The organism is Clostridium chromiireducens, assembly GCF_002029255.1.
GTDB classification, from domain to species: domain Bacteria; phylum Bacillota; class Clostridia; order Clostridiales; family Clostridiaceae; genus Clostridium; species Clostridium chromiireducens.
This window is the reverse complement of the sequence record NZ_MZGT01000001.1, coordinates 1-57671: the sequence shown is the minus strand read 5'-3', so window position 1 is coordinate 57671 and position 57671 is coordinate 1. Positions and strand designations below refer to the sequence as shown.

Here is a 57671-nt window from a genome sequence, read left to right as displayed (position 1 = left end):
CATTCAGTTACTTCTAGTGATTTTGATCTAACATAATAAATAGATTTAACCCCACTCTTGCAAGCCTGTATATATAAGTTCATTATCTGCCTCATAGTATAATTATTTGTTATGTAAAGATTAAATGATTGACCTTGATCTATATGTCTTTGGCGTATACCATTCATTTTTACTGACCATGTTTGCTCTATATTGTAAGCAGAATTATAATACCAGTAATTTTCTTCTGAAAGATTTGGTGCTGTCTTCGGAATTATACTACCTTTTTTCTCTTCTAAATAAAATCTAGCCATAATAGGATCAATTCCTTCCGACGTTCCTGCAATAGTTGCTGTTGATCCATTTGGTGCTATAGCGATTAAGTATCCATTCCTCATTCCAAATTCATTAACCTGAACTCTTAACTCATTCCATCTTATATCATTATATTTTCTCAATTCAAAATAATTACCATTATCCCAATCAGATCCTGTAAATAATTCATAAGCTCCCTTTTCTTTTGATATTTCCATACTTGCTTTTATGGCAAAATAGTTTATTTTTTCATAGACTGCATCTGTAAAACTTTTATGTTCCTCTTCTGTCCAATGAATCTTATTGTTAGCAAGCATATGATGATATCCACTTGTACCAAGCCCTACCGCTCTATATTTTTTATTTGTAATCTCAGCAAATGGGACAGAGTAATAATTTAGATCTATAACATTATCCATAGCTCTAACTTGAGTCTCTATTACATACTCCATTTCTTCATCATTTAGAACATCTACATTACCAAGGACTACTGATGATAGATTACATACAACGAAATCTCCTGGTACTATCTTTTCTACTACTGTATAACAATCGTCTTCCTTTAATATCTGGCTCTTTTGCATTGTCATTGGACTCATATTCTGCATTATTTCCGTACATAAATTTGAGGAATATATCATCCCTTTATGCTTATTTGGATTCATTTTATTTGCAGTATCTCTATAAAATGCAAATGGTGCTCCTGTTTCAGCTGCACTCTTAATAATTAATCTAACCAAGTCCTTTACAGACATTATTCGTTTTTCTATTCTCTCATCATTAACACATTCATAATATTTTTCTTCCCATTCTTCACCATAAAAATCTTCTAAAGCGTATCCTTTAATAGATTTAATTTCATATGGACACATCATATACCAATCAGCATCTATGTCATTTTCAGCAAGCCTCCAAAATAAATCCGGATAACAAAGACCTGGGAATACATCATGAGCCTTCTTTCTATCATCTCCATTATTAGTTCTTATTTGAAGAAATTCAGGAATATCCTTATGCCATGCATCAAGCCATATAGCAACAGATCCATTTCTAACACCTAATTGATCCACAGCTATAGCTGTATCATTAAATAATTTGACCCAAGGAATTATTCCTCCTGACGCTCCTTTAAATCCTCTAATAGGAGAACCTAATGCTCTGATTTTTCCCATATAGATTCCCATACCTCCACCAAATTTCGATACCTTAGCAAAATTATCAAGTGATTTATAAATTCCTTCTAAGCTATCTTCTACAGAATCTACAAAACATGAACTTAACTGATAAAATGGTTTTCTTGCATTAGACATTGTTGGTGTCGCCATGGTTGCCTTTAAAGAACTTAACACATCATAAAATCTCTTTGCCCAATATACCCTATTCTCTTTCTTTTCAGGAATAGCAAGATGCATAGCTATTCCCATAAACATTTGTTGAGGAAGTTCAATAGCATCCCTATTATAATCCTGAACTAAATATCTCTTTGATAAAAGATTTATTCCACTATAATTAAATAAAAAGTCCCGTTCCCCTTTTATCTCCTTCTCTAACTCTAAAATATCCTCTTTTGAATAATTCTCAAGAATATATTCTCCATACAGACCTCTACTAGTTAAATCTTTTATAAATTCATAATAATTTTTGTATAAATCTGCTTCTTTATCTAAGTTTCTAATAGACCTTATCTTATTATACAATTCATATGTATATACCTTAGCCGCTACATATTGCCAATTCGGCTCCATATCTGTAGTTAATTCTAATGAAACTTGAATTAATGATTTCCTTATATCACTACTGTTCATTCCATCTCTAATAATATGATCTAATGCAGCTAATAATTTTTCCTCAGTATAAACTCCTTCTTTATCTTTAATTTCAGAAATTGCATCCTTGCATAGTTGATTTATAGTTGACATCTTCTAATCTTCCTCCACCACATATTGTGTTTTTTATATATAATTCATATCTTATATACAACATATTGTATATTATAATTGTTGATATAATATTTGTAAAACGCTAAAATTTATAGATATGTATGAAAAAAGTAGTTAATCTTTAATTTTACATAGATTAACTACTTAATTGATATATTTTGTTTATTAATATCTACTATCCCTTACTTAAAGGAAGTATTAGATAAATTTTAAACATATCTCCTTCTTTTTTTATCTTAACTTCTCCACCATGAAGTTCAACTATACTCTTAGTTATGGCAAGACCTAATCCTGAACCTTCAATTTTTGAGTTTCTGGATTTATCACCTCTTGCAAAACGTTCAAACATTTCATCTTCATTAAAGTCCATTTCATAATTTGATATATTTTTTACGCCAATTATAATATAATCATTTTCTGATTTAATGTCTATATATACTCTAGTATTATTTAGAGAATATTTCAAAGCATTGATTATTATATTTTCTATCGCTCTAGACATCATCTTACCATCAAGTTCCATGTATACTGCATCTTCTTCACTTGTCACTTTAAAAGATATGTTTTTTTCTTCATATAAAGTGCTATATTCCCCTACTCCCTGATATATTAAAGATAAAATATCTATTAGTTCTCTGTTTAATTTAATCTTCCCACTATTAATCTTTGACATTTCAAATAGATCCTCAATTAAAGCCTTTAATTTTAAAGATTTTTTTTCTAAGATTAATAAATATTCTGCTCTTTCTTCTTCTGTTATATCGCTACTCTTTAGTATGTTTACATAATTAATTATCGAAGTTAATGGGGTTTTTAAATCATGGGATACATTAGATATTAATTCAGTCTTTAACTTCTCATTATGAACACCATTTTCTAAAATTTCCTTATACCCAGCTTTTAACAAATTGATATTTTCTGCTAACTCTTTTATAGCAGGCGAACCATCTAGTTTAATATCCTCTTGTAAATTCCCTTCACAAACTTTCCTCAGCGCATCATTTACCACAATAATATCTAAAGTCTTTTTTAGTGCATACATCATTGTAAGAAATAGTATAATAATAACAAATATACTACCTTTAAAGGGATACGTCTGAAAGAATCTAACAAATATATTGTTTTCGTATCCACCAGTGGCTAAAAAATATAAATATACGATTAGTAGTATCATTGCTAAAGATACGGATATTAATAAGGTATTCCTTGTTTCCTTATATTGCAATCCTTTTTTCATTACAAAGATCATATTGTTTATGAAATTAGATTGAATTTTGGGCGATTTAGGATTCTTTTTAACTATAAGAAAAGCCTTTGCGATGAACCCCATATATATACAGAACAATGCGCTTAACCCCAATGCATTACTTCTAATTTTGTCTGCAGCTAAATCGTGTTGTGCCTTATTTATCTGTATATAATCTCCTAAAATTGAAAATAGAATTAATGTTATTAGCGCTATAATCAATATATCTATTAAGTAAATACTGCTAAAATATACTTTAATCTTCCTTCTCAATCTTATATCCAATTCCCCACACCACCTTAATATATTCAGGCTCTTTTGTGTTAATCTCAATCTTCTCTCTTATTCTTCTAATGTGGACCGTAACTGTATTTTCGCTTTTATAAAATATTTCTTCCCATACATTTTCATATATTTCTTTTATAGAAAATACTTTTCCTAAGTTTGATGCCAATAGGTGAAGTATCTTGTATTCTGTAGCTGTTACTTTAACCTCTTCTCCCCTTAATGTAATTTTTTTAGCAATAGTGTCTATAACTAAATCCTTAACCTTAATTATATCCTTTCCCTCTTCAACGCTTAATGGCTTTTCATATCGTCTAAGTTGTGATTTAACTCTTGCCACAAGCTCTAGATGATTAAACGGCTTAGTTATATAATCATCTGCACCTACATTTAATCCTAATATCTTATCTGAATCCTCACCCTTTGCAGATAGCATTATTATAGGTAAATTTAGTTTTTCCCTTATTTTCAAGCAGGTACGTATTCCATCAAGCCTAGGCATCATTATATCTAATATTATTAAATGTATCTTCTCATCTTCAAGAATATCCAAAGCTTCTAGACCATCTTCAGCTTTAAACACTTTTAAGTTTTCGCCTCTTAAATATATTTCAATTGCATCTCGTATTTCCTTTTCATCGTCAACTACTAATACGTTAAACATGTTAATTCCTCCTAAAGCCACTTTTATAAAGTATATTACTAATCCCTGTTGAACCTATAAATTTGATCAATTATATACTGCATTTTGAAATTCCTTTGAATTTTTGACCGGATTAAAATCCTCTTCATTCTTTGCTACTTCCTTAACACCCGAATCCAACTTTATTGCTTTATTTAAGTATATCATTGTATTCTTAACATCCCCTCTTCTTCCATAGATAGATGCTATCCCATAATAACTCCATACATACTCTTCAATTTCTAATGCTTTATTATACCACTCTAATGCTTTATCCATATTTCCATATACCTCATATACGAGTGCTTTATTAAATCGTGCATAGCCATAGTTACTATTTATATTAAGAGACTTATCTATATCATTCATGCCACCATCATAATCACCATTATAAGCTTTTGAAATTCCTCTTATATTATATCCCATGGCATTGCCAGGAAACTCACTTACAAGATCATTCGCTTTACTAATTGCTTTAGAATATTCATGAGAAAAAAATAACTTATAAGCTTCATTATATAATTCATTTTCTTTGGATGAATATTCCTTCTCCTTATTCAATTGGTTCTTACTACTAGAACTATCAATTATTTCAGCATCTTTTTCAATAGTTTTGTTTAATTTTTCCTCACTTCCACTATTGCTTGATTCTTCTTTACTTTGAGGGCTGATTGCCTCTTCTTGCCTTTCATCATTACCTTGGATGCTTCTATTTCTTCTATTTTCTAATAACTGATAAGATATTACCCCTAGGGCAATTAGCACTAAAATAATTAATAGCATTCTCTTACTTTTCTCTTTTCCTAGCAACTTGATTCTATCCATATGTTTCTCCTTTTTCTTAATATGGCTTTACACTAACTTCCCTTACTTAGCTGAATTTAAATACTCTTGCTGCCCAATATCATAAAGATTGTTTCCATTAGCATCTATAATGACAACTAGTGGCATATCTTTAATTTCCATTTTCCTTATAGCTTCAGCACCTAAATCTTCATATGCTATCACTTCTGATTTGATAATGCTTTTTCCTATTAGTGCAGCTGCACCCCCAATAGCACCAAAATAAATAGCTTTATTTCTTTTTATTGCATCAATTACTTCATCATTTCGCGCACCTTTACCAATCATACCTCTTAATCCAAGATCCATTAATGTAGGTGCATATGCATCCATTCTATAGCTAGTAGTAGGTCCTGCAGATCCTATTACTTTTCCAGGCTTTGCTGGTGATGGTCCAACATAGTATATTGTTTCATCTTTTATGCTTAAAGGTAGCTCTTTTCCTTCATTAAGCAAATCTATTAATCTTTTATGAGCTGCATCTCTCGCGGAATAAATTACTCCACTTAGTAACACACTGTCTCCTGCCTTTAAATTTTGTATTTTATCTTCTGTAAGAGGTGTTTTCAACTTTATTTCCATTATTCTTTCCTCCAGCGCCGTAATAATTTTAAAATTTACACTTATCTTTAAATATGTAACCCAATATACAAGTATTAATTGCTTGAAATAATAACATATAAATCAATTATAAATTGACTTCTCTATTTCACATAAAATACTAGCATTAATAATTATATCCTAATATTTTATATTATAACTTCTTTATGTCTTGTAGCGTGACAGTTTATATTTACTGCAACCGGCAATCCTGCAATATGAGTTGGATATGTTTCAATATTCAACCCCAAAGCTGTAGTTCTTCCTCCGAAACCTTGTGGACCGATTCCTAGTTCATTTATTTTTTCCAATAACTCTATTTCCAATTCCTTATAGAAATCATCATTATTTCTAATATTTATAGGCCTAAGCAATGCCTTTTTAGCAAGATATGCTGCTTTATCAAAAGTCCCTCCTATTCCGACACCTACAACCATTGGTGGGCATGGATTAGGACCTGCAGATTTAACTGTATCTATTATAAATTTCTTAACACCTTCTAATCCATCTGAAGGTTTAAGCATACCTATTTTACTCATATTTTCCGATCCAAATCCTTTTGGTGCTAGGGTTATTTTGATTTTATCTCCATCAACTATATCATAATATATCACAGCTGGTGTATTATCCTTAGTATTTATTCTTTTAATAGGGTCTCCTACAACTGACTTTCTTAAAAAGCCTTCCTCATAACCTCTACGTACCCCTTCATTAATAGCATCCTCTATTCTCCCTCCAACCAAATGGACATCTTGTCCTATTTCTACAAAAACACAAGCCATACCCGTATCTTGACACATAGGCATTTGTTCATTACTTGCAATTTCAGAGTTAATTATTATCTTATCTAAGACTTCTGATGCTAATTTCCATGGCTCTTCTTCTCTAGACTTTTGCAATGCATCTTTAATGTCTGATCCTAAAAAATAATTTGACTCGATAGATAAATTTCTCACAGCACTTGCTACTAATTCAACATTAATTTCTCTCATTAATACAGCTCCTCTACTCTTTGCTTTCAATAAGAATAGAATTGCTATTTAATATTAATCCTATTCTTATTTTTAAACTTATTACTACATATAAGTTTAAAAGCATTTCTCTCTATTTACAACCCTAAATAAACTTATATTTGTACTTACAATTCAGTGATAATATCTCACAGTAAATTTTTGAATTAATATATAATAATAGATAACACATATATTAATAATATGGTCAATATTTTTATTCTATACTTTCATATTTATGTTCTGACGCTACTATACTTAAATATAGTCAATTTATCCTGCAGGAGGGTTCATCAATGGGTAACAGTTATAATAATACTTTAAATAAAATTCTAACAGTAATAATTTACTTTTTAGTTATAGTTTTAATTTGTTTAATTCTATATAACTTAATTTTATTAATTAATAGAACTTACTCTTCAAATAGAACACCAACTAACAGTATTAAAGTTGGACCTATTTCTCTGAATATAAATCATTAGTCTTTCTACTCTCAAAATACTTATTAACGCCAGCAAGTATTCCTTCTACTATTTTACTTTGGTGCTCATCACTCTTTAGTTTTTGTTCTTCTTCATAGTTTGATAGAAAACCACATTCAACAAGTACACATGCACCTTCATAACCATCTCGTAGTATCTTATATTGATCTCTAGCCGCTTTTGGAACTCTTTTATTTTTATCGTCTATTGTTTCTTTTAGCGAAACTTGAATATTTTCAGCTAAAATTTTACTATTATCATTAGACGAATACCAAACCTGGGCACCGAAGCAATTTGCTTGTGGAAACATATTTTGGTGTATAGAAATAAATATATCACATTTAGTGTCTTTCTTCATTTGACATCTTGCACCTAAGTCCTTCGCCTTTTTAGAAGATAACTCAGAATCTTCTTCTCGCGTCATATAAACTTTGTACCCTCGATCCTCTAACTGCTTCTTTAATTTCGTAGATATTGCTAAATTTATATCCTTTTCTATTGTCCCATTTTTTGATTTAGCTCCTCCATCAATTCCTCCGTGACCTGGATCTATTAATATAATATTCTGAATTTTATTTTCGTCTGCATTTACTCTTACTGGTACTCCGAATATTAAACAGATTATACAAAATAGCATCACAATTCTTTTGATTTTCATTTTAATTATTCCTCCAATTATTTTTATTCTAAAGATATTGTTTGCTATCTAACTATAATTATTCAAATTCATTTATAATAATTTCTTTGCTTGCATTATACAGCTGTTACCATGAAAATAATTATTTATAATAAAAAAGATTCCACAAACATAAAGTTTGTGGAATCTGCACTCCAAATACTATCTCTTTGAGAATTGTGGAGCTCTTCTTGCTGCTTTAAGACCGTATTTCTTTCTTTCCTTCATTCTTGGATCTCTAGTTAAGAATCCAGCCTTCTTTAATTCTGACTTTAAAGCTTCATCTGATTTAACTAGTGCTCTAGCTATACCATGTCTGATAGCTCCTGCTTGACCTGTAAATCCACCACCGTGAACATTTACTAAAACGTCAAATCTATCTTTAGTTCCAGTTAAAACTAATGGTTGGTTTACGATAACTCTTAATGTTTCTAAACCAAAAAAGCTTTCTATTTCTCTTTTATTCACAACAACCTTACCACTTCCTGGTACAAGTCTTACTCTTGCAACTGATTTCTTTCTTCTTCCAGTTCCCATGTATTGAACTTTTGCCATTTCTTTTTCCTCCTCCCGAGATCGTATTAGTATCTTAATTCTAGTACTTCTGGTTTTTGAGCTGCATGATTATGTTCAGCACCTCTATATACGTTTAATTTCTTTAACATTTGTCTTCCTAATACACCATTTGGAAGCATTCTTCTTACAGCTTCTTCAAAAGCGAATTCAGGTTTTTTGTCTAATACTACTCTATAAGGAGTTTCCTTTAATCCGCCTGGATATAAACTATGTTTTCTCATTAATTTTTGGTCTAACTTCTTACCAGTTAATACAACCTTTTCTGCGTTAATTACAATAACAAAATCTCCGCAGTCAACATTAGGTGTAAAAGTTGGTTTATTTTTACCTCTTAAAATTGAAGCAACTTGGCTAGCAACTCTACCTAGTGGCTTACCAGCAGCATCAACAACATACCATTTTCTTTCAATTTCACTTGCTTTTGCAATGTATGATTTCATCTGTTTCCCTCCCTGAACTTACATTAATTATTTACTTTTCTAAGTAAAATTTTTTATGTCAAGACCCGGGGCTAGTGGATCTTATATACATAAATGATTTAACAAACAAACTTATTATAATACACGCACACGGGCGTGTCAACATTTTTTTGCCATTTAATAAAAAACTTTTTCTAATACCAACCCATTTGGAGGCACGCACATTCCAGCTCGTTTTCTATTGCCCTCGATTATTATCTTCTCGATTTCTTCTGCTTTTAATTTTCCATTACCTATTTTTAGTAATGTTCCTACTATAATTCTTACCATATTGTATAAAAAACCGTCAGCAGTTATAAATATTTTTATTCTATCCCCTTTTTGTTCAATATAAAGCTCCTTAATATTTCTTACAGTTGTTTTTATTGAGCTCCCTGGAGACATAAATGCCCTAAAATCGTGACTACCCATGAAATATTGACAAGCTTTCTTCATTTCATCAATATTCAAGTTATATCTATAATGATATAAATACTGATGTCCTAAAGATAATCTTTCATATCTATTTACAATAGTATAAGAGTATGTCTTTCCTTTTGACGAATATCGAGCATGAAAATTCTCTTCCACTTCTTCTGATTTAATAATAGATACATCTTCAGGTAACCTCGTATTCAAAGCCTCTCTAAATTTATCTCCGGGTATTGTACTATTAGTGATAAAGTTAGCAACCATTTCCCTTGCATGAACACCTGCATCAGTTCTAGAACTTCCATTGATCATAATTTCTTCACCAGTGGCTTTAAATATTGCAGTCTCTATTACCTTCTGAACAGTTCTCCCCTTGGGCTGTCTTTGCCATCCACAAAAGTCACTTCCATCAAATTCAATTATTAATTTTATATTTCTCATTCTATCCTCTTAATTACATATTAATACAATCTAACTGCTAAGCACCATATAAGTAGTATTCCAAAGATGATAAATGCAATCGTATCTCTATATGAAAATTGAAGCATTTTCATTCTAGTTCGTCCAGCTCCACCTCTATATCCTCTTGCTTCCATCGCCATGGCTAATTCATCAGCTCTTCTAAATGAGCTTATAAATAGAGGAACTAACAATGGTACTAGACTCTTAGCCTTCTTAATAATTCCACCAGATTCGAAATCTGCTCCCCTTGCCTTTTGAGCTTTCATTATTTTATCTGTTTCATCTATCAGTGTAGGAATAAATCTTAATGCTATTGTCATCATCATAGCAAGTTCATGAGCTATCTCCTTACCTATTGGTTTAAGTAACTTTTCTATGCCATCTGTTAATTCAATAGGAGACGTAGTTAATGTCAGTAAAGATGTTCCTATAATTAATAAAATTAATCTAATTGCCATAAAAGCAGCAATACTTAAACCTTCTGGATATGCTTTTAAAAAGCCTATACTAAATACTTCAGTACCTTCTGTACCCCTAACCATAAATATATTCATAATAGCTGTTAATGCAACTAGCAAAAATATTGGTTTCAACCCATTGAAAATAAATCTAAATGGAACTTTTGCTATTAAAATCACGCCTAATAAAAATCCTACTATTACTGTATATCCTACAAACTTATTTATTATAAATAAACATGCGATAAAAAGTATAGATAAAACGATTTTTGTTCTAGGGTCTAATTTATGAATAAAGGACTCCCCCGGCAAGTATTGTCCTATTGTAATATTTTTCAACATAACTTTGCCTATTCTCCTTTCACCTTATTTGTATTTAGAATAGACAAGAGTTCTTTCTTGGCTTCTTCTATTGTAAATACATTATCTGAAATATTAAAACCTTTTTTCCTTAACTCTCTAACTAAATATGTTACTTGAGGCACACCAAGCCCTATTTTCTCTAACGTATCTACTTCTTTAAATACCTCTGCTGGAGTCCCTTGTAATTCAACTTTTCCATCATTCATTACAATAATTCTTCCTGCAAATTTTGCAACATCTTCCATACTATGACTAACAATAACAATTGTCATCTTATAGTCCTTATGTAATTTAATTATTTGTTCCAATATATCATCTCTACCTTTAGGATCTAATCCCGCAGTAGGTTCATCTAATATAAGTGTTGTAGGCTGCATTGCCACAACCCCTGCAATTGCAACTCTTCTCTTTTGTCCTCCACTTAAGTCGAATGGTGATTTATCTTTATAGGTTTCATAGTCTAATCCAACCATTTCCATAGACTTAACTACTCTCTCGTGAATCTCCTCATCAGAAAGTCCAAGATTTCTTGGTCCAAATTCAATATCTTTGGCTATAGTCTCTTCAAATAGTTGATATTCAGGATACTGGAATACTAATCCTACCTTTTTTCTAATATTAGTAAGTTTGGCCTTCTTATCTGTAATATCCACTCCGTCAACAATTATTTTTCCACTAGTAGCCTCTAATAATCCATTGAAATGCTGAATTAAAGTTGATTTACCTGATCCAGTATGTCCTATTAAAGCTATAAATTCTCCATCTTCTATATTCAATGACACATTATCTAAAGCAATCTTCTCAAATGGGGTTTTAGGCATATATATATGTGTTAAATTTTCTATTTTAATTGACATAACGCATTCACCATCTCATCTACATTTAATATTTTTTCATTAATATATATTCCTGATTTCTTTAATTCATATGCTAATTCTGTAACTTGTGGAACATCCAACCCTATCTTTTTCATACGTTCTACTTGTGGAAAAATATCCCGTGGAGTACCTTCCATTTTTATTTTTCCGCCATCCATTACTATAATCCTGTCCGCCTGAGCTGCCTCATCCATGTAATGTGTTATTAATACTATAGTAATACCATGTTTTTTATTAAGGTCTTTTATTGTCTTAAGAACTTCTCTTCTTCCTGATGGATCTAACATAGCAGTTGGTTCATCAAAAATTATACATTTAGGTTGTATTGCAAGTATTCCAGCTATAGCAATTCTTTGTTTCTGACCCCCAGATAAAAGATGTGGTGCATGTCTCTTATATTTACTCATCCCCACTTTTTCTAAACTTTCATCGACTCTTTTACGTATTTCTAACGGTTCAATTCCTAGGTTCTCTGGTCCGAAAGCTACATCCTCTTCGACTATTGTTGCAACTAACTGATTATCAGGATTCTGAAATACCATCCCAGCCTTTGACCTAATACTCCATACATTTTGTGGATCACTCGTGTCAAGATTATCTACTACAACAGTACCTTCTGTAGGTACTAAAAGAGCGTTCATATGTTTGGCCATTGTTGACTTACCAGAACCATTATGCCCTAATACAACTAAGAATTCTCCTTTTTTCACTTCTAAATTAACACCATTAACTGCGTATTTCTCTTCTTTTATTCCTTCTGAGTCCTTTATATATTTAAAAGATACATTTGTGCACTTTATCATTTCATCACTCATGACATAACCTCCATGATGTTTTATTATTAATATATTATACAAATGTTTTGCTCCACATAGAGCTATATATGTTCAATTATAAGTTCTATTATATCTTAAAATTCAATACAATCAATAAAAAGCATTGATTTTTACTAAAAATGCAAAAAACCGCTCTATAATATATTAATTTTCTCACATTATAATTTTCTATGTTAAAATGGGGATTAAGTCTAAACTTAATCCCCAATTAGTATTATACTAATTCAAGTATTACTATCTCAGCTCCGTCCCCTCTTCTAGGACCTTTTTTTATGATTCTTGTATATCCGCCATTTCTTTCAGTATACTTTGGAGCTACATTATCAAATAAATTCTTAACAACTAGTTCTTCTTGAACATAAGATAATACTTGTCTTCTAGCATGAAGATCTCCTCTTTTTCCAAGAGTAATCATTTTTTCAGCTATTGATCTAGTTTCTTTAGCTCTTGTTTCAGTTGTCTCGATTTTACCATGTTTTAATAGACTAGTAACAAGATTTCTTAGCATAGCTCTTCTTTGGTCTGTAGGAAGACCTAATTTACGATGACCTGCCATGGATTTACCTCCTTACTCCTCGGTTAGTTTTAAAGCTAAACCTAATTCTTTAAGCTTTCTTTCAACTTCTTCTAACGATTTCTTTCCTAGATTCCTTACTTTCATCATATCATCCATTGATTTCGTTGCAAGTTCTTGTACTGTATTAATTCCGGCTCTCTTTAAGCAGTTATATGATCTAACTGATAAATCAAGTTCTTCTACAGTCATCTCTAGGACTTTTTCTTTTTTATCGTCTTCTTTTTCTATCATTATTTCAACGTCATTAGTATTATCTGTCAATGACATAAATAATTTGAAATGTTCAATAAGTATCTTTGCTGATAAACTAATAGCTTCATCTATTTTTATAGTACCATTAGTCCAAATTTCTAAAGTTAATTTATCATAATCAGTAATTTGACCAACTCTTGTGTTATCAACAGTAAAATTAACTCTTTTTACTGGTGTATAAATAGAATCAACTGCTATAGCTGAGATTGGTAATTCATCACTCTTATTTTTATTCTGAGTAACATAACCTCTTCCCTTATTAACTGTTAATTCCATATAAAGTCTTCCATCGTTATCTAAAGTTGCAATATGTAAATTCTTATTAACAACTTCAACATCACCATCAGTCTTTATATCAGCTCCAGTAATTTCTCCTGGTCCTTTAGCATCAATATAAATAACCTTTGGACCTTCACCATTCATTCTTAGAGCTAATGATTTAATATTAAGAATTAATTCAGTAACATCTTCTTTAACTCCTTGAACAGTAGAAAACTCATGAAGTACTCCATCAATTTTGACAGAGGTTGTTGCAACTCCTGGAAGTGATGATAATAATATTCTTCTTAGGGCATTTCCTAATGTGATACCATATCCTCTTTCAAGTGGCTCAACAACATACTTACCATAAGTACCATCTTCATTAGCTTCTATACATTCTATTATTGGCTTTTCGATTTCTAACATTGACAAACCCTCCTTATTTTAAAAATGGCAACCTTATTATGAGGGCAACTGATTCTATATTTGCATATATTGTGATAAATTTCTCTAACAAATATAAATATATTATTTACTGTATAACTCAACAATAAGCGTTTCGTTAACAGGCACATCTATATCTTCTCTTGATGGCTCTGCAACTACTTTTCCTTCATAGTTATCAACATTAGCTTCTAACCATTTTGGTAAAGTTTTTGGATTTTCAACAAAAGTTTTGAATTTTTCACTTGATCTGCTTTTTTCGCATACAGTAATTGTATCATTAACTGAAACATTATATGAACAAATGTCAACTTTTTTACCATTTATTAAGAAATGACCATGAGTTACTAATTGTCTAGCTTCATTTCTTGATGAACCATAACCTAATCTATAAACTACGTTATCAAGTCTCATTTCTAGTAATTTAAGTAAGTTTTCACCTGTTATACCTTTAATATGCTCAGCTCTTTCATAATATGCTCTAAATTGGCCTTCTAAAACGCCATAAATTCTTCTTGCTTTTTGCTTTTCTCTTAATTGAACACCATAGTTTGATTGCTTCTTCTTGCTTGCTCCATGTTGTCCTGGTGCGTAGCTTCTTCTAACAAAAGCACACTTATCTGTAAAACATCTATCACCTTTAAGGAAAAGTTTCATACCTTCTCTTCTACATAATCTACATGTAGCGCCAGTATATCTTGCCATTAAATTACACCTCCTATTACTACGGTTATATTAGACTCTTCTTCTCTTTGGTGGTCTACAACCATTATGTGGTATTGGAGTAACATCTTTAATTAAAGTTACTTCTAGTCCTGCTGCTTGTAAGGATCTTATAGCTGCTTCTCTTCCTGAACCAGGTCCTTTAACATAAACCTCTATACTTTTTAAGCCGTGTTCCATTGCTACTTTAGCTGCAGTTTCTGCTGCTGCTTGAGCTGCATATGGTGTGCTCTTTCTTGATCCTCTAAAGCCTAGTGCACCTGCACTTGACCATGATAAAGCATTTCCTACTGCGTCTGTTAAAGTAACTATTGAATTATTAAAAGTTGACTTAATGTGTGCAGCGCCATGCTCAACATTTTTTCTTTCTTTTTTTCTTCTAGTTTTCTTAACTGTTTTAGCTGCCATTATCTTCCCTCCTTACTATTTCTTCTTATTAGCTATTGTCTTTTTAGGACCTTTTCTAGTTCTTGCATTAGTCTTAGTTTTTTGTCCTCTAACTGGAAGACCTCTTCTATGTCTAATTCCTCTGTATGATCCTATTTCTACTAATCTCTTGATATTTAAAGCGACATCTCTTCTTAAGTCACCTTCAACCATTAAATTCTTGTTGATATAAGTTCTGATTTCATTAACTTCTTCTTCTGATAAATCCTTAACTCTTGTATCTGGATTAATTCCTGTTACAGCTAAGATTTTTTGTGAAGTTGATAATCCTATCCCATATATATAAGTTAAACCTATTTCAACTCTCTTTTCTCTTGGTAGATCAATACCTGATATTCTTGCCATTAAAATTTACACCTCCTGATAATTGAAATGTATAAAAGTTGATTTTATATTTATAATAAAATTTTAGGTCAATAGATAATTACCATTGCCAGCCGCCCTAAAATTTATTTTTGATTAATTAAACGACTATATAATCATATTTGACTTTTGCTGAAATGTCAATATTATTTACATTTATTTTAATGTAAATAATATTGTAAACTTGATCATTAGCCTTGTTTTTGCTTGTGCTTAGGATTTTCACAGATTACCATTACTTTTCCTTTTCTTCTGATTACTTTGCACTTTTCACAAATAGGCTTAACTGATGGTCTTACTTTCATAGCTAACCCTCCTCATATTACTTTTGTGGTAGAACTTAAATGTAATTTATATCTACCTTATTTTGCTCTCCATGTAATTCTACCTCTTGTTAAATCGTAAGGAGAAAGTTCTACTGTAACTTTATCTCCTGGTAAAATTCTTATGAAGTTCATTCTTAATTTACCCGATATGTGTGCTAAAATCTTATGGCCACTTTCAAGTTCAACTTGAAACATAGCATTTGGTAAAGATTCTAATACCGTACCTTGCATTTCTATAACGTCATCTTTTGACATAAGGTAATCAACCCTCCTTAACAATGCCTCTAAGCTTTAGGAATCTCTTAATCTTTAAATCAGTACTCTTATCGCATGATTGTATTGATGATAAAATCTCATCATCTATATCCTCTAAAATACTTAAGTGTTTAATCTTTTTCTTCTTAGGCATATTAACTAATTTTGTATCCCCATTAGCTAGTAATACATAATTATCATTTATCTGCCTAACAATAACATATAAGTGATCTTTATCTCTTCCTGCTTTCGAAAGTACTACTTTTCCAATCAAGTCATTGTTTTGCAAATTTTTCACCTCAATGATTACCTTAGTATAAATTAACACTACCACAACGGTATTATGCAAATTTATAACTAAGCAACACTCTTTTTTCTACTTAATCAGTGTTAAAATTTCAGGTCCATCTGATAAAATTGCAACTGTATTTTCATAATGTGCTGATAAAGAAGAATCTGCTGTCACAACTGTCCATCCATCTTTCAATGTCTTCACCTTATTAGTACCTGCATTAACCATAGGTTCTATGGCTAATACCATACCCTCAAGCAATTTTGGACCTTTACCAGGTTTGCCGAAATTAGGTACATTTGGATCTTCATGAACCTTACGTCCAATCCCATGCCCTACAAAATCTCTTACAACTGAGAAACCTGCCGCTTCTACGTAGCTTTGTATCTCATGCGATATATCAGTTAATTTATTTCCATCTTCGGCATACTTTATACCTTGAAAGAAACTCTCTCTTGTTATATCTATTAATTTTAGAGCTTCTACTGAAACATTTCCAACGGGATAGGTTCTTGCAGCATCTCCGTGAAATCCATTAAAAAATGCACCACAATCTACGCTAACTATATCACCTTCCCTAAGAACATAATTCCCTGGAAATCCATGTATTACTTGCTCGTTTACTGAAATACATAGTGACGAAGGAAAACCATATAAGCCTTTAAATGAAGGTTTTGCTCCATGCTTAGTTATAAATTCTTCTGCTATTCTATCCAAGTTTGCAGTTGTTACCCCGGGTTTTACCTCTTTTTCAAGCAATAGCAATGTTTCTCCTACTATTCTACCTGCTTTTCTCATTATGGCTATTTCATCATGATTCTTTATGATAATCATTATTTGTTGTTCCCCAACATTTCGCATATTCCTCTGAAAACTTCATTAATAGCTTTCGTTCCATCTACTTCTGATAGCAAGTGTTTATCGCTGTAGAATTCAATTAGTGGTTGTGTTTCTCTTTGATATACATCAAGTCTTTCCTTTACAGTTTCAACTGTATCGTCTTTTCTTTGTATAACTTCGCTTCCACACAAAGCACATTTTCCTTCATGAGTTGGAGGATTAAATTTAACATGATAACTTGCTCCGCAAGATGGACATACTCTTCTACCAGTCATTCTTTCTAAGATAAACTCATTAGGTACCTTTATTAATAATGCAGTATCTAATTGTTCGCCTCTCTCTATAAGAAAGCTGTTAAGAGCATCAGCCTGAGCCACAGTTCTAGGAAAACCATCTAATAAATATCCAGCATTACAATCATCCTGCTGTAGCCTATCTTTAACCATGTTAATAGTTACTTCATCAGGAACTAGCTGACCGTTATCTATATAACCTTTTGCCTCTATTCCTAAAGGAGTGTTTTCAGAAATATTTTTTCTAAAAATATCTCCCGTAGAAATGTGTGGTATTGAATATTTATTACTGATCGATTTAGCCTGTGTTCCCTTTCCAGCTCCAGGAGGACCTAGTAATACTATCTTCACTGGCTTCATCTCCATTTATTCTAATCTATTTAAGAAATCCCTTATAGTGTCTAACCACCATTTGTGACTCCACTTTTCTTGTAAAATCTAATGCAACATTTATAACAATTAATAATCCAGTTCCTGAAAAAGCTATATTTTGAAATTGCGTATAATTTTGAACTAAAACTGGAGTTACAGCTAAAACTGCTGCTAATATCCCTCCAATAAAAGATACTCTATTAAGCACCCTTTCAAAAAATACTGTAGTCTCTTCTCCTGGTCTTACACCTGGCACAAATCCTGCAGATTTATGCAAATTCTCAGACATTTCATCTGGTTTAAATGTGATTTGAGTATAAAACCAATTAAAGAATAAGGTAAGTACTGCATATAACACTACATACATCCAACTTCTCTGGTTGAATATAGATGTAGGATTTGTCAGTATCCATTTTGCCCACTCTTTTTGACCTTCTCCAATTCCACCAAATAATGTTGCAATTGTTTTTGGAAATTCCATTACTGACATAGAAAATATAATCGCAAGAACAGCAGATCCAATTATACTTAATGGGATGTGTGTTGTTGATTGTGCTTTTACCATATTACTATTCCCTGAAGCGAATTTACCTGCATATTGCACAGGTACTCTTCTTTCGGACAAAGAAAAATATAATATAGTGGCAAGCAACAGTACAGCAAATACTCCAAATAATACAATTTCTATAATACTTGCACTTCCTGCTTCCTTAAGTGTAAGCATTGATCCGATTGTTGTTGGAACTCTTGAAATTATATTAACAAATATTAATATAGACGTCCCATTTCCAATACCTTTAACTGTGATTCGATCTCCTAACCACATACAGAATGTTGTTCCAACTACTAAAGCAAAAACAATAATAACTTTTTGAATTGAATTTAATCCAGCTGTTGCTCCACTACTTGAAATTGTTGCATAAATTCCATACGCTAATATGAATGCAATTCCAAGAGATACATAACGTGTTGCATTTTGTATTTTCTTTCTACCAGTATCGCCTTCTTTTGAAAGCTGCTCTAGTTGCGGTATAGCAACAGTTAATAGTTGAATTATAATTGATGCGTTAATATATGGCATAACTCCTAATGCTAAAATACTGGATCTACTAAATGCGCCCCCTGAAAGCATATCATAAAATCCTAATAGTCCTCCAGATTGAGACAGATTTTTCAAATAGTCAGAGTTAATTCCAGGAAGAGGAACATGACTTCCCATCCTGAAAATTGCAACTAGTAATATCGTCCATAAAATCTTTTTTCTAAGTTCAGGAACCTTGAATGCATTACGTAGAGTTTGAAGCACTTTACATCACCTCAACTTTTCCCCCAGCTGCCTCAATCTTTTCTATAGCAGACTTAGAGAACTTACATCCTTTAACCGTTAAGCTTTTTTCTAATGTTCCGTTTCCAAGAATCTTTACTCCGTCTAGAACCTTACTTACAACTCTTCTTTCAAGTAATAATTCTGGAGTAACTTCTGTACCATTTTCAAAGATATTTAATCTGTCAAGATTTATGCTAACAATCTTCTTTGCAAAAATGTTTGTAAAACCTCTCTTAGGAAGTCTTCTATATAAAGGCATTTGACCGCCTTCAAAACCAGGTCTTACGCCACCACCTGATCTTGCATTTTGACCTTTTTCACCTTTACCAGCATTTCTTCCTAAGCCAGAACCAGTACCTCTACCAATTCTTTTAGGTGCTTTCTTGCTACCTGCTGCTGGTTTTAATTCGTGAAGTTTCATATTCAGTGCACCTCCTTATTTTTATACTTCTTCTACTTTTAATAGATATTCTATCTTTTTTATCATACCTTGTACTTGAGGTGTTGCCTCAGGTTCTACTGTTTTTCCTATTTTCTTAAGTCCAAGAGCGTTTGCAGTAGCGATATGGTCTTTCTTTCTACCTATTAAGCTCTTTACTAATGTAACTCTTAATTTAGCCATTGCAATACCTCCTAACCTAATATTTCTTCTACAGATTTGCCTCTTAATTTAGCGATATCTTCAGCTGTTCTTAAACTAGCTAATCCGTTTATTGTAGCATTTACCATGTTGTTTGGATTGTTTGAACCTAATGATTTAGCTCTAACATCCTTTAATCCTGCTAATTCAAGTACTGATCTTGCTGGACCTCCAGCAATAACTCCTGTACCTTCTTTAGCTGGCATAATTAGAACGTTTGAAGTTCCAAATTTACCATTAACTTGGTGAGGAATTGTTGTTCCTACCATTGCAACGCTTACTAAGTTTTTCTTAGCATCTTCTATACCTTTTTTTATTGCTTCTGGGATTTCAATAGATTTACCAGTTCCAACACCAACGTGTCCGTTCTCGTCTCCGACAACAACTAGAGCACTGAATCTGAAGTTTCTACCACCCTTAACAACCTTAGTAACTCTGTTTATGAAAACAACCTTTTCTTTAAGGTCTAGTGTACTAGGATCGATTCTCATTTATTTCCCTCCTTGTTTATTAGAATTTCAAGCCTGCTTCTCTAGCTGCTTGTGCTAATTCTTGAATTCTTCCGTGATATATGTATCCGCCTCTATCAAATACCACTGCATCAATTCCTTTTTCTATAGCTCTTTTAGCTATTGCTTCTCCAACTAGTTTAGCACCTTCTTTATTCCCGCCTTTAGCAGCAAAATCTTTATCTAAACTTGAAGCAGCTACTATTGTTACACCATTTATATCATCAATAACTTGTGCATAAATATTCTTTTCACTCTTAAAAACTGAAAGTCTTGGTCTTTCCGCAGTACCAAAAACTTTTTTACGAACTCTAAGGTGACGTTTTTCTCTGCTCGCCTTTTTGTCTACCTTCTTGAACATAAAACTCACTCCTTTCTATTATTTCTTACCAGTCTTACCTTCTTTACGTCTGATCACTTCATTTTCGTATTTAATACCTTTACCCTTGTATGGTTCTGGTACTCTCCATTTTCTTATATCTGCTGCTGCAAATCCAACTTTTTCTTTGTCGATTCCGCTTACTATTACTCTAGTTGCAGCTGGAGTCTCAAATGTGATTCCGTCAATAGGTTCAATTTCAACTGGATGTGAATATCCAAGGTTCATCACAAGTTTCTTTCCTTGTAATTGAGCTCTATAACCAACACCAACTAAATCTAATGTCTTTTGGTAACCTTGTTTAACTCCAATTACCATATTATTAATTAATGCTCTTGTTAAACCATGAAGAGCTCTGTGATCTTTTTGTTCACTATGTCTAGTAACAATTACTTCATTGTTTTCAACAGCTATGCTAATATCTTTGTGCATAGTTTTAACTAGTTCGCCTTTTGGTCCCTTAACTGTAACAACGTTGTCTGGTGTTACAGTAACAGTTACATCAGAAGGGATAGCTATTGGTAATCTACCTACTCTTGACATAATTGCACCTCCTATATTATTTCAAAATTGCATTTTCTGCAATTTTATTTAGTTTAATTTATCTGAAATCTTACCAAACGTAGCAGATTACTTCTCCACCTAAACTGTTCTTTCTAGCTTCTCTATCTACCATTATTCCATTTGAAGTTGAAACAACAGCAATACCTAATCCATTAAGAACCTTTGGTACTTCATCTTTCTTACAATAAACTCTTAATCCTGGCTTAGAAATTCTCTTAATACCAGTTATAACTCTTTCTTTATTAGCTCCATATTTAAGAGATAATCTTAACATAGGAACAACTCCATCGTTATATTCATTAATTTCTTTTATATAACCCTCTTGTAATAATATATTTGCAATTTCCTTCTTTACATTTGAAGAAGGTACCTCTACCACTTCATGTCTTACAGCATTAGCATTTCTTACACGAGTTAATAAATCTGCTATAGGATCTGTCATAACCATTTAATGTGCCTCCTTTCGTTACATTGTATATACTACCAACTTGCTTTTCTACAACCTGGAATTTCGCCCTTATAAGCAAGCTCTCTAAAACAAATACGGCATACTCCATATTTCTTTAATACCGCATGTGGTCTTCCACATATTCTACATCTTGTATAAGCTTGAGTTTTAAATTTAGGAGTTTTGCTCCACTTTTCAATAATAGCCTTACGTGCCAATGTGTTTCCCTCCTTATTATTGAGCGAATGGCATTCCAAGGAATCTTAATAATTCCCTAGCTTCTTCGTCTGTGTTAGCTGAAGTAACGAAGATTATATCCATTCCTCTAACTTTATCTATCTTATCATATTCTATTTCTGGGAATATTAATTGTTCTTTTATTCCTAATGAATAATTACCTCTACCATCGAAAGCCTTGCTTGAAACTCCTCTGAAGTCTCTAACTCTTGGTAATGCAATGCTCATTAGCTTATCTGCAAATTCAAACATTTGAGCTTTTCTTAGTGTAACTTTGCATCCTAATGCCATGTTCTCTCTAATTTTGAAGTTTGCTACAGATTTCTTAGCTCTTGTTAATACAGGTTTTTGACCTGCAATTAAAGTTAAGTCATTAACTGCTGATTCAAGAACTTTTTGGTTCTCTTTAGCTTCTCCAACTCCCATGTTTATTACGATTTTTTCCAACTTCGGAACTTCCATTATGTTTTTGTATCCGAACTTCTCAATCATCGCTGGAATTACTTCTTTTTGATATTTTTCTTGAAGTCTTGTCATATTAGTTACCTCCTTTCAAATTCTAGAATGTTTCTCCACACTTCTTACATTTTCTAACTTTAGTGCCGTCAGCTAAAATCTCATTTTGGATTCTAGTTGCATTCTTACATTTGTTACAATATAACATAACTTTTGAGCTGTTGATTGCCGCTTCTTTTTCAATTATAGCGCTTTCAACTTGACCCTTATTAGCTTTTTGATGTTTCTTTACTATATTAACTCCTTGAACAAGAATCTTTCCTGTCTTTGGATATGCTTTTAACACTTCACCAGTTTTGCCTTTATCTTTACCAGATATAACAATAACTGTATCATTCTTTCTTACATGTATCTTCAAGTTGGCCACCTCCTCTTATAGAACTTCTGGTGCTAATGATAGAATTTTGGTAAATTCCTTATCTCTTAGCTCCCTAGCAACAGGTCCAAAGATACGAGTTCCTCTTGGTTGTTTATCGTCTTTAATTATAACCGCTGCGTTTTCGTCAAATTTAATGTATGAACCATCGGCTCTTCTTACGCCTCTTACTGATCTAACTACAACTGCCTTTATAACATCACCTTTTTTAACAACTCCACCTGGTGTTGCACTTTTAACGCTAGCAACTATAACATCACCGATATTACCAAACTTTCTTTTAGATCCGCCTAAGACTCTGATACACATAATTTCTTTTGCACCTGAATTATCTGCAACCTTTAATAAGGTTTGTTGTTGTATCATTAAATTACCCTCCTTTCAGTTTTAAAGCCTATTTAGCTTTTTCAACTATTTCAACAAGTCTCCATCTCTTATCTTTAGATAAAGGTCTAGTTTCCATGATTGATACTCTATCATTAATTTTAGCTTCATTATTTTCATCATGTACTTTAAACTTTGTAGTCTTATTAACTGTTTTTCCATATAACGGATGTCTAACCTTAGTTTCAACAGCTACTACAATAGTCTTTTCCATTTTATCAGAAACAACCCTACCAATTCTTTTCTTTCTTAATGATCTTTCCATTAGGGCTTACCTCCTTCCAATTTTATTGTTCCAATGCTTTTAATTCTTCTTCTCTTAAGATGGTTTTTATTTGGGCTATAGATTTCTTAACTTCTCTTATTCTCATTGGATTTTCTAATTGTCCTGTAGCTAATTGAAATCTTAAGTTAAATAATTCTGCTTTAAGATCGCCCAACTTTACTGTTAAATCTTGAGGATTGCTTGATTTCAATTCTTTTAATTCTCTAGCCTTCATTATTCTTCACCACCCATTTCCTCAAAATCTCTTTTTGAAACAAATTTTGTCTTTACAGGAAGTTTATGTGAAGCAAGTCTCATTGCTTCTCTTGCAGTTACTTCTGGTACTCCTGATAATTCAAACAGAATTCTACCCGGTTTAACTACTGCAACCCAATATTCTGGTGATCCTTTACCTGAACCCATTCTTGTTTCAGCTGGCTTTTCTGTAACTGGTTTATCCGGGAAAATCTTTATCCAAAGTTTTCCACCTCTTTTAATGTATCTATTGATAGCAATTCTGGCAGATTCAATTTGATTACTTGTAATCCAGCCACAAGTTAATGCTTGAATTCCGTAATCTCCATAAGCTAAGAAATTACCTCTTGTTGCCTTACCTTTCATTCTACCACGTTGCACCTTACGATGTTTTACCCTTTTAGGCATTAACATGATCTATTCCTCCTTTCCTATGCGTTAGCCTCTTCCTTTTCTACTTTCTTAGTTGGAAGAACTTCTCCATTATAAACCCAAACCTTAACTCCGATTTTTCCGTATGTTGTATCTGCTTCAGCAAATCCATAATCAATATCAGCTCTTAATGTTTGTAGTGGAATTGTTCCTTCATGATAATGTTCAGTTCTTGCTATTTCAGCTCCACCTAATCTACCAGAACATGCAGTTTTTACACCTTTTATTCCGTGTTTCATAGCTCTTTGCATTGTTTGTTTCATTGCTCTTCTGAATGAAATTCTTTTTTCTAATTGTGCAGCAATGTTTTCAGCCATTAATTGTGCATCAGCCTCTGCGCTTTTAACTTCAACTATATTTATTAAGATATTCTTACCTTCAACAAATTGAGTTAATTTATTCTTTAAAGCTTCGATTCCTGATCCACCTTTTCCTATAATAACACCAGGTTTTGCTGTGTGTATATTTAATTTAACTCTCTTAGCAGCTCTTTCAATTTCTATTCTAGAAATACCTGCTGAAAAAAGTTCTTTTTTAACAAATTTTCTAATTTTGTTATCTTCTATAAGATTATCAGCAAAATTTTTCTTATTAGCATACCATTTTGCGTCCCATCCTTTGATAACACCTACTCTAAGGCCATGAGGATTTACTTTTTGACCCACTTACTTTTCCCTCCTTTTATAAACTAAGCTCTTTCTTTAACAACTACTGTTATATTGCTTGTTTTCTTTAAGATTTTGAATGCTCTACCTTGAGCATGAGGTTGGAATCTCTTTAATGTTGACCCTTGACCAACGAAACATTCTGAAACATATAAGTTATCAGCGTTTAATTCCATATTATTTTCTGCATTAGCAACTGCTGATTTTAAAACTTTGTTTATTACAACTGCTGCTTCTCTTGGAGTATATTGTAAAATAGCAAAAGCTTCATTAACTTGTTTTCCTCTTATTAAATTAAGAATTACTCCTACCTTTGTTGGAGACATTCTAATATATTTTGCTATAGCTCTAGCTTCCATTTATGATCCTCCTTTCCAGGCTATCTTTTTGATGTTTTATCGTCATGACCTTTATAAGTTCTAGTTAATACAAATTCACCTAACTTATGGCCAACCATATCTTCTGATATATATACTGGTACGTGCTTTCTTCCATCATGAACTGCAATTGTGTGTCCTATGAATTGTGGAAAAATTGTTGAACTTCTTGACCAAGTCTTTACAACCTTTTTTTCTCCATTGCTATTCATTTCTTCTATCTTCTTAAAAAGTCCTTCATGAATAAAAGGTGCTTTCTTTGTTGATCTACTCACTAATATGCCTCCCTTCCTAAACACTGAGCTCTAAGCTTTGAAGAGAACTTACTATTCTCCTCAAACTATTTAGCTCTTCTATCTTTGATAATAAATTTATCTGAATATTTCTTAGTTTTTCTAGTTTTGTATCCAAGTGCTGGTTTACCCCATGGAGTAACTGGACTTGGTCTACCAACTGGAGATTTACCTTCACCACCACCGTGAGGGTGATCATTAGGGTTCATTACAGATCCTCTAACTGTTGGTCTCCATCCCATATGTCTCTTTCTACCAGCTTTACCGATATTAACTATATCGTTTGTTGCATTAGAAAGTGTTCCTATTGTAGCTCTACATTCGATTCTTACATATCTCATTTCACCTGATGGTAATCTAAGAGTTGCATAATCTCCTTCTTTAGCCATTAATTGAGCTGATCCACCTGCCGCTCTAACTAATTGACCACCTTTACCTCTTTGTAATTCTACATTATGAATAACAGTACCTACTGGTATATTCTTTAATGGAAGAGCATTTCCTGGTTTAATATCTGCATTAACTCCAGATTCTACTACATCTCCAACTTTTAAACCTGCTGGTGCAAGAATGTATCTCTTTTCTCCATCACTATATATAACTAGCGCTATATATGCTGATCTGTTTGGATCATATTCTATAGTTGCAACCTTTGCTGGAACTTCATCTTTATTTCTCTTGAAATCTATTATTCTATATTTTCTCTTAACACCGCCGCCACGATGTCTAACAGTAATTTTACCTTGAGCATTTCTACCCGCTTTACTCTTTAATGCAACAAGAAGTGACTTTTCTGGTTCTTGTGAAGTTATTTCTTCAAAAGTTGGCATAGTCATTTGTCTTCTTGATGGTGTAATAGGGTTAAACTTTTTAACTGCCATTTAAAATTCCCTCCTTCTTCAAGCTTCTCTGGTGTTTATCACCAATAATGGCTTTATTGTACTACTATTGCATTCCTTCAAAGAATTCAATTCCATTGCTTTCTTCAGTTAATGTAATGATAGCTTTCTTATAGTCTGATCTCTTACCTACATGTACGCCCACTCTCTTAGTCTTACCTAAGCCGTTAATAGTATTAACTGATTCAACTTTCACATTAAAAACTTCTTCTACTGCTCTCTTTATTTGAGATTTATTAGCATCAGCATGAACTATGAAAGTGTACCTTTTGTCGGCCATAGACGCCATACTCTTTTCAGTTATAATTGGCTTTCTTATTATATCATGGCTAGTTAATTTCATTATGCGTACACCTCCTCAATTTTTGATACAGCATCTTTAGTTATGATTAATTTCTCATATTTTAACAAATCATATACATTGATGTTGTTTGCTGGAATAACACTTATTCCTTGAATATTTCTTGCTGATTTATAAACTACTTCATTTGATTCTGCAGTTATGATTAACGCTTTATTTGCTTCTAAAGCTTTTAGCATTTCTACTACATTTTTAGTTTTTGGTGCTTCGAAATTTAATGAATCAAGAACTATCATTTGATTATCTTGAACCTTGCTAGTTAAAGCAGATTTCATAGCAACCTTTCTCATGCTTTTTGGAATTGAAACTCTATAGTCTCTTGGTTTTGGTGCGAATACAATACCACCTTTGATCCATTGTGGTGATCTGATAGAACCTTGTCTTGCTCTTCCAGTACCCTTTTGTCTCCAAGGCTTAATTCCGCCTCCTCTAACTTCAGATCTAGTTTTAGCTGATTGAGTTCCTTGTCTTTTGTTAGCTAATAATGCAACTACTACTTGATGTAACGCATTTTCATTAATTTCTGCTGCAAATACACTTTCATTTAACTCCATATCTGCAACTTTATTTCCTTCTTTATTAAATACTCCTACTGTAGGCATTTTATTTCCTCCTTTCTCTAAAGAAATTAAGCTCTAACTGTATTTTTAATTACTACTGTACCCTTGTTAGGTCCTGGGATTCCACCCTTAATTAGTATTAAATTCTTTTCAGCTATTACTTTAACAACTTCTAAATTAAGTACTGTTGTATTAACAGATCCCATATGTCCTGGCATTCTCTTGTTCTTGAATGTTCTTGACGGATCTGATGAAGCTCCCATTGAACCTGGTGCTCTATGGAACTTAGAACCGTGAGTCATAGGTCCTCTTTGTTGATTCCATCTCTTAATTGATCCTTGGAAGCCCTTTCCCTTAGATACTGCAGATACATCAACCTTTTCACCTGTTTCAAATACATCAGCTTTTATTTCATTACCAACTTCATATTGACTTATATCGTCAAATCTAAATTCTTTAAGAGTTCTTCTTAAAGTAGCTCCTGCCTTTGCAAAATGACCTTTTCTTGGCTTATTAGCTAACTTTTCTCTTATTTCATCGAAACCAACTTGTATTGCTTCATATCCATCATTTTCTAATGTTTTCTTCTGAACAACAACACATGGGCCAGCTTCTACTACAGTTACAGGAATCACCTTACCTTTTTCATCAAAAATTTGTGTCATTCCTATTTTCTTTCCAATTATAGCTTTTTTCATGTATTTACACCTCCCAAACTAATTAGCGGACTGTTAACAATCATAACTAGCCGTTTTTTTATATTATTTCCAGTATTATAGTTTGATTTCTATATCAACACCTGCTGGAAGATTTAATCTCATTAATGCATCAACTGTTTTAGGTGACGGATTAACAATATCGATTAATCTCTTATGAGTTCTTATCTCAAATTGTTCTCTTGAATCTTTGTACTTATGAACCGCTCTTAATATTGTAACAACATCTTTTTCAGTTGGTAGAGGTACTGGACCTACAACCTTAGCTCCTGTTGTTTTTGCAGTTTCTACGATTTTTTCAGCAGATTGATCTAATATTGTATGATCAAATGCTTTTAATCTAATTCTTATTTTTTGCTTTGACATTTCATTTCCCTCCTTTTTATGTACGTTTTACTTCTAACGCACAACAGCGATTGTTCTGTAAACTGTTCCAGGTGTTTCTCAACACTCCAACATTCTACTTAATCCCTGCCGTCGGATTCTAGATCCAAACTTGCTCATCAAGAATTACCCGGAAGTCCGGCAACCTCTCGAATCTTCGCTGTATGCTATGCAACTTCTTAATTATACTATTGTTGCTTTGTCATTTCAAGCTTTTTTTTTTACATTTTTTCAACTTTTTTTGTTTTGTATTTTATCTTAACTTTTCTTATATCTTTTTGATTCCATTACAATATTTTTATGTATTTTTTTATTTCTACTTTTTATCTCGATGTACTTATATTAAAAATTCATAAACATTTTATCACATCTGAAAATAAAAGCAAGGAAACTTATTCCTTGCTTTTATTAATTGAAATCTAAATCAAAGATTTCTTATTCTACTATACTAGTAACAACTCCAGAACCTACAGTTCTTCCACCTTCTCTGATAGCGAATCTTAATCCTTCATCCATTGCGATTGGAGTGATTAATTCAACATTCATGTCAATGTGGTCTCCTGGCATTACCATTTCCATTCCGTCTGGTAATTTTATTGATCCTGTAACGTCTGTTGTTCTGAAATAGAATTGTGGTCTATATCCATCAAAGAATGGTGTATGTCTTCCACCTTCTTCTTTTTTAAGTACGTATACTTGACCTACAAATTTAGTGTGAGGGTGTACTGAATTTGGTTTTGATAAAACTTGACCTCTTTCGATATCAGCTCTTTGAACACCTCTTAATAATGCTCCGATATTATCTCCAGCTTGCGCGTCGTCTAATAACTTTCTGAACATTTCGATTCCAGTTACTACAACCTTCTTCTTTTCTTCACTTAATCCTACGATTTCTACTTCGTCTCCTACGTGAAGTACTCCAGCTTCAACTCTTCCTGTTGCAACTGTTCCTCTACCAGTGATTGTAAATACATCTTCTACTGGCATTAAGAATGGCTTATCTGTAGCTCTTTCTGGTGTTGGGATATAACTATCTACTGCATCCATTAAGTCTAAGATACATTTGCTTGCTTCTTCATCTGTTGGGTTTTCTAATGCTTTTAATGCTGATCCTGTTACTACTGGAATATCATCTCCTGGGAAGTCATATTCGCTTAATAATTCTCTAACTTCCATTTCAACTAATTCTAATAATTCTGGATCATCTACCATATCAGCTTTGTTTAAGAATACTACCATGTATTCTATACCAACTCTTGATCCTAATAGTATATGTTCTCTTGTTTGTGGCATTGGACCATCTGCTGCTGATACAACTAAGATAGCTCCATCCATTTGTGCTGCTCCTGTTATCATGTTCTTAACATAGTCAGCATGCCCTGGACAATCAACGTGAGCATAGTGTCTGCTTTCTGTTTGATATTCAACGTGAGCAGTGTTGATTGTAATTCCTCTTTCTTTTTCTTCTGGTGCTTTATCGATTGATGCATAGTCAAACGCTTCTGCAAATCCTTTTTTTGATAATACAGTTGTGATTGCTGCTGTTAATGTTGTCTTACCGTGGTCTACGTGACCTATTGTTCCAATATTAACGTGTGGCTTACTTCTTTCATACTTTGCTTTTGCCATTATAATTTTCCTCCCTTGATAGACAATAATTTAATGAATCTTTTCGTAAATATTATAACTTATAGATATTTTAATATCTATATCTATTATTTAAGTTTTTTACCATTTATATAAAAATTATTCAAAATAATTATATCTTATAAACTATCACTTAAACTATAGGTATTAACCAAAGTTACATATTATCTATTACTTAGCTCTGCTGCCAGCAATTTGTTCTTGAATATTCTTTGGAACCTCTTCGTAGTGATCGAATACCATTGAGTAAACACCTCTACCTTGAGTTCTAGATCTTAATGAAGTAGCATATCCGAACATTTCTGATAATGGTACAAACGCTCTTATAACTTGAGCTCCATTAACAGCTTCCATTCCTTCCATTCTACCTCTTCTTGAATTGATATCTCCAATAACATCTCCCATATATTCTTCAGGAACTGTTACTTCAACTTTCATCATTGGCTCAAGAAGTACTGGACTTGCTTTAGCCATAGCATTTTTGAATGCCATAGATCCTGCAATCTTAAATGCCATTTCTGACGAGTCAACTTCATGGTATGAACCATGTACTAACTTAACTTTAAAGTTAATAACATTGTATCCAGCAATTATACCATTTAAAGATGCCTCTTTGATACCTGCATCGATAGCTGGGATATATTCTTTAGGAATAGCTCCACCTACAACTGCATTTTCAAATACATATTCACCTTCAGTTGGCTCCATTTCAATTACAGCATGACCGTATTGACCTTTACCACCTGATTGTTTAGCATATTTAGCTTCAGCTTTAACAGCATTTCTAATTGTTTCTTTGTATGCTACTTGAGGAGCTCCAACGTTACACTCAACCTTAAACTCTCTTGTAAGTCTATCAACAATTATTTCCAAGTGAAGTTCTCCCATACCAGCAATAATTGTCTGACCTGTTTCTGTATCAGTCCAAGTCTTAAAAGTAGGATCTTCTTCAGCTAATTTAGCTAATGCCATTCCCATTTTTTCTTGAGCAGCCTTTGTTTTTGGTTCAATAGCTACATTTATAACTGGTTCTGGGAATTCCATCGATTCAAGTATTATTGGCTTAGACTCTGAACATAAAGTATCACCTGTTGTAGTGTTCTTTAGTCCAATTACAGCACCTAATTCACCGGCTTCTAAAGCTTCAACTTCTTGTCTTGAATTTGAGTGCATCTTAACAAGTCTACCGATTCTTTCCTTCTTACCTTTTGTTGAGTTAAGAACATAAGAACCACTTTCCATTATTCCTGAATATATTCTTGCGAAAGCTAATTTACCAACGAATGGGTCAGTAGCAATCTTAAATGCTAATGCTGATAATGGTTCAGAATCTGAAGCTTCTCTTTGATCTTCTTCACCATCTAATGTTGTTCCTTTTACAGCAGGGATGTCTAATGGTGATGGTAAGTAAGCTACTACGCCGTCAATCATTTGTTGAACACCCTTGTTTTTGTATGAAGATCCACAGATACATGGATAAATTTCATTAGCTATTGTTGCTTTTCTTAACGCACTAACTAATTCATCTTCAGTGATTTCTTCACCTTCTAAATACTTTTCCATTAACTCTTCATCGGTTTCAGCAATAGCTTCTATCATTGCACTTCTGTATTCTTCGGCTTGATCAGCATATTCTGCTGGTATAGCTTCTTCTCTCATATCTTTTCCAAGATCATCATAATACATAATAGCAACATTTCTTATAAGGTCAATCATACCCTTAAAGTTTTCTTCGCCTCCAACTGGAATCTGAATCGGCACCGCATTTGCTTTTAATCTTTCTTTAACTGTACTTATACATCTAAAGAAATCTGCACCTGTTGCATCCATCTTATTTACATAAATCATTCTTGGTACTCCATACTTATCCGCCTGTCTCCAAACAGTTTCAGTTTGTGGTTCAACACCACTCTTAGCATCAAGAACTGTAACAGCTCCATCAAGTACTCTTAATGATCTTTCAACTTCAACCGTGAAGTCTACGTGACCAGGAGTATCAATGATATTAAGTTCATGGTCCTTCCAGAAACATGTAGTCGCAGCTGAAGTAATTGTTATACCTCTTTCTTGTTCTTGAACCATCCAGTCCATTGTAGCTGCACCATCATGAACTTCCCCTATTTTATGACTTACACCTGTATAGAATAATATACGCTCTGTTGTTGTTGTCTTACCTGCGTCTATGTGGGCCATTATACCGAAATTACGAAATTTCTCTAAAGGATATTTTCTAGCCATTTATTTGTCCTCCTCTCAACGAGTAAATATAATTTAATTTGACAAAACTGCCTTGGCATAAGCCAAAACAGTTTTTGATATATATTAGTATCTGTAATGAGCGAATGCTTTATTAGCTTCTGCCATTTTATGAGTATCTTCTCTCTTTTTAACAGCTGCTCCTGTATTGTTAGAAGCATCTAGTAATTCACCAGCTACTCTTTCAAGCATTAGCTTTTCGCCTCTTTTTCTTGCTGCTATTAACATCCATCTTATTCCTAAAGTCTGTCTTCTTTCTGGTCTAACTTCTATTGGAACTTGATAAGTAGCACCACCTATTCTTCTAGCTTTAACTTCTAGTAATGGCATTACATTGTTCATAGCTTCTTCAAATACTTCTAAAGGTTCTTTTCCACTTCTTTTTGCTATTAATTCAAATGCATCATAGCATATTTTTTGGGCTACACCCCTCTTACCATCTTCCATTATACTATTTATAAATTTAGTAACAACTTTTGAATTGTACACTGGATCTGGTAATACATCTCTTTTTGCAATATGTCCTTTTCTTGGCACTTTTCTTCCCTCCTTAACATTTTAAATTTAAGTTCATCGGTACTCGGCATTTTTCTAATACCGTAAAGTGCTATCTCTTACATCTATATAAACTTATGTTAAATCTATAACTTCTGTTGAAGATAAGCACTATTCTTTGTTAAAAGTCCTATTTTTTCTTAGGTCTCTTAGCACCGTACTTTGATCTTCCTTGTAATCTGTTAGCTACTCCAGCGCAGTCTAATGCACCTCTTACAATATGGTATCTAACACCAGGAAGGTCCTTAACTCTTCCACCTCTTATAAGAACAACACTATGCTCTTGTAAGTTGTGACCTACTCCACCAATATATGCAGTTACTTCAAATCCATTTGTTAATCTAACTCTGGCAATTTTTCTTAACGCTGAGTTAGGCTTCTTAGGAGTTGTTGTTTTAACTACTGTACATACCCCTCTTTTTTGAGGACACTCTTTAAGTGCTGGTGCAGTTGATTTAACTACTGCTGATTTTCTGCCTTTTCTTACTAATTGGCTAATAGTTGGCATTTTTTCACCTCCTGAAATTTATTTATCTATTTTTTAATTAAGATAAACGCTAATTTAATAGATTATATAACATACATTTATTTAATCACGTTATATAATTTCAATAATTATGTCTAAATCTTATGTAGTAAATTGATCTCTTTATCGTAAGATATCAATTTAATTCACAAATTGATTATATTGACATTTATTTGTGTGATTTTGTATTTAAAATCACACAAATTGTATTTTATCATTTTACCTTATACATGTCAATATAATTAAAAGTTTATTCTTCAGTCATTTCTCCAATAGCTTCTTCAACTAATTCCTCGTCTGTTTCTACTTTTAAGGATCTATACCTCATCATTCCAGTCCCAGCAGGAATTAATTTACCAATTATTACATTTTCCTTTAATCCAACCAGCGGATCAATCTTTCCTTTAATTGCTGCTTCTGTTAAAACTCTTGTAGTTTCTTGGAATGAAGCCGCAGATAAGAAACTATCAGTCGCTAATGCTGCTTTAGTTATACCTAATAGAGTTTGTTCTCCTTTAGCTTCTTCTCCACCAAATTCTCTAACTCTAGCATTCTCTTCATAGAAGTCAAACATATCAATCATTGTTCCTGGCAATAAATCTGTATCTCCTGATTCAAGAATCTTTATCTTTCTAGTCATTTGTCTAACAACTACTTCTAAGTGCTTATCATTAATATCAACACCTTGTAATCTATAAACTTTTTGAACTTCTGAAAGCAAGTATCTTCTTGCACCATCTATACCCTTTATGCTCATTATATCATGTGGATTTACTGAACCTTCTGTGATTTCATCTCCAGCTTCAATATAATCATTATCAGCCACTCTTAATCTTGAACCAAATGGTATATCGTAGCTACGCTCTTCTCCATCAGAACTCATTACTACAACAGTTCTCTTTTTCTTAGTTTCTTCTATTCTAACAGTACCAGTTATTTCACTTACTATCGCAAGTCCTTTTGGCTTTCTTGCCTCAAATAACTCTTCAACTCTAGGTAAACCTTGAGTTATATCCGCTCCCGCAACTCCACCTGTATGGAATGTTCTCATTGTAAGTTGTGTTCCTGGTTCCCCTATTGATTGAGCCGCTATTATTCCAACAGCCTCTCCAATATCAATCTTTTTAGCTGTTGCCATATTCATTCCATAACATCTTGCACAAACACCAACTTTACAGTTACATGTAAATACTGATCTGATTTTTACTTTTTTAATCCCTGCTGAAACTACCTTGTCAGCAACATCTGGATCCATATATTCGTTTCTTGCAACTAATACTTCACCAGTAGCAGGATTAACGATATCTTCTGCAGGATATCTACCTATTAATCTTTCTCTTAATTCCTCGATAACTTCGCTGCCTTCTTTTATTTCACTTACATAGATTCCGTTATCTATACCGCAATCCTCTTCTCTTACAATAACATCTTGCGATACATCAACAAGTCTTCTAGTTAAATATCCTGAATCGGCAGTCTTTAAAGCTGTATCCGCATTACCTTTTCTTGCTCCATGCGTTGATAAGAAGTATTCTATAACATCTAGACCTTCCTTGAAGGAAGCTCTAATAGGTAACTCAATAATCTTACCTGATGGACTCGCCATAAGTCCTCTCATACCCGCTAATTGCTTGATTTGAGATTTAGAACCTCTGGCTCCCGAATCTGCCATCATATATATTGGATTAAACTTATCAAGACTATCCATTAGTGCATTAGCTACGTCTTCAGTTGTTTGAGTCCATTTTTCTATAACTCTTTCATATCTTTCATCATCAGATATGAATCCTCTTTTATACATTTTCTCAATTTTATCAACTGTTTCATCCGCTTCTTTAAGCAGTTCATATTTTATTTCAGGAACTATAATATCCGATGAAGCAACTGTTACAGCTCCAATTGATGAGTAATGATAACCTAATGCTTTAATATTATCAAGCATTATAGATGTTTTAACCGGACCATGCTTCATATAACATTGATCAATTATCGTGCCTAATGACTTTTTAGTAGCTAAGAAATCAACTTCTAGATTGAACATTTCTTCTTCATTTTCTCTATTAATTAATCCCAAGTTTTGTGGAATTGATTCATTAAATATAATCTTTCCAACTGTTGTTTTAATTATCTTAGACTTAACTATACCATCAATTTCTCTAAACATTCTAACATTGATTTGAGCATGTATATCAATTTCTTTAACTTCATATGCCATTATAGCTTCATCTTTGCTTGAGAATGTCATTCCATCCCCTTTTGCACCATTCTTATCCATCGTTAAATAGTATGATCCAAGAATCATATCTTGTGTTGGAACACAAACTGGTTTACCATCTGACGGCTTCAAAATATTTGTTGCAGCTAACATTAAGAATCTAGCTTCTGCTTGAGCTTCTACTGATAACGGAAGATGTACAGCCATTTGGTCTCCATCAAAGTCAGCGTTATAAGCTGTACATGCTAATGGGTGAAGTTTTATTGCTCTACCTTCTACTAGTACAGGTTGGAATGCTTGAATACCAAGTCTGTGTAATGTAGGTGCACGGTTAAGTAATACCGGATGATCTGAAATTACTTCTTCTAACACATCCCATACTTGAGGTAATACTCTTTCTACCATCCTTTTAGCACTCTTTATATTATGGGCGATTCCATCTTGTACTAGCTTCTTCATTACAAACGGCTTAAATAGTTCTATAGCCATTTCTTTTGGAAGTCCACATTGATACATTTTTAATTCTGGTCCAACAACTATAACTGATCTACCAGAATAGTCAACTCTTTTTCCAAGTAAGTTTTGTCTAAATCTACCTTGCTTACCCTTTAACATATCCGAAAGAGATTTTAAAGGTCTATTACCAGGTCCAGTTACTGGCCTTCCTCTTCTACCATTATCAATAAGTGCATCTACTGCTTCTTGAAGCATTCTTTTTTCATTTCTAACTATGATATCCGGTGCACCTAGATCTAATAATTTTTTCAATCTATTATTTCTATTTATTACTCTTCTATATAAATCATTTAAGTCAGACGTTGCAAATCTACCACCATCTAATTGAACCATAGGTCTTAAATCTGGTGGTATTACTGGTATCACATTAATAACCATCCAGCCAGGGCGATTTCCCGACTTTCTAAAAGATTCAACAACTTCTAGTCTTCTTATAATTCTAACTTTCTTTTGGCCGGTACTTTGCTTAAGCTCTTCTTTAAGTTCTTTTGATCCATTTTCCAAATCAATTTCATCAAGTAATTCTTGAATAGCTTCTGCTCCCATGCCTGCCACAAAGCTTTCGTCACCATATTTATCTACTGCTTCTCTATACTCTTTCTCATTAAGAAGCTGCTTCTTTAATAAAGGTGTCTCTTTTGGATCTATTACTATATAAGACGCAAAATATAAAACTTTTTCTAAAGCTCTTGGAGACATATCTAAAATTAATCCCATTCTTGATGGAATTCCTTTGAAATACCAGATGTGAGATACTGGGGCAGCTAATTCTATATGCCCCATTCTTTCTCTTCTTACTTTAGCCTTTGTAACTTCAACTCCGCATCTGTCACAAACTATCCCTTTATATCTTACTCTTTTATATTTTCCACAATGACATTCCCAATCTTTCATTGGTCCAAAGATTCTTTCACAGAATAAACCATCTCTTTCTGGTTTTAATGTTCTGTAGTTTATTGTTTCAGGTTTTTTAACTTCTCCTCTTGACCATTGTCTTATTTGTTCTGGAGACGCTAAACCAATTTGTATTGCATCAAAATTATTTAATTCAAACAAGGGTAAATCCTCCCTTCAAAATTAGTGTTCATCATTAAAATCATCTAGTTCTAATTCAGTTTCTAGATCAGCTATATCAACGCCTTCGTCATAATCAATATCATCTATATCTTCATCTCTATTTTGATCATAACTATCATCCTCTAATATTTCTGGTTCTGGCACCATTATTTCTTCAGCACCTTCAATATTAACTTCTATATTTGCCATATCCTCATCAACAAATTCTTTCAAAGTTACTTCTTCATGTTCATCATTTAAAACTTTAATATCTAAACATAATGCTTGAAGCTCTTTTATAAGAACCTTAAATGATTCTGGCACTCCTGGCTCAGGTATATTTTCACCCTTAACTATAGCTTCATATGTCTTAACTCTTCCAACAACATCATCTGATTTAACAGTTAATATTTCTTGAAGTGTATGTGCCGCTCCATATGCTTCTAGAGCCCAAACTTCCATTTCACCAAATCTTTGACCACCAAATTGAGCTTTACCTCCTAATGGCTGTTGCGTAACTAGTGAATATGGTCCTGTTGATCTAGCATGAATCTTATCATCTACCAAATGGTGAAGTTTTAAGATGTACATTATACCAACAGTTACCGGATTATCAAATGGCTCTCCAGTTCTACCGTCATACAATATAGTCTTAGCATCTTCTCTAAAGCCTGCCTTTAACATACACTCTGTAATCTCAGGTTGTGTCGCACCATCAAATACTGGCGTAGATATATGCCATCCTAAGTGGCTTGCTGCCCACCCCAAGTGTACTTCAAGTACTTGCCCTATATTCATACGAGACGGTACTCCAAGTGGATTTAAACATATTTGAAGAGGTCTACCATCTGGTAAGAATGGCATATCTTCTTCTGGTAATATTCTAGAGATAACCCCCTTATTACCATGACGTCCTGCCATCTTGTCTCCAACTGAAATCTTTCTCTTTTGAGCAATATAGCATCTTACAAGTTCATTTACACCTGGATTTAATTCATCTCCATTTTCTCGTGTAAAGACTTTTATATCAACTATTATTCCAGCTTCTCCATGAGGTACTCTTAGTGAAGTATCTCTTACTTCCCTAGCCTTTTCTCCGAATATTGCTCTTAACAATCTTTCTTCTGCAGTAAGCTCCGTTTCACCCTTAGGTGTTACTTTTCCAACCAATATGTCACCCGATCTTACTTCTGCACCTATTCTTATAACGCCTCTATCATCTACATCTTTTAATGCATCATCACTAACATTAGGTATATCTCTTGTTATTTCTTCTGGCCCAAGCTTAGTATCTCTTGCTTCACATTCATATTCTTCTATGTGCATAGATGTGAAGACATCTTCTCTAACTAATTCCTCTGAAATCAGCATAGCATCTTCGTAGTTATAACCTTCCCAAGTTATAAATCCCATTCTTATATTCTTACCTAATGCAATTTCTCCTAAATCTGTAGATGGTCCATCTGCTATTACTTGGTTCTTGTATACTACTTCCCCAGTATCAACTAACGGTCTTTGGTTAATACAAGTTCCCGAGTTACTTCTCTTAAACTTTAATAATTTATAAACATCTGTACCACCATCCGAGTCTCTCTTAACACGAATCTCACTACCTGACACATAAGTAACTACTCCAGCATTCTTTGCTTTTGGTAATACTCCTGAGTCAACAGCAGCTTTAAATTCTATTCCAGTTCCAACTATTGGCGCTTGAGGACTTAATAATGGAACTGCTTGACGTTGCATGTTTGAACCCATAAGTGCTCTTGATGCATCATCATTCTCAAGGAATGGTATCATCGCAGTTGCAACAGATACAATTTGTCTTGCAGATACATCTATTAAATCAACGTCAGTTGTTGGAACAACCAATATATCTTCTAAGTGTCTTACTCTGACCTTTTTATTGATAAAGTACCCACTTTCATCCATAGGTTCCTTTGCTTCAGCTATTAAACATTGATCTTCTTCATCAGCAGTGAAATATCTTATTTCATCTGTAGCTCTTCCATCTTCTTTATCAACAATTCTATATGGTGTTTCGATAAATCCATACTCATTAACTTTTGCGAAAGTTGCTAACGAATTTATAAGACCTATATTTGGACCTTCTGGTGTTTCAATTGGACACATTCTACCATAATGTGAATGATGAACGTCTCTAACTTCAAAGCCAGCTCTTTCTCTTGAAAGTCCTCCTGGTCCCAATGCGGATAATCTTCTCTTATGCGTAAGTTCAGATAATGGATTTGTTTGATCCATGAATTGAGACAATTGTGAACTTCCGAAGAATTCCTTTATAGCCGCTGCTACAGGTCTTATGTTAATTAACATTTGAGGCGTTATTGATTCTTGGTCTTGAATAGTCATTCTTTCCTTAACTACTCTCTCCATTCTAGATAAACCAATTCTAAATTGATTTTGTAATAATTCTCCTACAGATCTTAATCTTCTATTTCCTAAATGATCTATATCATCAACATAACCTATTCCATAAGCTAATCCTAACTCATAACTAATAGTCGCAAATATATCATCTCTTATAATATGTTTAGGAATAAGTCTACTAATATTTTTCTTTATTTCTTCTTTAATACTTCCTTCATCTGAAAAATTATCTAATATTTCTCTTAATGTAGGATAATGAACTAGTTCCTTTATTCCTAAATCAGAAACATCAAAAGAAACTTGCTTTTTTAGATCAACAAAATTATTACTAATTACTCTAATAACTTTATCCTCTACTAATACATCTACTGATTTAATTCCAGCATTTTGTATTTCTTCAGCCATCAACCTATTTATTTTTTGCCCTTTTTCTATCATAATCTCACCAGTTTGTGGATTAACAATATCCATTGCTGATACTTGATTAGCAATTCTTAAATTCAAGGCAAGTTTTTTATTAAATTTATATCTACCAACTCTAGATAAATCATATCTTTTGGCATCAAAAAATAAAGTATCAATTAAAGATATAGCACTATCTACTGTTGGTGGTTCACCTGGTCTTAATCTTTTATATATCTCAAGTAATGCTTCTTCTTTAGTTTTAGTATTATCTTTTTCTATAGAAGCTCTAAATCTTTCTTCCTCACCAAAAAAATCTAACAGTTCTTGGTCACTGCCCAATCCCATAGCTCTTGCTAAAATAGTAATTGATAACTTTCTAGTTTTATCAATTCTTACATAGATTACATCATTAGAATCCGTTTCATATTCTAACCATGCACCCCTATTAGGAATTACAGTTGACGAATACAGCTTTTTACCACTCTTATCTATAGAGTAGTTATAGTATACTCCTGGCGATCTTACTAGCTGACTTACAATAACTCTTTCAGCACCATTAATAACGAACGTACCTTGTTCAGTCATCAGTGGAAAATCTCCCATAAATACTTCTTGCTCTTTAATTTCACCGGTTTCATTATTTTGTAATCTAATTGAAACCTTTAATGGTGCAGCATAAGTTGCATCTCTTTCCTTACATTCTTCGACAGAATACTTGATATTCTCCATATCAAGCTTATAATCTACGAACTCAAGTACTAAATTTCCTGTGAAGTTTGTGATAGGATTAATATCATCAAATACTTCGTGCAACCCTTCTCTTAAAAACCATTCATATGAATCTAATTGTACTTCAATTAAATTCGGCATTTCGGTAACATCATTAACCTTACCAAAACTCATTCTTGTTCTTTTTCCAACTTGGACAGGATGTACCATGAATTTTCACCCCTTGTATAAAATAAACTAAAATAGCCAAAAGCATACTTTCCCTAAGGACTTTTGCTTTCGGACAGCGTCTTTTTATAGTATAACCACTATTCACCACATTATACTCTTTTTTCTACTATAAAATATATAGTATCCCATAGTGAATAATACATTATATTATAATATCATAGGAAATTTTTGTTGTCAACAAATATTATAAATGAATCATATCATTTATAAAGCTATATAAAACACCTACTTTTTAAAAATAAGCATTTTATATAGCTTTATAAATGTAGTTTAAAAAAGGTGCTTATAAAGCACCTTTTTTTATGAACTACTTAACTTCTACAGTAGCTCCAACTTCAGCTAATTTAGCTTTCATTTCTTCAGCTTCTTCTTTAGAAACTGCTTCTTTTATTGTCTTAGGAGCTCCATCAACTATTTCTTTAGCTTCTTTTAATCCTAATCCAGTTATTTCTCTAACTACTTTGATAACCTTGATTTTGTTATCTCCTGCACTTGCTAATACTACGTCGAATTCAGTTTTTTCTTCAGCAGCAGCAGCTCCAGCTACAGGTCCACCAGCTACAACAGCAGCAGCAGCACTTACTCCAAATTCTTCTTCACAAGCCTTTACTAATTCATTTAAATCTAAAACGCTCATTTCTTTTATTGCTTGAATTATATCTTCTCTTGTCATTTTTAATAGCACCTCCGAAATTTTTTCTTAAAATTTTATTTTTTGATTATTCTGCAGATTCAGTTCCCTTACTATCAGCAATAGCACTTAATACACGTGCAAAGCTTGATATTGGAGACTTGATACTTCCAAGAAGTTTTGCAATAAGAACTTCTTTTGATGGTATTGTCGCAAGTTGTTTAATCTTAGCTTCATCGTAGATTTCTCCTTCTACAATACCCGCTTTTAATTCTAACTTCTTGTGATCTTTAGCGAAATCATTTAAAAGTCTTGCACCTAGTGTTACATCTTCATAACTAAATGCAATAGATACAGGTCCTTCTAAATATTCTGCTATACCATCTAAGCCTAATTCTTTAGCTGCTAAAGTAACTAAAGTATTTTTATATACTTTGTATTCAACTCCAGCTTCTCTTAAACTTTTTCTAAGAGCAGTATCTTCTTCAACATTTAGACCTTGATACTTACTAAGAACAACAGCTTTTGATTTTTCTAATTTTTCCTTAATTTCAGCAACCTTCGCTTCCTTAAGTTCTCTGTTTTTATTCATTACTGTAGTCCACCTCCTCACAGTTACAAACTGCTTCTTTTATTAAAAAAGACCTTCCCGTAGACAAGGAAGGCCTATAATATCATCTATTATACATAACCTAGGCGGGTAGTATATCTTTACGCTTTCGCACCCACTGTCTACGGAAAAACTATTTTCTTTTTACAACATTAAATATTGTATCACTTAACTTTAGTAAAGTCAATACTAATCTAAAGCTCTTGTAGGATTAACTTTCGCACTAGGTCCCATTGTACTTGAAACAGATACTGATTTCAAGTATTGACCTTTTGCTGCTGCTGGTTTAGCTTTTACTAAAGCATCCATTAATGCAGTAAAGTTTTCTTTTAATTTATCAACACCAAATGATTTCTTTCCAATTGGACAGTGAACTATAGCTGTTTTATCTACTCTATATTCAACTTTACCAGCTTTAATTTCTTCAATTGCTTTAGCAACATCAAATGTTACTGTTCCTGATTTTGGATTTGGCATTAATCCTTTAGGTCCTAATACTCTACCTATTCTACCTACAACTCCCATCATATCTGGTGTTGCAACAACTACATCGTAATCAAACCAATTTTCACTTTGGATCTTTTGAACTAATTCTTCAGCTCCTACAAAATCAGCTCCTGCTTTTTCAGCTTCTGTAGCTTTATCTCCTTTTGCGAATACAAGAACTCTAACTGTTTTACCTGTTCCATTTGGTAATACAACAGCTCCTCTAACTTGTTGATCCGCATGTCTTGGATCTACTCCAAGTCTTACATGTAATTCAATAGTTTCATCAAAGTTTGCCTTTGCTGTTTTTAATGTAAGATCTAACGCTTCTACTGGATTATATAATGCACTCTTATCTATAAGCTTTGCACTTTCAATGTATTTTTTTCCCATAATTTGCCTCCTCTGTGGTGTTAACGGCTTTTACCTCCCACTTATTTTTACGAATTACTCTTCAATAGTTACTCCCATACTTCTAGCTGTTCCTGCAATCATTCTCATAGCTGATTCAACACTTGCAGCATTTAAGTCTGGCATCTTAGTTTCAGCGATCTTTCTAAGTTGATCTTGAGTTAACTTACCAACTTTTGTTTTGTTAGGTACTCCAGAACCACTTTCTAATCCTATTTCCTTCTTAATTAGAACTGCAGCTGGAGGAGTCTTTAATATAAAACTAAAAGATCTATCTTGATAAACTGTGATAACTACTGGGATTATATACCCAGCTTGATTTGCAGTTTTTGCATTGAACTCCTTACAGAATCCCATTATATTTACACCGTGTTGACCTAAAGCTGGACCTACAGGTGGAGCTGGTGTTGCCTTACCTGCTTGAAGTTGAAGTTTAATCATTCCAGTTACTTTCTTAGCCATTTTGTTATTCCTCCTATTACTGTGGTATAACGAACTTTTTAGTTCTCCCACTTAATTAAAATTAGTTTATTTAAACTAATTTTTCAACTTGATTAAAGTCTAGTTCAGCAAGAGTTTCTCTGCCAAACATATCTACTAAAGCTTTTACTTTACGTTTATCTACAATTATCTCTTGTATTATAGCTACTGAATCCCTTAATGGTCCTGAGATAATTCTAATGCTCTCCCCTATCTCCAAATCAATATCAACAGGCATTTCTAACACACCCATCGATTCAACTTCTTCATCAGAAAGAGGAACTGGTTTTGATCCTGGGCCCACAAATCCCGTTACGCCTCTTGTATTTCTTACAACGTACCAAGCTTCATCACCCATTAACATTTTTACAAGCACATATCCAGGAAATTTCTTCTTTAATGAGACCTTTTGTTTTCCATCTTTTTCTTCAATCACTTCTTCCATGGGTACCTGTATATCATGGATTAATGATTCAAGATTCCTATTTTCAATTGCTTTTTCCAAGTTTGCTTTAACTTTATTTTCATATCCTGAGTATGTATGAACTACATACCACCTTGCTCTATCACTCATACTTGTCAGGTGATCTAAAAATCACCCAAACCTCCTTTTTATTTCAAATTTAAAATCATTTTAAAGAGGCTGCTGAAAATAGAATCTAATCCACCAACTAATATAGTATACATTAGCGTGAATGTTAAAACTGCAACAAACGCTTTCTTTGTCTCACTTTTTGAAGGCCAAGTTATTTTCTTAACCTCTATCTTAACCTCTTTGAAAAAACTAAGCAAACTATTGCTTTTAACAGCTTTCTCAGTTTTTACATTGTTTTTTGCTGACATATCTTCACATCCTTATTTTTAATAACTATATGTCATAACTTCGGCTAATTACTTTGTTTCTCTATGAAGAGTGTGCTTTTTACAGAATTTACAATACTTCTTCATTTCTAATCTATCTGGATCATTTTTTTTGTTTTTCATTGAATCATAATTTCTTTGTTTACACTCTGTGCATGCTAAAGTTATTCTTGTTCTCATGACTGCACCTCCAGTTTTCATATATATTTAAACAAGGAGTTTACTCTCTTGTTCACTTCTAATTTGCGTTGCTTAAAATGTCACTTTTATACAATATCATAGAATATTTAAGTTGTCAATCTTCCTTTAAATAGGACTAAGTTCTACAACTTAGTCCTATTACATAGCAATGATCAATTTCTTATTCTACTATACTAGTAACAACTCCAGAACCTACAGTTCTTCCACCTTCTCTGATAGCGAATCTTAATCCTTCATCCATTGCGATTGGAGTGATTAATTCAACATTCATGTCAATGTGGTCTCCTGGCATTACCATTTCCATTCCGTCTGGTAATTTTATTGATCCTGTAACGTCTGTTGTTCTGAAATAGAATTGTGGTCTATATCCATCAAAGAATGGTGTATGTCTTCCACCTTCTTCTTTTTTAAGTACGTATACTTGACCTACAAATTTAGTGTGAGGGTGTACTGAATTTGGTTTTGATAAAACTTGACCTCTTTCGATATCAGCTCTTTGAACACCTCTTAATAATGCTCCGATATTATCTCCAGCTTGCGCGTCGTCTAATAACTTTCTGAACATTTCGATTCCAGTTACTACAACCTTCTTCTTTTCTTCACTTAATCCTACGATTTCTACTTCGTCTCCTACGTGAAGTACTCCAGCTTCAACTCTTCCTGTTGCAACTGTTCCTCTACCAGTGATTGTAAATACATCTTCTACTGGCATTAAGAATGGCTTATCTGTAGCTCTTTCTGGTGTTGGGATATAACTATCTACTGCATCCATTAAGTCTAAGATACATTTGCTTGCTTCTTCATCTGTTGGGTTTTCTAATGCTTTTAATGCTGATCCTGTTACTACTGGAATATCATCTCCTGGGAAGTCATATTCGCTTAATAATTCTCTAACTTCCATTTCAACTAATTCTAATAATTCTGGATCATCTACCATATCAGCTTTGTTTAAGAATACTACCATGTATTCTATACCAACTCTTGATCCTAATAGTATATGTTCTCTTGTTTGTGGCATTGGACCATCTGCTGCTGATACAACTAAGATAGCTCCATCCATTTGTGCTGCTCCTGTTATCATGTTCTTAACATAGTCAGCATGCCCTGGACAATCAACGTGAGCATAGTGTCTGCTTTCTGTTTGATATTCAACGTGAGCAGTGTTGATTGTAATTCCTCTTTCTTTTTCTTCTGGTGCTTTATCGATTGATGCATAGTCAAACGCTTCTGCAAATCCTTTTTTTGATAATACAGTTGTGATTGCTGCTGTTAATGTTGTCTTACCGTGGTCTACGTGACCTATTGTTCCAATATTAACGTGTGGCTTACTTCTTTCATACTTTGCTTTTGCCATTATAATTTTCCTCCCTACATCTTGTAATAAACTTGGCCTAGTGTTTTTTATTTTACTATTTGGAGCTCACAATCGGGATTGAACCGACGACCTCCACCTTACCAAGGTGACGCTCTACCGACTGAGCTATGTGAGCGTTCAATAATTGTTATTTTCTTTGATATACCAATTATAAAGTTTACTATCATTCTTTTTATTTGTCAATACAAATTCTTACTTTAAATCTAAGCATTTTTCTAATTTTCTTTTTACTCTTTGCAATGCATTATCAATAGACTTAGAATGTCTTTCTAAATCACTTGCAATTTCTTGGTATGATTTTCCATCCAAGTATGATGTAAGAACCTCTAACTCCAGTCCTGATAATACTTTCGAAATCTTTTCTTCAATGTAATCCATTTGTTCTTTACTTATCATTAATTCTTCTGGATCAGAAATTTTTAGTCCAGCTAGTACATCCAAAAGAGTTCTCTCAGATTCCTCTTCATATATTGGTTTATTTAGAGATATATAAGTATTTAATGGAATATGTTTCTGTCTAGTAGCTGTTTTTATTGCAGTTATAATTTGTCTTATTACACATATTTCTGCAAAGGCTTTAAATGATGATGATTTTTCTGAATTAAAGTCTCTGATGGCCTTATATAAACCTATCATCCCTTCCTGATAAATATCTTCCTTATCTGCACCAATCAAAAAGTATGATTTAGCCTTTGATTTAACAAAGTTCTCATATTTTGAAATTAAATATTCCTGAGCTCTATTATTCCCGCTTTTTGCTTGCGCAACAATTTCTTCGTCTGATTTATCTTTAAAATCTATAAAACCTTTCAACTGCTATTCTCAACTCTCTTCTGCATTAAACTGACCACTCATTTAAACAATTATACCCAGTAAAATTATGTTAGTCAACTGAAATTACTGGCTTCTCCTTATTTCCTCTAAAATTTTGGCGATCTCATCATCAATATTGTCACCTATACTATTTTTATGTATGTTTCGATTTTTATCAGCTTTAATTTTTATAGACTTTTCAACCTTAACCACTTCATTATAAAATTCTAATGATGACATTCTAACTGCTCCCCGTTGGAAAATAGTTTGTTGTTCTAAATTATCTGATGTAACAACAACTATTTCATGTTTTCTGCCTAATGTATTTACTTTTTTCTCTATGTAATTATCTGCTGTTTCTCCATCTTTAGTAAATATTACAGAAATATGCTTATTCACTTCTTCTTTTTTCTCAAGGCTTCCTGTGACTTTGTGCGCATCGAATACAACAATTATCCTGCAAGCTTTAAAAACACCGTAATTATGTAATGTATCAATCAGAGTTTGTCTTGCATCTTCAAAACTAAAATCTTTTTTTTGTTTTAAATTCGGCCAACTATTTATTACATTATATCCATCTACAAAAATAGTTTTCACTATGTACCTCTTTCTATTTTAATCGTCCTTTTAAAACTTCATACATAATTATACCACCAGCGACCGAGGCATTTAAAGAGTTAATCTTTCCAACCATGGGTATTTTTATTAGTTTATCACACTTTTGTACTGTTAGTTTAGAAATCCCTCTACCTTCATTACCAATTATAATTGCACATGGTCCGCTAAAATCTGTTTGATAACTATATTCTTCTGCTCTTATATCAGTCCCATATACCCAAATCCCTTTCTGTTTTAACTCTTCTATTGTTGAATTTAAGTTCGTAACCTTTGCTATTTTTACATGCTCTATAGCCCCTGCTGAAGACTTATATACTGTAGCGCTTACAGACGCGCTCCTTCTTCTTGGAATTATTATTCCATGGACACCAAATAATTCAGCTGTTCTAGCTATAGATCCTAAATTATGTGGATCCTCGATTTCATCCAATATTACTATAAATGGATGCTCTCCTTTTTCCTCTGCCAAAGCCAATATATCAGATACTTCTGAGTATTTATATGGTGTCACTTTTGCTATTACACCTTGATGGGTTTCTCCATCACACATAGAATCAAGTTTTCTTTTATCGACTTCTTTTATTAAGACCTTTTTCTCTTTTGCTATACTTATAATTGTATTTATAGATCCTTCCAATTTGCTATTAGATATATATAACGTCTCAATTGTCCCATCTCCTTTTAAAGCCTCAATTACTGCATTCCTTCCAATAATTATATCTTCTCTTTCTCGAACCTCCGAATCCTCGCTTTTATCCTTAGTCCTATATTGTTCATTATTTATATTGAACTTCTCATTTTTACTTTCAGGTTTATTCCCTTTTCTTCTTGTTTTGAATTGTTTTGTTTTATCTTGCATTATAAGCGCTCCTTTGTATATATCAATTTATTATATTAACTCAGTACTTTTATTAAGTATAAACTCTAGTTTTTCTTTGTCCCCTATTAAGTACAAATATCCAATTAATGCTTCAAATCCTGTTGCCATTCTATAATCTCTTACATCTGCATTTTTAGGAACAGTAGCAGATTTAGTATTTCTTCCCCTTTTATAGATAGTCTCTTCTTCCTCAGTTAGATATTGTTCTATTTCATGCATTATATGGGACTGACTCTTTGCTTTTACATACCCTATCGCCTTAACGTGAATCTTATTTGCTGATAATGCCGTATTTTTAGTCAATATATAGCTTCTAATAAAAACCTCAAATACTGCATCTCCTATTAGCGCTAATTGAAGTGGATTTAAAATTCTCGCTTCATCTTTTGAAAACTCTCTTGTTCTTAAGTCACCTAGCATTATAATTCTCCTTTAAATAAGGGTTGCAAAATTGCAACCCTTTCCTATAATTAATCAATCTTTTTCCATCTTACCCCTTGTGGTGTATCTTCTAAAATTATATTTCTACTCTTGAGGTCATCTCTTATTTTATCTGCTAAAGCAAAATCTTTATTTTTCCTTGCCTGTTGCCTCTGTTCAATAAGTTCTTGAATCTCGCTTTCCAAATCCTTTCTCATCTGGCTTTGAAGAATACCAAGTGACTTTCCAAGTTCTCTAATTAACTCATTTGATTTTTTACATAGTTCAGCTGATGAATTTATATCAACATTATTGTTAATATCTCTTGTTAAGTCAAATAGTACAGAAATTGCATCTGCTGTATTAAAGTCATCATCCATTTTTTCAATAAATTTATCGCGATATTTATCTAAAGACCTTAAGTAATTTAACTCATCTTCTTCTATAGTCTTTTTCTTAACCTCATTTGTTAGATTTTCGAGATTATTTATGCAGTTATATAATCTCTCTATTGATGATTTTGCTGAGTCTAGTAGCTCCTTAGTAAAATTTATTTGAATTCTATAATGTCCTGATAACATTAAAAATCTTATTGCATCGGCATCGTATTCTTCAAGAATTTCTCTTGCTGTAAAAAAGTTATTTAATGATTTAGACATTTTTTTGTTATCTACATTAACAAATGCCGCATGTAGCCAATAATTTGCAAAAGGTTTGCCTGTAACAGCCTCACTTTGTGCTATCTCATTTTCGTGATGCGGGAATCTCAAGTCCATACCACCAGCATGGATATCGATTGTATCACCCAGTAATTTTTTCGCCATACATGAACATTCTATATGCCAACCAGGTCTTCCTAATCCCCAAGGACTATCCCATGCTGGTTCACCTGGCTTTTGAGCTTTCCACACCGCGAAATCCATAGGATCTTTTTTTCTTTCATCAACAGATATTCTTGCTCCTGTTTGTAAATCTTCTAGATTTTGACCAACCAGTTTGCCATAACCATCAAATCTCTTCGTGCTATAATATACATCTCCATCAACTTCATAAGCAAATCCCGCTTCAATTAACTGTTCAACAAATTTAATTATATCTTCAATATATTCTGTCGCTCTAGGGTTAACAGTTGCTCTTTCTATCCTAAGTGCATCAGCATCTTGATAGTACTCTTTTATATATTTATCTCCAAGTTCTTTTACCGTAATACCCTCGTCATTTGCTTTATTAATCATTTTATCATCTATGTCAGTAAAGTTCTGAATAAATCTAACTCTATATCCTCTATACTCCAAATATCTTCTTATAGTATCAAAGACAATAAATGTTCGCCCATTACCAATATGGAAGAAATTATAAACAGTTGGTCCGCAAACATACATTTTAACTTCACCTGGGATAATAGGGATAAACTCTTCTTTTTGCCTTGTTAAAGTATTATATACCCTCATTAATCTACCTCCTAAAAGTTATTTAAGCTTAATATTATTTTTTTCAAATTCATTCTTTATTATATTACAAACCTCATCTATTTTGACTACTTCCATATCACTATCTCTAAGTTTAAATTCAACTTCCCCTTCACCTATCTTTTTACCTACAGTTATTCTCATTGGTATCCCCATTAATTCTGAATCCTTAAACTTTACTCCCGCTCTTTCATTTCTATCATCTAAAAGAGCTTCTACTTCCATACTTATCAAGTTATTATAAAGTTCATTTGCAACTCTAACTTGTTCTTCATCTTTGATATTTACCGGAATTACTGAAACATGATATGGAGCTACAGCTAATGGCCATATTATGCCATTATCATCATGATGCTGCTCAATTATAGACGCCATTGTTCTTGTAACTCCAATACCATAGCACCCCATTATAAATGGTTTCTCTTTTCCACCTTCATCTATAAAATTGGCATTCATAGCTTCTGAATATTTAGTTCCAAGTTTAAATATATGACCTACTTCTGTTCCTCTTGCAATAGTAACTTTCCCACCGCAGACTGGACACTTTTCTCCTTCTGTTACATTTCTATAATCACCGATTATACCTTCAAAATCTCTTCCATAGTTTATATTTTCAAAGTGATATCCTGTTTCATTCGCCCCAACAATAAAGTTATACATATTAGCTATCTCTTCATCAACTAATAGCATATCAACTTTTATACCTTTTGGTCCAGCAAACCCCACATCAGCTCCTGTTGCTATTCTAACCTCTTCACTATTTGCAAGCTCTAAGCTAGTAATCTCACCAATCGCATTACTTATTTTAACCTCATTAATTTCCCTATCCCCTCTTACCATAACTGCAACAATTTTTCCATCTGCATTAAATAAAATAGTTTTAGCGAACCTCTTCTCGTTAGTATTAAAGAATTTAACTAGCTCATCGATAGTTTTCACATTTGGTGTTTCAACCTTATTCACTTCTTTAAATTCTTGTTTTTCTTCTTTCTCTGCTGGAGAATGAGCTTTTTCAATATTTGCTGCATAATCACATTTACTGCAGAATACTACATCATCTTCTCCAACTTCTGATTTAACCATAAACTCTGCCGAATTAGAACCACCAATTGCACCCGAATCTGCAGCAACACACTTCGCATCTAAGCCACATCTATTAAATATCTTAACATAAGCATCATGCATTTTATCATATGCCAAATCTAATCCTTCTTGATCCTTATCAAAGCTATATGCATCTTTCATGATAAACTCTCTAGATCTCATTACTCCAAATCTTGGCCTACGCTCATCTCTATACTTAGTCTGAATTTGGTATAAATTAAGTGGTAATTGTTTATATGATTTTATCTCATTTCTTGCTATGTCGGTAAATACTTCTTCATGAGTAGGTCCTAAGCAAAAATCTCTTTCTCCTCTATCTTTTAATCTAAACATCTCTGCCCCATATGCATCCCATCTACCTGATTCCTGCCATAATTCAGCTGGTATCATTGCTGATGCTAAAAATTCTTGAGCTCCTGCGCCATTCATTTCTTCTCTAATTATATTTTCTACATTCTTTAAAACCTTTAATCCAAGTGGCATGTAATTATATATTCCTGCCGCCATTTTTTTTATCATCCCTGCTCTTAACATCAGCTTATGACTATCGATTTCCGCCTCTGCTGGCACTTCTCTTAATGTTGATATTAACATGTTAGACATCTTCATTTTATATTTCCTCCTAAAAATCTTGTTTTTATTATATCCAAACTAACTACATAAAACAGAATAAACTTTTCTAAAATTAAAATATTCTTTAAATGACAAGTAAGTTTTTAACTGATTGTGCACTAAAAAATATATAATTCAAAAAACAATATCAGTTTTGCATTTGAAAACCACAAGTTTTATGAAATAGTCTTAAAACTAAAAAGTTCGCCCTAATGCATGCATTAGGGCGAACTTCTCTCGCGGTACCACCTAAATTTGTTCTCTAATAATGATAACGGTGTTATACCGATAGTTTTTACCTATACTCTAAAGCTGGTTCAAAGTCTATTAAAAGTCTTTCAGCCTATGGACTTTTTCTCTTAACGGTCGACTTCTACTATTCTTCGTCATCGCTTTATACTTTTGATTTTATTTTAATATATTATAACTTCTTGGATTTCACCTGTCAATATAATATATCTATACTATTTTTTCACTAGATATTCAGCCAGAGCTAAATCTTCAGGGGTCGTTATCTTTATATTCGTGTAATCCCCTTCATAAATGTAAACTTTATTACCCAAAGCTTCTACCACGCTGGTATCATCAGTAACCATAATATTCTTTTCTTTAACTTCCTTATGACATTTGCATATCAACTTAAAATCAAAAGCTTGAGGCGTTTGAATTGCTATAAGATTATTTCTATCTAATGTTTTTATTGAAAAGTTATCTTCACCTCTAATTTTTATAGTATCCTTTGGAACCACCCCAGGTGCTGCTGCCTTATAAAGAGTTGCATACTTAATTGCATCATTTATTATTCGCTCTGATACAAATGGTCTCGCTCCATCATGTATTAATACTATATTGGTGTTTTCCATTTCAATTAAAGCCTTATACACAGACTCCTGTCTTTCATTACCTCCAAATACTATCTTATCAACTACTAATCCATATCTATCCAACACTTCATCTTTACAGTAATCCTTCTCTTCTTCTGGAATAACTAAAACAATGTTGTCTATTGATTTATTTTTGATAAATTGCTTTAATGTGTAATAAATAATAGGCTTTCCATCTAAGTCAATATACTGCTTGCTCTGAGAACATCCCATCCTTTTTCCTTTTCCTCCAGCTAACACTATAGCACTTACCATATAGAAAAATCTCCTTAATTTTAATTATCTTTTGGTTTTGCAAAAATCATTCTTCCTGCTGCAGTCTGCAGTACTGACGTAACTATAACATCCGTTGTTTGTCCTATATATTTTCTTCCACTTTCTACAACAATCATAGTTCCGTCTTCTAAATAAGCTACCCCTTGGCTTGATTCTTTTCCATCCTTAACTATATCAATTTTCATCTCTTCTCCTGGTAATACAACAGGCTTGATAGCATTTGATAGTTCGTTTATATTTAGTACTGGAACCCCTTGAAACTCAGCCACTTTATTTAAGTTATAATCATTAGTTATAACTTTCCCTTCTATCTTTTGAGCAAGTTTTAATAGTTTTGCATCAACTTCTGCAATTTTAGGAAAATCATCATCTACGATCTGAGTTTCTATTGATAATTCCTTTTGTATTTTATTTAATATATCTAATCCTCTTCTTCCTCTATTTCTTTTTAAAGAATCCGAAGAATCTGAGATATGTCTCAATTCATCCAACACAAAATTAGGTATAACTAGTGGTCCTTCAATAAATCCTGTTTCACAAATATCAAATATTCTCCCATCAATTATAACTGACGTATCCAACACTTTTGGAATTCCTATAGTAGAGTCCTTTATTGTGTCCTTAGCCTTCTTTTCTCTTATTACAGGTTTCTTAATATTAACCAGAAGTGCCGTTATATCTTCTTTTTTCTTAATCATTATCTCTGCACCTATTATAGCTGCTAAAATATTTAATAGAATCAATAATATCGGTCCTATTATACTAATATCATTAATTGGCTTTGCAATAAATGTCATAAGAACTAAACTAATAATGGCCCCTATAGTTCCATAAATTATTTCTGTTATGCTCATTTTTTGCATGCTTTTTTCAATATATTCAATCAGATTAGAAATACCTTTATATATAATGGGAGAAATAATATATAATATAAGTCCAAAAATAAAAGATATAATAATAACGAATGCAACTCTAGCCATAGTCGTTGAAAGGTAGGCTAAACTAGCAATTTGAGGGATTGTAAGTAATATTTCAGATATAAAATATCCTACTATCAACCCAATTACCGAGAAAATTCCCCTTAATATTTTTTTTAACACATACTTCACCTCCTTCTAATTATTTACATAGTTGTGTTATTTTAATCATATTCTTAATATTTTCTCTGTATTATTAATTATAGCATACAATAACTTCATCTAAAATGAATAATTTATTAAGTTTACTTAATAAATTCATACATATGCAAAAAGACTGACTCAAAATATGTTTATGCTTAATTAAAACAGAACTATTCTCTTCTATTTGTAATCAACTTTTATTCTAAGACAGTTTTTTATTCTTATATTTCTTTTTTTAGTGACACCTGCTCCTTGATTCGCTTTAATCCATCCTTAATAGCTGTAGCTCTGGCTTCTCCAATTCCTTCAACATTGTCTAAGTCACTTATATCTGCATCTATTATATTACTTAATTCTTTAAATTCCTTTATCAGATTATCAATAACATTTGATGGTATTCTAGGCACTTTACTCAAAACTCTATACCCCTTAGGAGAGATTAGTGTATCCATAAGAGAAGTTCCTCCGTGTCCTAACGCCCTGGAAATTGCATCTAAATCTAATAACTCTGATGAATTTAACTTTTGAATATGTTCATATACATCACCATACTGTAATCCATCTTTACAGTAATCTCTTATTAATAATATTCCATCACGTTCTATGTGTTTAACTAATTCATTAAGCTGCATGGATATTAGTCTTCCTTCATTACCAAGTTCTAAAATATACATATTAATTTCTTCTACTATTCTCATTACCATTTCTGTTCTTTGAATAGCAGTGACAACATCAAAAAGGGTTGTTAAATCCTGAAACTCCAGTAAATTTAGATTATTAATAACACGCTCGAGCACAGACACATATTTCTCTAATGTTTGAAGAGCTTGATTAGCCTTTCCTAAAATTACACTGCTTTCTCTTAATACATACTTTATATCACCTTTGTACATAGTTATTATATTTCTTCTTTGTGAGATCGCAATTACAATATTATTAGTTTGCTTTGCTACTCTATGAGCCGTCCGATGCCTAGTTCCTGTCTCATAGGTTGGAATAGACGAATCTGGGATTAGCTGAGCATTAGCACAAACTATCCTTTTCAAATCACCTGTTATTACAATAGCTCCATCCATTTTAGCTAGTTCGTATGCGTAGGATGGAGTATATTCTGCGTTTATATAAAATCCACCATCCACGAGTTTCATCACTTCCTCGTCATCACCTATAACTAGCAACCCTCCTGTTTTAGCTCTTAATATATTTTCAAGACCTTCCCTTAGTTGAGTGCCTGGGCACATTATCTTTAAGACATTTTTTATTCCTATTCCCTTTTCTATTCTCATACACTCACCCATTTCCTAAAAATCTTATTTATTATTTGTCGTTAATTATATTATCTACTTAAATATATAAATTAAAATTCTATGCTGTTATATTTAATTTTAGAGTTACCTAATAATTAATTCCTTAAAACCCAAAATTTAAAGTTTAATCTCTAAAAACTATAATACTATAATAACTATAATCTCTCAATAATATTTATGAAATATAAGTTATAATATATGTTTTTGTAGAAAAGCACTTATAAATGAGGTCTAAAAATTATATCAATCATATACACTATTTTAATTATTATATATATGTTTTATTACATCAATTAAAGTTTTTAATTCAATTATTTCTATTTTTTTTAGTTTGTTTTCTTTTAGAAAAGAACCCTTTGGCACATATACTTTTTTGAATCCCATTCTCTCAAGTTCCTTAACTCTACTTTCTAACGATGGTACTTTCTTTAATTCTCCAGTTAACCCTACATCACCTATAAATGCAATGTTCGATTCAATGCCTTGCTGCTTTACAGACGATACAATACTCATTATTACAGCTAAGTTAATGCCTTGTTCTCTTATTTTCATACCTCCGGTAGTTTTGATGATAACATTTTTATCGTAAAGGCTAATTCCTCCACGCTGCTCTAATATCGATATTAATGTGTTTAACTTATCTTTCCCCAGCGTTTCGCCTATACGCGTTGGATATGGTGTAAAACTTTTTGAAACTAGACTCTCTATCTCTGTAATGATCGACCTCGTTCCTTCTTTGATCACGGTTAATGCACTTCCAGATACAATTTCACCTTCCTCACGCTTTGTCATAAAAAACTCCGATGGATTATCTATTGAAATTATACCTCTCTCGCACATTTGAAAAAATCCATTTTCAATACCGCCAAATCTATTTTTAGAGCTTACAAGCACACGTAACTCTTCATCATTATCATCCTCTATTATAAGCACTGTATCAACTAAATGTTCTAGCGCTCTTAGACCTGCTAGCTCATCACTTTTAGTCATCTGTCCAACTATAATAACAACCCTAGGCCTCTTTTCATTTTTAGCAATCTGAAGTAATGCATTAGCACATTCCATAGTTTGTGTTGGAGACCCTGCTCTAGCTGGCAATGACGATTCCATTGTAAATGTCTGAATACTATCAATGATTACTATATCTGGATCTATTTCCTCAACTGCATCCAAAACATTATCCAGACTTGTCTCCTGTAATACCCATATACTTTCATGAATTTTTTTTAGAATCCTATCAGCTCTATTTTTTATTTGACTGTCACTTTCTTCTCCGGATGCATAGATTACTTTATAACCCCTTTGTGCCACTGCATCTGAAATTTGAAGTAGTAATGTTGATTTTCCTGCACCTGGTCTGGCTGTTATGATTGAGATTGAGTCCTTTACAATTCCTCCACCCATTACTCTATCAAATTCATTTATACCTGTAATTATTCTATCATTTTTATTTGAAACTATTTCAAATAGTTTTTTTATAGGTTTTTTAGATGTTTGTCTCGCTCTAGTTCCAGCATTTTTTAATTCAATAGAAATTTCCTCAAGTGTATTCCACTGGCTACACGTCGGGCACTTTCCTAACCATTTAATACTCTCAAAGCCACAGCTGGCACATCTGTACAATGTTTTCTTTTTCATAAGTAGTCCTTTCTACTATTTAAGAAGATAGTATTTAAATATTTATTCCATTTAGATTTACTAACTCATATATTAAAATTTTGGGTATCTTTGTATTTAATGCTTATTATTATATTATATACTTCTTGTTTCTTAGCATATTTAATTAATTGTTGCAAAAACTATTTTTAGTAATAAAATAAGTCGATAGCCTATAGTAAATATAAGTTATATTAATAATATCTCTGAATAAAAATTAACTATAATTCAAATTTCATTACAATATGGCATTTACTCACACTTACTTTAAAAATGAATTTAATGATTATGTATTAACTCTAACTTATGCAATTATAATATGATATAGTAATATTATTTAATGAAACAATATTGCTGATATATATTTTTTATATTATAA

69 protein-coding genes, 1 tRNA gene and 1 other annotated feature (1 of these 71 running past the window's edge) are annotated in these 57671 nt (G+C 32.6%); all 70 genes read right to left on the bottom strand.

Annotation, left to right across the window (positions count from 1 at the left end; genetic code table 11):
• Window positions 1-2213 carry the 5' portion of a ribonucleoside-diphosphate reductase subunit alpha gene (locus CLCHR_RS00355; protein WP_079437668.1) on the bottom strand. 19 nt of this gene lie to the left of the window's left edge, so the window shows 2213 of its 2232 coding nt (coding positions 1-2213); its start codon is at window positions 2211-2213; its stop codon lies beyond the left edge, outside the window.
• A 196-nt stretch (window positions 2214-2409) separates the two neighbouring features.
• Window positions 2410-3765 carry a sensor histidine kinase gene (locus CLCHR_RS00350; RefSeq protein ID WP_079437667.1) on the bottom strand — a complete coding sequence of 452 codons (1356 nt, stop codon included), beginning with the start codon at window positions 3763-3765 and terminating at the stop codon, window positions 2410-2412.
• Complete coding sequence (locus CLCHR_RS00345) at window positions 3737-4429, bottom strand: response regulator transcription factor (RefSeq protein ID WP_079437666.1); 693 nt, start codon at window positions 4427-4429, stop codon at window positions 3737-3739. The genes CLCHR_RS00350 and CLCHR_RS00345 overlap by 29 nt, the downstream gene beginning before the upstream one ends.
• Window positions 4430-4495: 66 nt before the next feature.
• On the bottom strand, window positions 4496-5272 hold the full coding sequence (locus CLCHR_RS00340; RefSeq protein ID WP_079437665.1) for a tetratricopeptide repeat protein: 777 nt from the start codon (window positions 5270-5272) through the stop codon (window positions 4496-4498).
• 42 nt (window positions 5273-5314) lie between these two features.
• The gene (locus CLCHR_RS00335) at window positions 5315-5872 is read right to left on the bottom strand and encodes a Fe-S-containing hydro-lyase (protein ID WP_079437664.1); all 558 of its coding nucleotides are present in this window, start codon (window positions 5870-5872) and stop codon (window positions 5315-5317) included.
• A 167-nt stretch (window positions 5873-6039) separates the two neighbouring features.
• Window positions 6040-6882: a fumarate hydratase gene (locus tag CLCHR_RS00330; protein ID WP_079437663.1), complete on the bottom strand. Its 843-nt coding sequence runs from the start codon at window positions 6880-6882 to the stop codon at window positions 6040-6042.
• Between the two features lie 474 nt (window positions 6883-7356).
• The gene (gene cwlD, locus CLCHR_RS00320; RefSeq protein WP_079437661.1) at window positions 7357-8040 is read right to left on the bottom strand and encodes an N-acetylmuramoyl-L-alanine amidase CwlD; all 684 of its coding nucleotides are present in this window, start codon (window positions 8038-8040) and stop codon (window positions 7357-7359) included.
• 180 nt (window positions 8041-8220) lie between these two features.
• Window positions 8221-8613, bottom strand: a complete 393-nt coding sequence (gene rpsI, locus CLCHR_RS00315) for a 30S ribosomal protein S9 (protein ID WP_079437660.1) — start codon at window positions 8611-8613, stop codon at window positions 8221-8223.
• Between the two features lie 26 nt (window positions 8614-8639).
• Entirely contained in the window at window positions 8640-9074 is a 435-nt protein-coding gene (rplM, locus tag CLCHR_RS00310) for a 50S ribosomal protein L13 (RefSeq protein WP_011967539.1), read from the bottom strand.
• Between the two features lie 156 nt (window positions 9075-9230).
• A complete protein-coding gene (gene truA / locus CLCHR_RS00305; protein WP_079437659.1) occupies window positions 9231-9965 on the bottom strand; it encodes a tRNA pseudouridine(38-40) synthase TruA in 735 nt (244 codons plus the stop codon).
• Between the two features lie 20 nt (window positions 9966-9985).
• Window positions 9986-10786 carry an energy-coupling factor transporter transmembrane component T family protein gene (locus tag CLCHR_RS00300; RefSeq protein WP_079437658.1) on the bottom strand — a complete coding sequence of 267 codons (801 nt, stop codon included), beginning with the start codon at window positions 10784-10786 and terminating at the stop codon, window positions 9986-9988.
• A gap of 8 nt (window positions 10787-10794) precedes the next feature.
• Window positions 10795-11664, bottom strand: a complete 870-nt coding sequence (locus CLCHR_RS00295; RefSeq protein WP_079437657.1) for an energy-coupling factor transporter ATPase — start codon at window positions 11662-11664, stop codon at window positions 10795-10797.
• Entirely contained in the window at window positions 11649-12500 is an 852-nt protein-coding gene (locus CLCHR_RS00290) for an energy-coupling factor transporter ATPase (protein ID WP_079437656.1), read from the bottom strand. The genes CLCHR_RS00295 and CLCHR_RS00290 overlap by 16 nt, the downstream gene beginning before the upstream one ends.
• 235 nt (window positions 12501-12735) lie before the next feature.
• Entirely contained in the window at window positions 12736-13077 is a 342-nt protein-coding gene (gene rplQ / locus CLCHR_RS00285) for a 50S ribosomal protein L17 (RefSeq protein ID WP_011967534.1), read from the bottom strand.
• A gap of 12 nt (window positions 13078-13089) precedes the next feature.
• Window positions 13090-14037 (bottom strand): DNA-directed RNA polymerase subunit alpha, encoded by a 948-nt coding sequence (locus CLCHR_RS00280; RefSeq protein ID WP_079437655.1) that lies wholly within the window; start codon window positions 14035-14037, stop codon window positions 13090-13092.
• Between the two features lie 102 nt (window positions 14038-14139).
• Window positions 14140-14760 carry a 30S ribosomal protein S4 gene (gene rpsD, locus CLCHR_RS00275; RefSeq protein WP_079437654.1) on the bottom strand — a complete coding sequence of 207 codons (621 nt, stop codon included), beginning with the start codon at window positions 14758-14760 and terminating at the stop codon, window positions 14140-14142.
• A 30-nt stretch (window positions 14761-14790) separates the two neighbouring features.
• The gene (gene rpsK, locus CLCHR_RS00270; RefSeq protein ID WP_079437653.1) at window positions 14791-15186 is read right to left on the bottom strand and encodes a 30S ribosomal protein S11; all 396 of its coding nucleotides are present in this window, start codon (window positions 15184-15186) and stop codon (window positions 14791-14793) included.
• Window positions 15187-15201: 15 nt separating this feature from the next.
• Window positions 15202-15570 (bottom strand): 30S ribosomal protein S13, encoded by a 369-nt coding sequence (gene rpsM, locus CLCHR_RS00265; RefSeq protein ID WP_011967530.1) that lies wholly within the window; start codon window positions 15568-15570, stop codon window positions 15202-15204.
• A 209-nt stretch (window positions 15571-15779) separates the two neighbouring features.
• On the bottom strand, window positions 15780-15893 hold the full coding sequence (gene rpmJ / locus CLCHR_RS00260) for a 50S ribosomal protein L36 (protein WP_003156543.1): 114 nt from the start codon (window positions 15891-15893) through the stop codon (window positions 15780-15782).
• Window positions 15894-15950: 57 nt separating this feature from the next.
• Entirely contained in the window at window positions 15951-16169 is a 219-nt protein-coding gene (gene infA, locus CLCHR_RS00255) for a translation initiation factor IF-1 (protein ID WP_002582630.1), read from the bottom strand.
• Window positions 16170-16176: 7 nt separating this feature from the next.
• A complete protein-coding gene (locus CLCHR_RS00250) occupies window positions 16177-16458 on the bottom strand; it encodes a KOW domain-containing RNA-binding protein (protein ID WP_079437652.1) in 282 nt (93 codons plus the stop codon).
• Window positions 16459-16545: 87 nt separating this feature from the next.
• Window positions 16546-17295 (bottom strand): type I methionyl aminopeptidase, encoded by a 750-nt coding sequence (gene map, locus CLCHR_RS00245; protein ID WP_079437651.1) that lies wholly within the window; start codon window positions 17293-17295, stop codon window positions 16546-16548.
• The gene (locus CLCHR_RS00240; RefSeq protein WP_079437650.1) at window positions 17295-17945 is read right to left on the bottom strand and encodes an adenylate kinase; all 651 of its coding nucleotides are present in this window, start codon (window positions 17943-17945) and stop codon (window positions 17295-17297) included. The genes map and CLCHR_RS00240 overlap by 1 nt, the downstream gene beginning before the upstream one ends.
• Before the next feature lie 25 nt (window positions 17946-17970).
• The gene (gene secY, locus CLCHR_RS00235) at window positions 17971-19272 is read right to left on the bottom strand and encodes a preprotein translocase subunit SecY (protein WP_079437649.1); all 1302 of its coding nucleotides are present in this window, start codon (window positions 19270-19272) and stop codon (window positions 17971-17973) included.
• Between the two features lies 1 nt (window position 19273).
• Window positions 19274-19714, bottom strand: coding sequence for a 50S ribosomal protein L15 (gene rplO, locus CLCHR_RS00230; protein WP_011967525.1), 441 nt, complete (start codon window positions 19712-19714; stop codon window positions 19274-19276).
• Window positions 19715-19735: 21 nt separating this feature from the next.
• Window positions 19736-19915, bottom strand: a complete 180-nt coding sequence (gene rpmD / locus CLCHR_RS00225; RefSeq protein ID WP_008426606.1) for a 50S ribosomal protein L30 — start codon at window positions 19913-19915, stop codon at window positions 19736-19738.
• Window positions 19916-19926: 11 nt separating this feature from the next.
• Window positions 19927-20424 (bottom strand): 30S ribosomal protein S5, encoded by a 498-nt coding sequence (rpsE, locus tag CLCHR_RS00220; RefSeq protein WP_079437648.1) that lies wholly within the window; start codon window positions 20422-20424, stop codon window positions 19927-19929.
• Window positions 20425-20443: 19 nt separating this feature from the next.
• A complete protein-coding gene (gene rplR, locus CLCHR_RS00215; protein WP_079437647.1) occupies window positions 20444-20803 on the bottom strand; it encodes a 50S ribosomal protein L18 in 360 nt (119 codons plus the stop codon).
• Window positions 20804-20821: 18 nt separating this feature from the next.
• Entirely contained in the window at window positions 20822-21364 is a 543-nt protein-coding gene (rplF, locus tag CLCHR_RS00210; protein WP_079437646.1) for a 50S ribosomal protein L6, read from the bottom strand.
• Window positions 21365-21434: 70 nt separating this feature from the next.
• Window positions 21435-21833 (bottom strand): 30S ribosomal protein S8, encoded by a 399-nt coding sequence (gene rpsH / locus CLCHR_RS00205; protein WP_079437645.1) that lies wholly within the window; start codon window positions 21831-21833, stop codon window positions 21435-21437.
• Between the two features lie 32 nt (window positions 21834-21865).
• Window positions 21866-22051: a type Z 30S ribosomal protein S14 gene (locus CLCHR_RS00200; protein WP_015390350.1), complete on the bottom strand. Its 186-nt coding sequence runs from the start codon at window positions 22049-22051 to the stop codon at window positions 21866-21868.
• 16 nt (window positions 22052-22067) lie between these two features.
• On the bottom strand, window positions 22068-22607 hold the full coding sequence (gene rplE / locus CLCHR_RS00195) for a 50S ribosomal protein L5 (RefSeq protein ID WP_079437644.1): 540 nt from the start codon (window positions 22605-22607) through the stop codon (window positions 22068-22070).
• A gap of 22 nt (window positions 22608-22629) precedes the next feature.
• On the bottom strand, window positions 22630-22944 hold the full coding sequence (gene rplX / locus CLCHR_RS00190) for a 50S ribosomal protein L24 (protein WP_079437643.1): 315 nt from the start codon (window positions 22942-22944) through the stop codon (window positions 22630-22632).
• Between the two features lie 15 nt (window positions 22945-22959).
• Entirely contained in the window at window positions 22960-23328 is a 369-nt protein-coding gene (rplN, locus tag CLCHR_RS00185; RefSeq protein WP_079437642.1) for a 50S ribosomal protein L14, read from the bottom strand.
• A gap of 28 nt (window positions 23329-23356) precedes the next feature.
• The gene (gene rpsQ / locus CLCHR_RS00180) at window positions 23357-23611 is read right to left on the bottom strand and encodes a 30S ribosomal protein S17 (RefSeq protein ID WP_079437641.1); all 255 of its coding nucleotides are present in this window, start codon (window positions 23609-23611) and stop codon (window positions 23357-23359) included.
• A gap of 22 nt (window positions 23612-23633) precedes the next feature.
• Window positions 23634-23846, bottom strand: a complete 213-nt coding sequence (rpmC, locus tag CLCHR_RS00175) for a 50S ribosomal protein L29 (protein WP_009167820.1) — start codon at window positions 23844-23846, stop codon at window positions 23634-23636.
• The gene (gene rplP, locus CLCHR_RS00170) at window positions 23846-24280 is read right to left on the bottom strand and encodes a 50S ribosomal protein L16 (RefSeq protein WP_079437640.1); all 435 of its coding nucleotides are present in this window, start codon (window positions 24278-24280) and stop codon (window positions 23846-23848) included. The genes rpmC and rplP overlap by 1 nt, the downstream gene beginning before the upstream one ends.
• A gap of 17 nt (window positions 24281-24297) precedes the next feature.
• Complete coding sequence (gene rpsC / locus CLCHR_RS00165; protein ID WP_079437639.1) at window positions 24298-24963, bottom strand: 30S ribosomal protein S3; 666 nt, start codon at window positions 24961-24963, stop codon at window positions 24298-24300.
• Window positions 24964-24986: 23 nt separating this feature from the next.
• Window positions 24987-25322, bottom strand: coding sequence for a 50S ribosomal protein L22 (rplV, locus tag CLCHR_RS00160; RefSeq protein WP_079437638.1), 336 nt, complete (start codon window positions 25320-25322; stop codon window positions 24987-24989).
• A 20-nt stretch (window positions 25323-25342) separates the two neighbouring features.
• A complete protein-coding gene (gene rpsS, locus CLCHR_RS00155; RefSeq protein WP_079437637.1) occupies window positions 25343-25615 on the bottom strand; it encodes a 30S ribosomal protein S19 in 273 nt (90 codons plus the stop codon).
• Window positions 25616-25680: 65 nt separating this feature from the next.
• Complete coding sequence (gene rplB / locus CLCHR_RS00150; RefSeq protein WP_079437636.1) at window positions 25681-26514, bottom strand: 50S ribosomal protein L2; 834 nt, start codon at window positions 26512-26514, stop codon at window positions 25681-25683.
• Between the two features lie 64 nt (window positions 26515-26578).
• Window positions 26579-26875, bottom strand: coding sequence for a 50S ribosomal protein L23 (gene rplW / locus CLCHR_RS00145; RefSeq protein ID WP_079437635.1), 297 nt, complete (start codon window positions 26873-26875; stop codon window positions 26579-26581).
• Complete coding sequence (gene rplD, locus CLCHR_RS00140) at window positions 26875-27495, bottom strand: 50S ribosomal protein L4 (RefSeq protein ID WP_079437634.1); 621 nt, start codon at window positions 27493-27495, stop codon at window positions 26875-26877. The genes rplW and rplD overlap by 1 nt, the downstream gene beginning before the upstream one ends.
• A gap of 26 nt (window positions 27496-27521) precedes the next feature.
• The gene (gene rplC, locus CLCHR_RS00135; RefSeq protein WP_079437633.1) at window positions 27522-28151 is read right to left on the bottom strand and encodes a 50S ribosomal protein L3; all 630 of its coding nucleotides are present in this window, start codon (window positions 28149-28151) and stop codon (window positions 27522-27524) included.
• A 75-nt stretch (window positions 28152-28226) separates the two neighbouring features.
• Window positions 28227-28535 carry a 30S ribosomal protein S10 gene (gene rpsJ, locus CLCHR_RS00130; RefSeq protein WP_008426564.1) on the bottom strand — a complete coding sequence of 103 codons (309 nt, stop codon included), beginning with the start codon at window positions 28533-28535 and terminating at the stop codon, window positions 28227-28229.
• 453 nt (window positions 28536-28988) lie between these two features.
• Window positions 28989-30182, bottom strand: a complete 1194-nt coding sequence (tuf, locus tag CLCHR_RS00125) for an elongation factor Tu (RefSeq protein ID WP_079437622.1) — start codon at window positions 30180-30182, stop codon at window positions 28989-28991.
• Window positions 30183-30371: 189 nt separating this feature from the next.
• On the bottom strand, window positions 30372-32438 hold the full coding sequence (fusA, locus tag CLCHR_RS00120) for an elongation factor G (RefSeq protein WP_079437632.1): 2067 nt from the start codon (window positions 32436-32438) through the stop codon (window positions 30372-30374).
• Window positions 32439-32522: 84 nt separating this feature from the next.
• On the bottom strand, window positions 32523-32993 hold the full coding sequence (rpsG, locus tag CLCHR_RS00115) for a 30S ribosomal protein S7 (RefSeq protein ID WP_079437631.1): 471 nt from the start codon (window positions 32991-32993) through the stop codon (window positions 32523-32525).
• Window positions 32994-33141: 148 nt separating this feature from the next.
• Window positions 33142-33519: a 30S ribosomal protein S12 gene (gene rpsL, locus CLCHR_RS00110; protein WP_008419822.1), complete on the bottom strand. Its 378-nt coding sequence runs from the start codon at window positions 33517-33519 to the stop codon at window positions 33142-33144.
• Window positions 33520-33787: 268 nt separating this feature from the next.
• Window positions 33788-37324 carry a DNA-directed RNA polymerase subunit beta' gene (gene rpoC, locus CLCHR_RS00105; RefSeq protein ID WP_079437630.1) on the bottom strand — a complete coding sequence of 1179 codons (3537 nt, stop codon included), beginning with the start codon at window positions 37322-37324 and terminating at the stop codon, window positions 33788-33790.
• A 21-nt stretch (window positions 37325-37345) separates the two neighbouring features.
• Window positions 37346-41056 (bottom strand): DNA-directed RNA polymerase subunit beta, encoded by a 3711-nt coding sequence (gene rpoB / locus CLCHR_RS00100; RefSeq protein ID WP_079437629.1) that lies wholly within the window; start codon window positions 41054-41056, stop codon window positions 37346-37348.
• Between the two features lie 328 nt (window positions 41057-41384).
• On the bottom strand, window positions 41385-41750 hold the full coding sequence (gene rplL / locus CLCHR_RS00095) for a 50S ribosomal protein L7/L12 (RefSeq protein ID WP_079437628.1): 366 nt from the start codon (window positions 41748-41750) through the stop codon (window positions 41385-41387).
• 46 nt (window positions 41751-41796) lie between these two features.
• Window positions 41797-42300, bottom strand: coding sequence for a 50S ribosomal protein L10 (gene rplJ / locus CLCHR_RS00090; protein ID WP_079437627.1), 504 nt, complete (start codon window positions 42298-42300; stop codon window positions 41797-41799).
• Window positions 42301-42335: 35 nt separating this feature from the next.
• Window positions 42336-42464: a sequence feature (ribosomal protein L10 leader region), on the bottom strand.
• Between the two features lie 43 nt (window positions 42465-42507).
• Window positions 42508-43197 (bottom strand): 50S ribosomal protein L1, encoded by a 690-nt coding sequence (gene rplA / locus CLCHR_RS00085; protein WP_079437626.1) that lies wholly within the window; start codon window positions 43195-43197, stop codon window positions 42508-42510.
• Between the two features lie 54 nt (window positions 43198-43251).
• Window positions 43252-43677 (bottom strand): 50S ribosomal protein L11, encoded by a 426-nt coding sequence (gene rplK, locus CLCHR_RS00080; RefSeq protein WP_017210132.1) that lies wholly within the window; start codon window positions 43675-43677, stop codon window positions 43252-43254.
• 70 nt (window positions 43678-43747) lie between these two features.
• Window positions 43748-44269, bottom strand: coding sequence for a transcription termination/antitermination protein NusG (nusG, locus tag CLCHR_RS00075; RefSeq protein WP_079437625.1), 522 nt, complete (start codon window positions 44267-44269; stop codon window positions 43748-43750).
• Window positions 44270-44307: 38 nt separating this feature from the next.
• A complete protein-coding gene (gene secE / locus CLCHR_RS00070) occupies window positions 44308-44538 on the bottom strand; it encodes a preprotein translocase subunit SecE (protein ID WP_079437624.1) in 231 nt (76 codons plus the stop codon).
• A gap of 48 nt (window positions 44539-44586) precedes the next feature.
• Window positions 44587-44736 (bottom strand): 50S ribosomal protein L33, encoded by a 150-nt coding sequence (rpmG, locus tag CLCHR_RS00065; protein ID WP_079437623.1) that lies wholly within the window; start codon window positions 44734-44736, stop codon window positions 44587-44589.
• Window positions 44737-44917: 181 nt separating this feature from the next.
• Window positions 44918-46111 carry an elongation factor Tu gene (gene tuf / locus CLCHR_RS00060; RefSeq protein ID WP_079437622.1) on the bottom strand — a complete coding sequence of 398 codons (1194 nt, stop codon included), beginning with the start codon at window positions 46109-46111 and terminating at the stop codon, window positions 44918-44920.
• Between the two features lie 60 nt (window positions 46112-46171).
• Window positions 46172-46247 (bottom strand) — tRNA-Thr (locus tag CLCHR_RS00055).
• 77 nt (window positions 46248-46324) lie between these two features.
• Window positions 46325-46945, bottom strand: coding sequence for an RNA polymerase sporulation sigma factor SigH (gene sigH, locus CLCHR_RS00050; RefSeq protein WP_079437621.1), 621 nt, complete (start codon window positions 46943-46945; stop codon window positions 46325-46327).
• A gap of 84 nt (window positions 46946-47029) precedes the next feature.
• Entirely contained in the window at window positions 47030-47542 is a 513-nt protein-coding gene (locus tag CLCHR_RS00045) for an NYN domain-containing protein (RefSeq protein ID WP_079437620.1), read from the bottom strand.
• A 13-nt stretch (window positions 47543-47555) separates the two neighbouring features.
• Window positions 47556-48422, bottom strand: a complete 867-nt coding sequence (rlmB, locus tag CLCHR_RS00040) for a 23S rRNA (guanosine(2251)-2'-O)-methyltransferase RlmB (RefSeq protein ID WP_079437619.1) — start codon at window positions 48420-48422, stop codon at window positions 47556-47558.
• A 30-nt stretch (window positions 48423-48452) separates the two neighbouring features.
• Complete coding sequence (locus CLCHR_RS00035; protein ID WP_079437618.1) at window positions 48453-48863, bottom strand: Mini-ribonuclease 3; 411 nt, start codon at window positions 48861-48863, stop codon at window positions 48453-48455.
• Window positions 48864-48913: 50 nt separating this feature from the next.
• The gene (cysS, locus tag CLCHR_RS00030) at window positions 48914-50314 is read right to left on the bottom strand and encodes a cysteine--tRNA ligase (RefSeq protein WP_079437617.1); all 1401 of its coding nucleotides are present in this window, start codon (window positions 50312-50314) and stop codon (window positions 48914-48916) included.
• Between the two features lie 18 nt (window positions 50315-50332).
• Complete coding sequence (locus CLCHR_RS00025) at window positions 50333-52045, bottom strand: proline--tRNA ligase (protein ID WP_079437616.1); 1713 nt, start codon at window positions 52043-52045, stop codon at window positions 50333-50335.
• Between the two features lie 467 nt (window positions 52046-52512).
• Window positions 52513-53187: a 2-C-methyl-D-erythritol 4-phosphate cytidylyltransferase gene (gene ispD, locus CLCHR_RS00020; protein WP_079437615.1), complete on the bottom strand. Its 675-nt coding sequence runs from the start codon at window positions 53185-53187 to the stop codon at window positions 52513-52515.
• Window positions 53188-53207: 20 nt separating this feature from the next.
• On the bottom strand, window positions 53208-54308 hold the full coding sequence (locus CLCHR_RS00015) for a PIN/TRAM domain-containing protein (protein WP_079437614.1): 1101 nt from the start codon (window positions 54306-54308) through the stop codon (window positions 53208-53210).
• A 242-nt stretch (window positions 54309-54550) separates the two neighbouring features.
• The gene (disA, locus tag CLCHR_RS00010; RefSeq protein WP_079437613.1) at window positions 54551-55615 is read right to left on the bottom strand and encodes a DNA integrity scanning diadenylate cyclase DisA; all 1065 of its coding nucleotides are present in this window, start codon (window positions 55613-55615) and stop codon (window positions 54551-54553) included.
• Window positions 55616-55897: 282 nt separating this feature from the next.
• On the bottom strand, window positions 55898-57274 hold the full coding sequence (gene radA / locus CLCHR_RS00005) for a DNA repair protein RadA (protein ID WP_079437612.1): 1377 nt from the start codon (window positions 57272-57274) through the stop codon (window positions 55898-55900).
• Between the last annotated feature and the right edge of the window lie 397 nt (window positions 57275-57671).

Excerpts from the sequence above, each read along its gene's own strand:
- CLCHR_RS00345 (WP_079437666.1), bottom strand. The coding sequence starts at position 4,429 with ATGTTTAACGTATTAGTAGTTGACGATGAAAAGGAAATACGAGATGCA.
- CLCHR_RS00340 (WP_079437665.1), bottom strand. The coding sequence starts at position 5,272 with ATGGATAGAATCAAGTTGCTAGGAAAAGAGAAAAGTAAGAGAATGCTA.
- CLCHR_RS00335 (WP_079437664.1), bottom strand. The coding sequence starts at position 5,872 with ATGGAAATAAAGTTGAAAACACCTCTTACAGAAGATAAAATACAAAAT.
- CLCHR_RS00330 (WP_079437663.1), bottom strand. The coding sequence starts at position 6,882 with ATGAGAGAAATTAATGTTGAATTAGTAGCAAGTGCTGTGAGAAATTTA.
- cwlD (WP_079437661.1), bottom strand. The coding sequence starts at position 8,040 with ATGAAAATCAAAAGAATTGTGATGCTATTTTGTATAATCTGTTTAATA.
- rpsI (WP_079437660.1), bottom strand. The coding sequence starts at position 8,613 with ATGGCAAAAGTTCAATACATGGGAACTGGAAGAAGAAAGAAATCAGTT.
- rplM (WP_011967539.1), bottom strand. The coding sequence starts at position 9,074 with ATGAAATCATACATTGCAAAAGCAAGTGAAATTGAAAGAAAATGGTAT.
- truA (WP_079437659.1), bottom strand. The coding sequence starts at position 9,965 with ATGAGAAATATAAAATTAATAATTGAATTTGATGGAAGTGACTTTTGT.
- CLCHR_RS00300 (WP_079437658.1), bottom strand. The coding sequence starts at position 10,786 with ATGTTGAAAAATATTACAATAGGACAATACTTGCCGGGGGAGTCCTTT.
- CLCHR_RS00295 (WP_079437657.1), bottom strand. The coding sequence starts at position 11,664 with ATGTCAATTAAAATAGAAAATTTAACACATATATATATGCCTAAAACC.
- CLCHR_RS00290 (WP_079437656.1), bottom strand. The coding sequence starts at position 12,500 with ATGAGTGATGAAATGATAAAGTGCACAAATGTATCTTTTAAATATATA.
- rplQ (WP_011967534.1), bottom strand. The coding sequence starts at position 13,077 with ATGGCAGGTCATCGTAAATTAGGTCTTCCTACAGACCAAAGAAGAGCT.
- CLCHR_RS00280 (WP_079437655.1), bottom strand. The coding sequence starts at position 14,037 with ATGTTAGAAATCGAAAAGCCAATAATAGAATGTATAGAAGCTAATGAA.
- rpsD (WP_079437654.1), bottom strand. The coding sequence starts at position 14,760 with ATGGCAAGATATACTGGCGCTACATGTAGATTATGTAGAAGAGAAGGT.
- rpsK (WP_079437653.1), bottom strand. The coding sequence starts at position 15,186 with ATGGCAGCTAAAACAGTTAAGAAAACTAGAAGAAAAAAAGAAAGAAAA.
- rpsM (WP_011967530.1), bottom strand. The coding sequence starts at position 15,570 with ATGGCAAGAATATCAGGTATTGATCTACCAAGAGAAAAGAGAGTTGAA.
- rpmJ (WP_003156543.1), bottom strand. The coding sequence starts at position 15,893 with ATGAAAGTAAGACCATCAGTTAAGCCTATTTGTGAAAAGTGCAAAGTA.
- infA (WP_002582630.1), bottom strand. The coding sequence starts at position 16,169 with ATGTCAAAAGATGACGTTATAGAAATGCAAGGTACGGTATTAGAATCT.
- map (WP_079437651.1), bottom strand. The coding sequence starts at position 17,295 with ATGATTATCATAAAGAATCATGATGAAATAGCCATAATGAGAAAAGCA.
- rplO (WP_011967525.1), bottom strand. The coding sequence starts at position 19,714 with ATGAAACTTCACGAATTAAAACCAGCAGCAGGTAGCAAGAAAGCACCT.
- rpmD (WP_008426606.1), bottom strand. The coding sequence starts at position 19,915 with ATGGCTAAATTAAGAGTTACATTAGTAAAGAGCTTAATAGGTAGAAAG.
- rpsE (WP_079437648.1), bottom strand. The coding sequence starts at position 20,424 with ATGAGAATCGATCCTAGTACACTAGACCTTAAAGAAAAGGTTGTTTTC.
- rplR (WP_079437647.1), bottom strand. The coding sequence starts at position 20,803 with ATGTTCAAGAAGGTAGACAAAAAGGCGAGCAGAGAAAAACGTCACCTT.
- rplF (WP_079437646.1), bottom strand. The coding sequence starts at position 21,364 with ATGTCAAGAGTAGGTAGATTACCAATAGCTATCCCTTCTGATGTAACT.
- rpsH (WP_079437645.1), bottom strand. The coding sequence starts at position 21,833 with ATGGTTATGACAGATCCTATAGCAGATTTATTAACTCGTGTAAGAAAT.
- rplE (WP_079437644.1), bottom strand. The coding sequence starts at position 22,607 with ATGACAAGACTTCAAGAAAAATATCAAAAAGAAGTAATTCCAGCGATG.
- rplN (WP_079437642.1), bottom strand. The coding sequence starts at position 23,328 with ATGATACAACAACAAACCTTATTAAAGGTTGCAGATAATTCAGGTGCA.
- rpsQ (WP_079437641.1), bottom strand. The coding sequence starts at position 23,611 with ATGGAAAGATCATTAAGAAAGAAAAGAATTGGTAGGGTTGTTTCTGAT.
- rpmC (WP_009167820.1), bottom strand. The coding sequence starts at position 23,846 with ATGAAGGCTAGAGAATTAAAAGAATTGAAATCAAGCAATCCTCAAGAT.
- rplP (WP_079437640.1), bottom strand. The coding sequence starts at position 24,280 with ATGTTAATGCCTAAAAGGGTAAAACATCGTAAGGTGCAACGTGGTAGA.
- rplV (WP_079437638.1), bottom strand. The coding sequence starts at position 25,322 with ATGGAAGCTAGAGCTATAGCAAAATATATTAGAATGTCTCCAACAAAG.
- rplB (WP_079437636.1), bottom strand. The coding sequence starts at position 26,514 with ATGGCAGTTAAAAAGTTTAACCCTATTACACCATCAAGAAGACAAATG.
- rplW (WP_079437635.1), bottom strand. The coding sequence starts at position 26,875 with ATGAAATTAACTAGCCATGATATAATAAGAAAGCCAATTATAACTGAA.
- rplD (WP_079437634.1), bottom strand. The coding sequence starts at position 27,495 with ATGCCTACAGTAGGAGTATTTAATAAAGAAGGAAATAAAGTTGCAGAT.
- rplC (WP_079437633.1), bottom strand. The coding sequence starts at position 28,151 with ATGAAAAAAGCTATAATTGGAAAGAAAATAGGAATGACACAAATTTTT.
- rpsJ (WP_008426564.1), bottom strand. The coding sequence starts at position 28,535 with ATGTCAAAGCAAAAAATAAGAATTAGATTAAAAGCATTTGATCATACA.
- tuf (WP_079437622.1), bottom strand. The coding sequence starts at position 30,182 with ATGGCAAAAGCAAAGTATGAAAGAAGTAAGCCACACGTTAATATTGGA.
- fusA (WP_079437632.1), bottom strand. The coding sequence starts at position 32,438 with ATGGCTAGAAAATATCCTTTAGAGAAATTTCGTAATTTCGGTATAATG.
- rpsL (WP_008419822.1), bottom strand. The coding sequence starts at position 33,519 with ATGCCAACTATTAGCCAATTAGTAAGAAAAGGCAGAAAATCAGCAGTA.
- rpoB (WP_079437629.1), bottom strand. The coding sequence starts at position 41,056 with ATGGTACATCCTGTCCAAGTTGGAAAAAGAACAAGAATGAGTTTTGGT.
- rplL (WP_079437628.1), bottom strand. The coding sequence starts at position 41,750 with ATGACAAGAGAAGATATAATTCAAGCAATAAAAGAAATGAGCGTTTTA.
- rplJ (WP_079437627.1), bottom strand. The coding sequence starts at position 42,300 with ATGAATAAAAACAGAGAACTTAAGGAAGCGAAGGTTGCTGAAATTAAG.
- rplA (WP_079437626.1), bottom strand. The coding sequence starts at position 43,197 with ATGGGAAAAAAATACATTGAAAGTGCAAAGCTTATAGATAAGAGTGCA.
- rplK (WP_017210132.1), bottom strand. The coding sequence starts at position 43,677 with ATGGCTAAGAAAGTAACTGGAATGATTAAACTTCAACTTCAAGCAGGT.
- nusG (WP_079437625.1), bottom strand. The coding sequence starts at position 44,269 with ATGAGTGATAGAGCAAGGTGGTATGTAGTTCATACATACTCAGGATAT.
- secE (WP_079437624.1), bottom strand. The coding sequence starts at position 44,538 with ATGTCAGCAAAAAACAATGTAAAAACTGAGAAAGCTGTTAAAAGCAAT.
- rpmG (WP_079437623.1), bottom strand. The coding sequence starts at position 44,736 with ATGAGAACAAGAATAACTTTAGCATGCACAGAGTGTAAACAAAGAAAT.
- tuf (WP_079437622.1), bottom strand. The coding sequence starts at position 46,111 with ATGGCAAAAGCAAAGTATGAAAGAAGTAAGCCACACGTTAATATTGGA.
- rlmB (WP_079437619.1), bottom strand. The coding sequence starts at position 48,422 with ATGCAAGATAAAACAAAACAATTCAAAACAAGAAGAAAAGGGAATAAA.
- CLCHR_RS00035 (WP_079437618.1), bottom strand. The coding sequence starts at position 48,863 with ATGCTAGGTGACTTAAGAACAAGAGAGTTTTCAAAAGATGAAGCGAGA.
- cysS (WP_079437617.1), bottom strand. The coding sequence starts at position 50,314 with ATGAGGGTATATAATACTTTAACAAGGCAAAAAGAAGAGTTTATCCCT.
- CLCHR_RS00025 (WP_079437616.1), bottom strand. The coding sequence starts at position 52,045 with ATGAAGATGTCTAACATGTTAATATCAACATTAAGAGAAGTGCCAGCA.
- ispD (WP_079437615.1), bottom strand. The coding sequence starts at position 53,187 with ATGGTAAGTGCTATAGTGTTAGCTGGAGGAAAAGGAAAAAGGATGGGA.
- disA (WP_079437613.1), bottom strand. The coding sequence starts at position 55,615 with ATGAGAATAGAAAAGGGAATAGGAATAAAAAATGTCTTAAAGATAATG.
- radA (WP_079437612.1), bottom strand. The coding sequence starts at position 57,274 with ATGAAAAAGAAAACATTGTACAGATGTGCCAGCTGTGGCTTTGAGAGT.